We start from the raw sequence: 57671 nt of genomic DNA on the forward strand, positions 1-57671 counted from the left end.
CTGCGGTTAAATAGGCTCAATCCGATTTCTTGTTCTAATTGCTTAATGTGTTGACTGACAGCCGATGTGGTCATCGATAACTCTGCAGCTGCACTGCTCATGTTGCCTGTTTCAACAGTACGAGAAAATACACGCAATGTTTTTATCAGCTTGGAATTCATGGTTCAGGCCTTCTTAATTCAGTTTTAAGAAATCGTAAATTGTGAAAATCGGGACTTCTCATTAGTATGCAAACGCTAATTATTATCATTTATAAACAAAAAGTCACGGAGTATTATTATGACGAGGGTTGTTTCTTCTGTTTTACCACTCACCGCTGCTGTGTTAGCAGGTCTTTCCCATTTTGCATACGCTGATGACAAAAAACAAGACATGGAAGTAATAGTTGTATCGGCTTCCGGTTACGAGCAAATGCTTAAAGAGGCGCCAGCCAGTATCAGTGTTATTGACCGTGAGCAGCTTGAAAAACGTTTTTACCGAGATCTAACCGATGCGATGACCGACGTTCCTGGTGTGGTTGTCACAGGTGGTGGCGACAGAAAAGATATCAGTCTGCGCGGGATGGCAAGTCAATATACTTTGATTTTAATTGACGGCCAGCGTCAAACCTCACGCGAAACTCGTCCAAACAGTGATGGCCCAGGTGTAGAGGGGGCGTGGACTCCACCTATTTCAGCGATTGAGCGTATTGAAGTTATTCGCGGTCCTATGTCTTCACTATATGGCTCAGATGCAATTGGTGGTGTTATCAATATTATTACCCGTAAAACACCAGAAAAATGGTACGGTGAACTACGCTTAGATAGCACGATTCAAGAATCAAGTGACTCTGGAAATATCAATCAAGGCAGTTTCTTTACTGCGGGTGGCTTAATTCCTGAGTTATTAGGTATGCAGTTATCAGGTCAGTTTTCAAAGCGTGACGAAGACGATTTTGAAGCCGGTTTTCGTGGTAAAGAGCAAAGTAATATCAAAGCTAAGTTTATCTTAACGCCCTCTGATAGCCATGAAATTATGCTTGAAGTAGGCTCTGCAAAACAAAAACTCGACGAAACATTAGGTAAAACAGTTGCTCCTTTAGCAGAAGGTGAAAGTTGTGGCCGTAATGGTTGCCCAGAGTCATCAACCACAGAGTACGACCAAGAAAGCTACTCACTAAGCCATAATGGTTTTTATGATTTTGGCTCATCACGCAGTTACTTAAAGTATGACAAATTCGATAATACCTCTCGCGAAATGTATGTCGAAAATACCGATGCGCAAACCAGCTGGACTTTACCTTTTACCAATCATAATGCTGCATTTGGTGCGTCATATTTAAATGAAGAGCTGGACGATTACACCAGTAACCGCATTAGTGACTTAACGCATGTTGAGAACGAGCAGTGGTCAGTATTTGCCGAAGATGAGTGGGCAGCAACCAAGCAATTTAAACTCACTACAGGTCTTCGTTATGACCATGATGGTAATTTTTCAGGCCATTTCAGCCCGCGTTTATATGGAGTGTATACAGCAACTAAGTCGTTGACGGTGAAAGGCGGTATCTCGACAGGTTTTAGAGCGCCGAATATTCGTCAATCTACCGCAGCTTGGGGGCAAGTGAGCCGAGGTGGTAATATTTACGGTAACCCAGATTTAAGCCCTGAAAAATCAGTAAACTACGAAATGGGTATTTACTATGATGCTAGCCGTGATTTATCGCTTTCAAGCACCGTATTTTACAACGAGTTTGAAGATAAAATTACCCGTATTTCGTGCCCACTTACCCAGTGTACGGATGGACCAAACCAGTTTGGTTCAATGCCAACGACCTATGTCAATGTGGATGAAGCCGTTACACAAGGTTTTGAGTTATCAGTATCTTACGACATAACCAGTGAGCTTGATGTCAGTGCCAACTACACCTACACCGACTCTGAGCAAAAAACCGGTGAATACAAAGGCAGCCCACTTAACCAATTACCGAAGCATATTTTACAAACATCAGTTAATTGGCGCCCGGTTGATAAATTAGGCACCTGGTTGCGTGTTCATTACCGCGGCGAAGAAAGCCAGCCGACAACAGGCCCGTCGCAAGACAGCTTAATTGCGCCAGATTACACCTTGGCTGATATTGGTGGTAACTACGATTTAAGCCGCAGCATTAAGTTAGGATTTGGTGTTTATAATCTGTTTGATAAAGAAATCACTGAAGATGAATACGGATATGTTGAAGATGGTCGCCGTTATTGGCTATCAGTCGGGTTTAATTTTTAAGCCCATACCTTAGTAAAAGCAAAGCCAACGATTTTCGTTGGTTTTGTTAACAAAATTAACTTTGATTTTAAAAATGACAATAATCTGGTTTGTACTATCTTTGGGTTGTTTTTTAACGGCTGTATAGCACTATAGTTATAGTTCGCTTTTTAAATAGTTCTACTACATTGGGTTAGTCATCAACTGACAGACAACAATGATAACGACTATAAAGGCGATATATGCAAAAAGTAACACAATTATGTAAACGAAAATCAGCGTCGTTTACTCCGCTCGCAGTGCTCTGTGCTGCTATTTTCTCGCAGCCAAGTTTTGCAGGGAGTTGGCAGCAAAATGTCAGCATTGGCGGTTTTAATAATGTTCATATTTACACTCCTGATTCGCAATCAAGCATAGGCAATGGCCATTCTTTGATGCTAGTACTGCATGGCTGCGTGCAACCCATTAATAACTACTTAACTGCGAATCTTGAAGATGCAGCCGAAGCTCATGGCATGGTAATAGCCGTTCCTGATGCTATGAATAAAGCAGGCTATAGCTGCTGGTCATATTGGCAAGGAGCAATCAATAGAAGCTCTGGCGATTATAAAAATCTGATTAATTTAGCCAATGCATTAAGTGGTGATGCAGCGCGTAATATTGACCCTAAACAAGTGTATATTGCAGGCTTATCATCTGGAGCTGCAATGGCTGCACAAACGGCTTGTGTGGCGCCTGATGTATTTGCCGGAGTTGCACCAAGCGCCGGGCCAACTATCGGCACAAGTTCAAGTGGGGCAATTTCGACCTGTGAAACAGTGTCTGAAAACACCTTTGTATCCCGCTGTGAAAGCTATGCTGGCAGTTATAAAGATCATTTTGCCACACAAATAGCGGTGATTGGTCACGGTACGGCCGATACCACAGTCAATACCTGTTACAACCAGCAAAATGCAGATGGCTTTGCTGCCCTTTATGGGGTTAATCAACTTTCAGGCACGATGACAATAAGTGATGATGCAACGCGTACCGCTGAGCAGTCACTTTGGCAAGACAATCGGGTTGCTATGCTGTGGTTTAATAATTTGGATCATTCGTGGTCGGGCGGGCAAGGTGCGTCTGGCGATTATGTGGCGGCAAACAGTATTAATTTTGCAACCTATCTCGGTGAGTACTTCGCGGCTAATAATAAACGAGTTGATCGTAATGCAGGCCCTGAAATTAGTAATTTAACTGCCACAGACAGTAATAATCAGCTCACCATTACAGGCAGTGCAGTCGACCCAGAAGGCAGTGTAACGAATGTTGATATTAACGTGTATAGCCTAGCCGGTGGCGCGGCAAGCTTAATTGAGTCACTGAACGTGCAAGTCGATGCGAATAATACTTTTAGCGGGGTGACAAGTGCACTCAGCGATGGACTCTATGAAGTGCGTGTCAGTGCCACAGATAATGAAGCGAAACAAGGTGATGAAGCTAATCTTACGGTACGCGTTGGACCAGAGCCTGCGGCAACAGCACCGCTACTGAGTGACACTGCGGCTAGTGTAAACGGGCAGTGCGCTACGGTAACCGGCACGGTGATTGATGATAATCAAAATTTAAGCACTGTCGTGGTCAGTTTTAGCAATGGTGATGTGACGGCTACAGTGAATGGGCTAGAGTACTTTGCTGAGCAATGCAATTTGGCTGGTGGCAATAATAGCGCAGTGATCACCGCAACTGATGATACTGCGCTGACATCAACAGATAGCATTAGTTTTGTCATCGATGCTGGCGTGACAGGCGATTACAATCTTCATATCAACGAAGGCCATATTAGCTGGGGCGAAGGTTACTCTGCCTGTTATTTAGCGTTTGGAACTGCCCCATTTACTATGCGTGAATATTCAGCGGGCACAAATCAATGTCAGTGGATTGCTGATGATGACTCAAGTTGTGCAGGGCCATTACAGGCATGCAAAACCACCACAGAACCGACTAATGACGCAGACAACGACGGTGTGCTCGACGGCGCAGATAATTGCCCGAATGTGGCGAATGCTGATCAAGCCGATAACGATAATGACGGGATCGGTAATGTGTGTGACAGCACTCCTGATGGTGAAACGAGTGACTCCGACAGCGATGGTGTCAGTGATAGCCTAGATAACTGCCCGCTGGTGGCCAATAGTGATCAGCTAGATAGTGATGCAGATGGTGTGGGTGATGCGTGTGACTCAACCCCGAATGGTGATTACCAATGCACTGAAACCACCTCAAGCAACTATGCGCATGTGCAAGCAAATCGCGCAACGACAAATGGCTCTTACGCCTATGCGGTGGGTTCAGGTGATAACCTAGGTCTTTATAACACTTTTTATACCAGTACCTTAGCGCAAACTAGTGCTGGGTATTATGAATTAGGTAATTGCCCTAATTAATAGATGTGTGTCGCCCAAACGGGCGACACTTTTTTCTAAACAGCGTTTAGAACTTATAGGTCAGAGTTAGGCTACCGTTTGTTGGCGCGCCATAATAACCCACAGTTTGTAAGCTATTGATGTACTGCTCATCAGTAATATTATTAACGTTTGCTTGAACTGCAACTTGGTCATTAATATTCCAACGCGCGAAGGCGTTTAGCAGCGCGTAGCTACCTTGCTTAACATTGTAATCAGTGCTTTCGATTTTAGATTGCCAACGGCCATTTAAACCCACAACCATTGCATCTGTTAATTCATAATCCACTGTTACACCAACAACATCTCGAGGTGCCCATTTATTGGTGTCATCACCATTTTCATCTGTAACATCAATATGTGTATAAGATGCGACGATATTCATAGCGTCGGTGATTTTACCAGTGACTTCAAATTCATAGCCTTCTGACTCAATAGACACGCCTTCATAGTAATAAATACCATCTTCAGTGAGGCCCGCATATTGCGCAAAGTTATCTTGCTCTGCAGTAAAGTAGGCAAATGTTGTCATTAGGGCATCATCAAACCAAGAAGCCTTAACACCAGTTTCAAAGTTAGTGCCTTTGGTAGGTGCTAAGTATTGGCCGTTGTAATCAGCTTGCTCTTGCGGCTGATAAATATCTGAGTAACTAGCATATAAGTTTAAATCGTCGTTTAACTTATAGGTAAAACCGATATATGGGCTTGTTTCGCTTTCGTCATTATCGATTGATGCACCGGCATTCATACCTGAGCGTTCAAATTCAATAGCGTTAAAACCAACCACGGTAAATAATTTATCAGTAATATTTAACTGAGCAGAGCCAAAGTAACGAGTTAGCTTTTGTTCAATATCTGAATACAGAACCGGCGTTAACCATTCAGGTTCAGGGATCGCATCTAAATCGTACGGAAACGCAGGCGTTGGTCCATAAGCTGGTGTATTATCAAAATCAAACGGGTGTTGATACATCACATCATCACTTTTTGCATGGCTTACACCAAAGCTTGCTTGGTGCTCTTTACCAAACAGTTCAAAGGCACCAAATGCTTTGATTTCAAATAAATCAGCATCTACTTCACTGTCGTAACGACCCGGCCAACCACTTAGGCCAAGATTGGTGTCTTTATCAATGCTGCCACTGGCATAAAATAGTTTGTCTTGCTCTTCAAAACCACGGAAGTTGTAGCTCGCTTGAAGCTGCCATGCGTTTGCAAAAACATAGTTGTATTCAACAAATGCAGAGGTGTTAATGGTGTCCCACATTGTCCACTCTTGGGTGGTTGTGTCGCTGACATCCCATTTAGCTTGCGTACCATCTGTATAGTTATAAACAAGGCCACCCCAAGTATTGCCATCGGTATCTGCGTCTTGATATGAGTAACCGATAGTAACCGTTGAGTTATCAGTAAGCTGACCATCTACCACCGCAGAGAAAAACTCGCGATTGTTCTCAAGACCATCCAGATATGATTCTTTGCCTTCTGCGGCAGCCACAAAACGAGCAGCCCAACTACCTGATTCGGTTAATAATAGTGAGTAGTCAGCTTGTAAACGTTTAAAATCCCATGAGCCAACAGAGACACCGATTTCGCCGCCGTTTTCGTTTTTAGGGCGTTTGCGTACATAGTTAAGCGTGCCCGATGCATTACCTACACCAGTAAGTAAGCCGTTGGCACCACGAATCACTTCAATTTTTTCGTAGCCGTAAGCTTCCATTGCGCCGGTAACGATACCCCAGTCATTCGGTAAGCCAACCCCATCGATTTGTGTATTCTTAATTTCAAAACCACGTGATGTATAGTTGGTACGGTTAGTTTCCCATTCTTCAACATTGATACCTGGCGCTAAGCGTAAAGCATCATTAATGTTAAAAGCAGAATAATTTTTTAATTGCTCAGCAGAGATCACACTGATTGATTGCGGAGTTTCATCAATTTCTAGCGCTAAACCTGTCGCGCCTTCACTAATACGGTTTTGTCGAATACCTACAATTTCGATTTTTTCGAGATTAGCCTCTACGTCAGTCGTTTGCTCTGCAAAACTGATTTGAGGGTAAAGTGCACAAAGAATAGCGGTTGCAATAGGCAACTGAGTGAATTTCATTTTTATCTCCGTGTGTTATTAGCAAATTTTTATAGGGTTATTGTTTTCAATAAGGAAACAATTGGCGGGTAAGTTATCACAACTGATAATAGTTATCATCACTATTCACCGCAAAAGTGGTATGTTAATACAAATAAATGTAACAAATTATGTCGGAGAGTTTTGTCTGTATGAAAAGGCAAGTTTATACCAATTCGCTTAATTAAGTGGTCTATTTTGAGGCAATAAAACCTCGTTGGTAACAAGGCAAAAATTTCGTTATTTAGTTGTTCTCGGCAATTGCTCCTGCATTGCTCTACCTTCTGCATCCATGCAGTCGTAAATCAGAAATTTTAACGCAGGTAGCGACAGGTTTAATCCCTCAAAATGATTAAGTATTATTGTGGATTGGTATTACTAATTAGATATGAAAAAGGCGCCTCGAGGCGCCTAGATTTAGGAGTATTTATTTTCTGCGGATACTAAAGTTATCTGGACCTCTACTTGTAATAGATTGAGCAAGGCTCACTTCCTCTATATCCATTACTTGTACCTGTTCTTTGGCATGAACCACTTCAGAATCTAAAGATTGCTCTTCGTGTAAGAAATAGAAGTGCTCACCAATTTGAGCTCCTTCATGGTTAATACCGGCTTGATACAGGCTATATTGTTTGTTACCTGCGCGAGTCTCAAGAGTACCCGTTGTACCTGAGCCAGGAAGAATCGCAAAGTAAGCAACACGTTCATTACGGTGGCCTTCATTTAGAGTATCTTGCTCATAAAATGCGGCACTAAAACCTGCATTATTTAAGCCTGCAACGCGCGTATAAACTGTATGAGGGCCATTAAAAGTTTGTGTTTGCAAGAATATATGTGGTTTTGCTGTAAATGCTTCGCTAAATTCTACCGCTTTATAAGCTTTAGTATCGTTTAAAATAAAGCTGCCAATTTCAACGATAGTACCATCGCTCATTGTGTAGCGACCTTCGTCCATTGTTAAGAAGTCAAACGACTCAATATTAGGGTGACCTTGGCCGTCTTGCAGATATTGCCACTCTTGGAAAGATACAGAATATCCCGTTGGTGATACGTCAGTTAAACGGTTTGTACCACCGTGTTTACCATTAAATGTTGGCGCAGAGGTAAATACAGCTGGTGCGGTAAATTCTTGATCACCAAAGTCATAACTTTTCCAGTTGCTATCTAGCTGTTTAATCACTGCTTCTGAATAGTAAGGGATTAGTTCACTCGGTAATGAGCAGCTAGGCTCTACATCACATGCTACAGCATTTTGCGTATTGGTCGTTAAGTCGTTAATGCGAACTGGTAGTGTTGCTACAAGGCAGGTTTCGCCTGAGTACGGATCTAAACGGTATAGCTTAGATTCGTTTTTATCGCCATGGTCATTGATGACAGAGCGGCTGATCACAAGGTCGCCATTGTTATTAACTGTCGCACCACCTACCGCGATTAGCTCATGTTTTGAAAGCTCGGTAGCCGCAAAGCTTGTGCGGTCAATACTGTAAACTGAGGTTGTGGTTATTAGCAAAAGCTCGCCATTTTTAACGACTAAATCAGCGCGGCTTAAGCCATCAATGTCGCTAAAATCTGCAAGTACAGTTGCTTCGCCAGTGTTTTTATTAATGCTATATAGCTTGGTAAAACTAACTGCAAGTAGTGAATCAGAGCTTGCATCATAGGTCATACCAATTACAGATTTAGTTGTACCAACCACAACATGTTCACCTGTTGCATGATCTAAATAGGCTAAGCGACTATATTTGAATTTATCGGCACGAATAGGTAGGTGAGAATACTGCTCATCACTAACATCAAGGTGACTAACATCAACTTTGTACTGTAGCGGAATAGGTGATGAAGCATAATAAGTACGGTTTGTTGAGGCATCATAAGCAATCGCAGCAGAACTAAACTGGGCGATTGAATGTGCCGTAGCCGATTTGTTTTGCTCGTCAAGGCTAAATACAACACCGGTTTCACCACGGCCTGAGTTCATTGCAAAAATTTCGCCCTGACAGCTTGCTGCCACAGCATTTGATGCAGCGAGTGTACTTGCAACTGCAAGGCTTGAAAGTAACAAGTTAGTTTTTATCGACATAAGTAAATCCCACTATTAGGTTTATTCCGACACAAAGAGATAAGACCACTTTGTATTAATAGTGAGCATTATAGTGAGAACCCTCACTTTACGAATGCCGATAAAAGCTGTTTTTAAGTCTGAAACTTAATCTTTAAGTACTAAAAAATGCATATTTAATGTTAAATTAGCTGTTTTTCTGACTTTTCTGATCCTCAGAATTACTCGACATTGAGCTGCCAACCGAAGCGGTAATCACTAATAAAATAGCTAACCATTGCCACAGGCTTAAAAATTCACCTAGGATTATAAAGCCAGCCAGTGCTGCAATGGCTGGCTCTAGGCTCATCATAATGCTGAAGCCTTGCGCTGGCATATTGCGTAGTGCCACCATTTCTAAGGTATAGGGCAGTGCACTTGACATGACTGCCACTAAAATACCGAGCGGTAACACTTCCCAACTCAATAGTGCAGCGCCTTGAGAAGCAGCACCATAAGGCACAAGTACAATCGCGGCGACGCTCATTCCCATGGCAACGGTCATTCCGCCTGAGCCTTGGTTTCCGGTCTTTTTACCAAACAATATATAAAACGCCCAACAGGCACCCGCCGCCAGGGCTAAAATAACACCTACAGGGTCGAGGCTGTCTTCGCCTTTCATATCGGGTAATAATAAAATAATGCCAGCAATGGCGCAGGCTACCCAAAATAGGTCGCGTTTTTTACGTGACGAAAGCAGAGCAACCGCAAGGGGGCCAGTAAACTCTAGCGCAACACCTATCCCCAAAGGAATACGTTCAATCGCGTAATAAAACAGAATATTCATGCCACCTAAACTCAAGCCATAAACGATGATAGGCATACGTTGCCCAATAGGTGGAAATGCGCGCCAAGGTTTAAACACAAGGCACAAAATAGCAGCTGAAAAGCCTAAGCGCAGTGCGGTGGTGCCTTCAGGGCCAATTAAAGGGAATAATTGCTTTGCAACGGAGGCACCAGATTGAATGGTAACCATTGCGAGAAGCACGCAAATAACAGCAATAAAAAACGGTGGAATGGTGCGCTGCATCACTGTCCTTATGAAAGTTAATAGCTCAAGTTTGCGGCGATTCTACTGATGTTTTATTGGAGAAGAAATGTTTTTCGTTAAACGGACACAGATTTTCGATAAAGCAAAATTATGGGTATCAAATTGCTTTGATACCCATACTCAGAATGCTTAAGCTCGACTTGCTTGTTCAAAGGCTGGCATGATGTTTTGCGTGGTCTGTTTTTGTTGCTGGCGTTTGGCCATTTTAAAGAAAATAGCAGCAAATACAGCAGCGACAATGTCGACTATATAACTTGAGTAAAAAAGCGAATTAACGTCACTTGAGGCAAGTTTTAAAAGTGTAGATAACACCATCAACGCACACAGGCTCGCTAGCATGTAAAAGCCAGCAGTGGTTGCCTTTTGTACAGGCTTTAAGAAGCTATATATCACAAAAGCAAAAAATGCTGCGTAGTAACTGTATAGGGTTGCGTAGTTTGTGTTGCTCACAAGAGTAGGTAGCCATTTGGCAGCAACGAGTGTGAAAGCAACGGCTATCATAGACCCTAAACAAACACCAATAGTGAGCCTAGCCATAAACAAGGTACTGCGTTTATTGGGATCTTTTTTAAAGCGTTTATCTATCCACAGTAGATTACCTGAATAGAATAAGAAGGCGCCTAGTAACCCCATAATGAAGTAGCCCCAACGACCCCAGTCTCCACCATAGGTGCCAAAATGGAGAGAGAAAATACTGGCAACCATGTTACCCCACACTGCATCTTCGCCTTGCGGATAGCTTGAATTAACCACTTCTAGCGTGTATGGGTTCATAAATAAGTAATCGGTATCTGGGCCACGTACTACCGCATTATTGTTACTCATCATAAACACCGCAGAAGGTGATGCCGAATTTAAATTACTATAGCGAATGTGGATAGGCTCATAGCCGGGAGCATAGTTTTTCGCTGCGAGTACTTGTTCATTAATACGTGGTAAGTTTTCAATATGAAAACTTTGCGCGGCAGGTGCAGGGCGCTGAAACAATGGCTTACCATCATAAAATTGCGCTAAACCACCATAAATAAAATCATGAAACGCAAACACCACCACAGTAAATGCAATGACTAAGTGAAATGGTAAACTGGCGATACCAATAAGGTTATGGCTATCGAGCCAGAATCGACTAGGCCCTTTTTCTTTTCGCAGTGCAAAAAAGGTTTTAACTAATGTCGGCAGTAAAATAATTACCCCTGAGACCAAAGCTAAAAAGTACAAAACACAGGCAATGCCAAGAATATAAACACCAGATTGGTCATGGCCAATTTCGCCTATAAAGCCTGCTGTACGGTGTAAATAATCAACTAAATCGGCAAGTTCGTTTTCGGTTTGTGCGCTGACGTTTAATGTGCCATCAGCATTTAGGTGTGCGAAGTTAAGTTGTTTATCAAGCTCCATGCCTCGGGCATTGCCTTTGATATACCACGAAAGAGGTGCACCTTGGGTATGTAAATCAAGGTTAAAGCCTTTGGCAAGTTGCTCGCCTCGCTCATTAATCGCAGTATCTACCAGCGTTTGGTAGTCATAATTAGAGCTGGTGATTTTAGGAGCTTGTATAGGTGCTGCCCATTGCTGGATTTCATGCTTGAACATGGTCAAACTGCCCGCATAAAAACCAATAAACAGCACTAAACCTGCAATGATGCCTGTCCATGTGTGTACACCTTGATAGGTGCGAAGAATATCCGATCTTACTTTCATGAGGCACTCCTTAGCATAAAAAACACGCCATAAAGCAGCAAAGTTAAGCTGCCAAGGATAAGCCACGCTTGTTTTGCTGAGTTGAATAAATAACTAAAACTAAAAATGGTTAGCCAAACAGGCGTGATCATCCACATGTTAAATTGCACTTTATCGCGAGCATCAATGCCTCCTGGGCCATACCAAGCAAAAAAAGCAACGAAAATAAATGAGAGTGCCAGCCCTAAGAATGTACCTGCTAGGGTTTTTCCTAACCAAGTCGGCTGGCGTTTAGATGAGCTTGTCATGAATTATCCTTTTCTTTGCAGCAGGCTAATAAAAGGGATCAGCATCAACATTAGCATGATGCTAAAGATGATGAAGAACACGGTTGCCGTGGTTGAAAACTGTTGAAGGGCAAGTATTAGTGCGCAAACGGTTAACGTAATTGAAAGTAATCGCCATTGTTTTTTAATTGGTTTTTTTAAGAATCGCTGCTGCTTTCTGGTGCAGTAGAAAATACTGACAGCGAAAACGACAAGCAGGGTAACGGTAAAAATGAGCATAAGATTATAGTTGTAGTTGATGTTAAATGTCATTGTAAATGATAACTAAACTCAATTGTAATATCATTAAGCTTGTGTTAATTTCCTAGCGCTTTTTTATCAAACTTAATTTGTTTAATTCTAATAATCTCTTACGGGGAAAGGACATTGGCTACTGCATTTAAACTTAATTCACTCACCAAAGTTATGCTTACATCATTACTTGTTACGCAAGGCTCAGCATGGGCTGACGACCAAAGCAGTCGAAAATCTATGGATACCATTGTTGTTACAGGTGAAAAAACAGAGAAGTCACTTAAAGAGACCATGTCGTCAGTGGCGGTTGTTGATAAGTCGCTTTTAGAAAACGGCCAACTTGCGTCGATATCTGAAGCACTATCAGAAATGGCGAACGTTGTAGTTTTAACAGGCTCGGTGCCAGATATGCGAGGCGTATCTGGTAATGGTGGTGCAACAGGTTTTAACTCATTTAGTGGTGGCTCAAAGGCTCGTGTTTCAACCTTGATTGATGGTGTTAGCCAACCGTTTGTAGCCGATTTAACCGGTGATACGGGTCTGTGGGATGTAGAACAAATTGAAGTTTACCGAGGGCCGCAATCAACCAGTAATGGTCGTAACAGTATTGCGGGGGCTGTCTACATGACAACAAAAGCACCTACTCAAGAATTTGAAGGAGCAGTACGTGTCGGTTATCGTAACCAAGATAGCTACCTAGATACTGCCGCAGTGGTATCAGGGGCGTTAGTTGAAGATGTATTAGCATTTCGTTTATCAACTCAGTATGTTGATGGCGAAACGTTTTCGAATCCACCGGTATACGAAACAAATCCAACTGATCGTGAATTAAACAAGCTAAATACCAGCAGCACACGCGCTAAATTACTTTACACACCAAATGAAGATCTTGCTGTACAGCTAACTTATTCAACTTACAGTGAAGAAGGTAATTCGGGTCGTAAATACTTTTTAGCGGATGAGCCATTTGATTATGAGCCGCTATATCAACGTATTATGGATACTGAATCTGATACCACGCAAGTAAATGTTGATTACAAGATTAACGATGATTTATCGTTAGATGTTTTAGTTGCTTACATGGATTACAAATGGGGCTTTGAAGCATACGAGCCACTTGAAAGCGCAGAATCTGACGTATCAATGGATGAGAGTAATATCACTGTAGATTCTAAACTTAACTTTGGTTTAAGCAATGATTTTTACTCAGGCTTCATTGGTCTTGCTTACTTTGATCGTGACCAAGACTTTGAAAGTGTGGGAGCAACAAACTATTACGGCGACGATAGCAGTAAATCGACCGCAGTCTATGGTGAAACAAGCTTTAACCTAAGCCGCGAATTAACATTAACAGCGGGTCTGCGTATTGAGCGTGAAGAACAATTACGTAATTTCAATATGGCATTTCGTGGTGATATGCTCGTTGAGCAACTTGATAATTCACACACACTTCGTTTACCAAAGCTCGCGATTCAATATGATATTAGTGACGAAACGACATTATTTGCTAGTGCACGTCGTGGCTACAACGCGGGTGGTGGCGCACTCGATTTTACTGCTGAAGATTACTACTACTACGACGAAGAAACCGTTAATACCTATGAAATTGGTTCGCGCAGCGTTTTAAATAATGGTGACATGAATATCAGTGCTAATGTGTTTTACAATAACTTCAACGGTTATCAAGCGCTTAGCTCAGCACGTAAAATCACTAATATTGAAGATGCTCATAGCTATGGTTTAGAAGTTGAAGCTTACAGCATGTTGGGCGATCAGTGGCAGTTACATGGCGGTTTCGGTTTATTGAAAACTAAAATTGATGAATCATCAGCCTTTCCTGATGCCGTTGGCAATGATTTAAACTCTGCACCGGAGTTAACGGCGAGTTTAGGTCTGTCGCATTGGTTTACCGATAGTCTAAAAGTGAATTTAAGTGCCAATTATGTTGATGAGTTTTATGGCGACTTAACAAACACAGAAGAGCGTGTTGCGGGTGATTACACCATTACGCGTTTATCGATGACTTATGATACTGAACAATGGTTGATAAGTGCCTTCATCAACAACGCCTTAGATGAAGAAGCATATACCTCACAAGAACCTGTCAGTGGTCGTTACCCACAAGGCTATGTGGCAGTGGTTAACCCGCAAACTATCGGTGCATCTGTTACTTACCGATTTTAAACTAATCGCTAGTCGCTAAGCTTGATCAGCGACTAGCTTAATTTAAAGCGATTAATTTGCCCGTTTAAGTTATTCGCCAAGTTAGCCAGCTTACTCGATGAGTCCGAAATGCTTTGCGTTTGTTGCTGCGACTTTCGACTGGTGTCTTGTACTTCGTTTAAACGCTGGGCGATTTCTTCTGTTACTTGAGATTGCTGCTCAGATGCAGAAGCTATGGTCATATTGGCATCAGAAATGGCTTTTGCTTGTACGCTAATTTCATCGAGCATATGGCCCACTTTTTCTGAGTTTATCACCGCTTCTTTAATTTGATTATCGCTAGAGCGTATCCTCTGCGTCACAGCATTGGTTGCAGATTGTAATGAGTCAATTTTATCTTGGATCTCAAGAGTAGAGCTTTGTGTGCGACTAGCCAAAGTTCTTACCTCATCAGCAACAACGGCAAAACCTCGGCCTTGTTCACCTGCTCTTGCAGCTTCGATGGCGGCATTGAGTGCCAATAAATTAGTTTGTTCGGCTATATTACTGATAACACTTAAAATAACCGTGACTTCATTCACAGAGGACTCGAGTTGGTTAAGGTCTGTTAGTGATTTGGTGAGTGTATCGGCCACTGATTCAACAGAGCTAACTCCTTGTTGTACAACCTGTAGACCTTCTTGGGTTTTCTGATTAGCTGCGGTAGCACTGCTTGCCGCTTCTGCACAGTTTTGAGACACTTCTTTAACGGCCGTTGAGTTTTCATAGACTGAGCTTGAGATCACCTCAATCGCTTGGCTTTGAATATCATTGAGCGTTTTAGCTTGCTGTGAAATTTCATCTAGGCTTTTTGCTGCCACTTGCGCTTGCTCTGATTGATTGTGTATTTCTTTAAGAAGCTGAGACAGCTTATCAACCATGATATTAAAGCTGCTCGCAAGCTGGCCTATTTCGTCATCGGCTTTGTGGTCAATATAGCGAGATAGATCCCCTTCAGAGATACGCTTAGCTTCATCAATTAAGGCATGAGTTGCTTTAATCACTTTTTTCTCTAATTGCCAGTAACACAATATCAAGGTAGCAATAATAGTCAGGACTAAAGCTGTGCTAATTAAACTCAAGGTAACCACACGGTCGTGATTGCTTTTAACTTCTGCAGCACTTTTTTCCTCGATGGAACTTAAAAATGCTTTCACGGGTTGCTGAATTTTCTCAACTTCGGCCATGTAAGCATCGTTGGTTAAAAGCTCGATAGCTTGCACCCACCTTTTATGCTCGCTAGGGGTTAAGTGATTTGTATCACGGCCAAGTAAATCACTGACTAAGCCAAATGCTTTTTCTTCTGTTTCAACTAATTTGAGTGATAAGTCGTTGGATTTTTTCAAGAGAGCTAAATCATCAGCAGCCACATTAAACGCTCTTAAACGTTGTTCATAACTTTTCTTTTCTCCATTTAGCCAAGCAGCTTTTCCTTGAATTTGATCAACAAGCTGGTGGTATTCAGCTTCATAGCGAGGATCTAAGGTTACAACATGTTGACGAGCAAGTTCTGTAAGGTGAATCGAGTTTGAAGATGAAAACTTAGCAAGATGACTTAGTTCATAACGCTGTTGGGCCGACTCCATACTTTCATCTTGGCCTGATTGCAAAAACAAAATAATGAGGAGTAGGCCTGCTGCAAGGGCAATGGTTGCTGCGAACACAGCTCTGAGTAAAAAGCGAATAGTCAAAATATTACCCTTCTCATTGAAAGTCAATATTATTAACCATAGTACAAAAATCTAATTTCAATAAAAATTACGAGTAAGCTAATTGGAGGTCATTATTTAAGCTTGTAATGAAGGGAATAAAAATGACAAGGGCAGTGTCAACTGCCCTTGAATAATATATTTATTGGTCTGCGGGGTACACAACGCCAAGTTGGCTTCGCGCCTCATCAAGCACCGCCATAACTTGTTTTGATAGTGTATGGGTATTTACTGAAGACTCAATTTGTCCGGCATTCGCTGCTTGAATAAAGTGGCTTACTTCATGGCGCATAAAGTGTTCATCAAATGGCTCAGAGAGTTCTTCAACCGTGCCATCGTTACCTATGTATTGCATACGCTTTAATAAAGAGACTGCTTCGATACGAATACGGCCTTTTTCACCTTGTATCTCAGTAAAATTATCGCCTTGCGAGATTTTCGAATAGCTGATCACCGCTTGCTTATCTGCGTAATTTAATAATACATCGCCAGCTCCATCAACGCCGGTCTCAAGTAACACGCCGCTGGCTTTTACACTCTGAGGTGCGCCCCATAATGCGAGTAAAATATACAGCGGATAGATACCTAAATCGACTAATGCACCGTTAGCAAATTCTGGCAAGAAAGTATTTGGTCGCTCGCCATTTTTATATTTATCGTAACGTGATGAGTACTGACTATATTGACCAATATATTTGCGGGGTGTGCCAATCTTCGCAATTGCATTTTTTAAACATGCGAAGTTTGGTAAATGGGTGGTCATCATCGCTTCCATGTATAAGCGTTGATGTGTTTTGGCCGCCTGAATGATGGCCTCTAGTTCTTTACTGTTAGCAGCCGAAGGCTTTTCACCTAAAACATGTTTACCGGCTTTTAAACACATTACAGCATAGTCTTTGTGTAAGCTATTTGGCGCAGCAATGTAGACGGCATCGACTAATGGGTCTTCGCATACTTGCTCAATATTGGTAAACACTTTTGCGTCTAAAGCGTCGTGCTTTGCAAGGAAAGCCTCGCCTGTTTGCTGCTCTCGAGAGCACACACCATATAAGGAGAATTGTTCAATTTGTTTAGCTGCACTTAGTAGTGTATCGCTTATAAAATTGGTGCCTACAATCACAAAGTTCATGGTTACTCCTCGCTGTTTTGTGCAAGCCATGCTTGCCAATCCTGTTCAAACTTTTCCATTTGTTTATGTTTTTTGCTTAAAAAATGTTTGTCTTCATCTTCTTGTGCCATATAAGGGCCTACACGGCATAATGCACAGTGTTTATCACCTAAATAAGCGGGTAAAGTCAGCTTGGCGGTAATGTCATTGTCAGTTTTTTCGCTAAATACATAGGTAATGCCGCTGGTGTCTTTAACGTGTTTATCGCGATCAACATTGCGAATTTTATAGCCTGGGAATAAATTAATATCGAATGGCATTTGCCCTAGATATTGGCAAGTCAGCCCTTGATTTAAGCTTCCTTCAATATTCCATTCGCGGTAAGGTTTTACATCTTTAGAGGTGATGTAGCAGAGCATTGGGCCGTTTTTATCTAATGCGAACTGGCTTGCGTAGTCTAGGTAGCGATGCAACAAAGCACGGTTTAAAACATTCATACCACCTTGTTGGGTATTTGCTTTAAATGCAGCTTCACCTTTAAACGCTGGTATAAGTGGAAATTGAAAAATAACCACATCAAAACAAGCGCCATCTAAGCGCTGCCACGAGTCTGGCTTTGTTACATCAAACTCGGTGAGTGTTTCAATGTTAAGTTGTTGCAAGGCGCTAAGTGCATTGTCGGCATATTTTTGTTCTATGGTGTTTACATCATCATAAGTTGAAGCAACAAGCTTGGCCGGTTTTATATAACGCGCAATAGAGTGTGAAAATGATAAATCACCATCGCCAACCGTTAATATGCGCCAACTAGGGTCTAAAAACATGCTGTTATTTGCCTTGTGCTGGCGTTGTTTCTTGTGCGATTTCAGGGCAAAGGGCTAAGCGAGTTTTAAGCCCTTCAATGGCTATTTGCTTAAAGATTAAGTTAAAACTAATTAGTACGGCAATAACGATATGAATAGGACCATGGGTAAAACCTGCGTCTGTATCAAAAAGCATTAAGCCGAATAACAAGAACATGGTAGCTAAAAATATTTCAATCAACTGATTAGAATATAGCTTTAAGCTGCCTTGGTTTTTATGAGCTTTTTTAATGTGAATCGCACAAAAAAATGGGATCACTTTTACCTTAAAGTGGGCGTTTTTTTCTACGTAATTTTCGCCAAGGTGGTCTAGTTTAGCGCGCAGTTGATCTATCATAACAAGTCCTTAAAAAACTGAGCCGCGGATGTTACCGCAAACGCAAGAAAAGGGCTACTCAGGATAGATACTCATGCCAATTACAAATATGTGGCATACAAACACCACAGACGTTAAAACAAAACGCATTTTTTGATAATCAACGTGATAGGTTTGCCACTGCGGTGAGCTTTTTTCAAATAACAGTACTAACCAAAAACTTGCTGCGAGCCAGACTAGAGTCCAAGTTGCTGGTAAAAAGCTTAAAAAGCCAATCGGTAAGATAGGAATAATTGCTTTAATAGCATCAGCATGCGTTTGCTGACCTGCATGCCATAAATTGCCAGCCATAAAGGCTAAAATAGCGATGCTATAAAAAGTGAAAAAGTCTAAATTGACGGCATTACTTCCTGCAATAAGTGGCCAACCTACGCAGCCTAAAAATGGTAGTAAACCTAAGTAACCAAGTTGAATGTGATTAATAAACTTTTCCATAATGACCTTTAAACCGCTTAAATTAAAAAGCATACCTAACGGTATGCTTTATTTAATAACTATTTTATACCAGTTAGGCGGCTAAAACGATCGCTTTATTATTGGCGTAATTCTCGACGTAGAATTTTGCCAACCGTCGATTTAGGCAATTGTTCCATAAAAATGATTGATTTAGGCACTTTGTAAGCACTTAAGTTTTCGCGGCAATAGTCACTCACCTGTTGCTCATCAATCTGCTCTTTTAAAGTAATGTAGGCACAGACACGCTCACCGGTTTTTTCATCTTTTGCACCAATAACGGCTGCTTCACAGATAGCTGGGTGCTGACAAAGTACGTTTTCAACTTCGTTAGGGTACACGTTAAAGCCAGAAACAATAATCATGTCTTTTAAACGATCTACAATTTTGTAATTACCACTTGGTAGTTTTAGACCCACATCACCGGTTTTGAAAAAACCTCGCTTCATACATTTGTCGGTTTCATCTTGGCGCTGCCAATAACCCATCATCACCTGCGGGCCTTTAACAACAATTTCGCCAGACTCACCGTCAGCAACAGGCTCGTCGTTTTCATCCCAAATTTCGATAGCAGTGTTAGAGAGTGGGCGGCCAATGCTGCCAATTTCTTCTTTTTTAAAGTCGTTTAAGGTTGCAACAGGCGAGGTTTCTGATAAGCCGTAGCCTTCTGTGATTGTACATCCTGTGGTATTCATCCACGCATCAGCTGCAGCATGTGTTAAAGCTGCGCCCCCTGAAACGGTCATTTTTAGGTTTGAAAAATTAAGTGCTTTAAACCTTGGGTGCATACACAAGCCAATAAATAAGGTGTTAATCCCTGAAAAGTAATTAATCTCAAATGGTTCGATTTGCTTAACTAACGCATCTAAATCACGAGGGTTTGGGATCAGTACGTTAAATTGTCCCATGGCAAATAGGCCAACCATATTCACCGTAAAGGCGTAAATATGATAAAGCGGAAGCGGGCAAATACCCGTTTCTTGGCCGGGCTTTAAAATGTCATCAAAGCGCTCATTCATTTGCTCGGCATTGGCTAAAATGTTGCCATGACTCAGCATCGCAGCTTTGGCAACCCCTGTGGTACCACCGGTGTACTGTAAAACAGCAATATCGTCACGACTTGCTTGATGAGCGTCAAGAGGGGCGAGTCTTTCACCTTGGCGGATGAGTTCGTTTAACGAAAATTGACCCTCTTGCAATGTTGGCTCAGCAACAGCCGCTGCAACAATAACTGTTTTGATCGACGTATCATTGATAACCGTTGCTAACTTATCGGTAAGAGCATCAAGAATAACAATGGCTTTCACATCTGCATCATTAAACTGGTGTAGCATTTCACGAGCAGTATAAAGCGGGTTGGTATTGACTACGATTAAACCTGCACGAATTGCTGCATAGGTAACAATAGGGTAATCAACAATATTAGGTAGTTGAATGGCTATTCTGTCTCCAGCAACAAGACCACTTTGTTGTTGAAACCACTGTGCCAAATAGCGAGACTGTTGTTCAACTTGGGCATAGCTGAGTGTTTTACCTGCACTGTTATAGGCAGGAAGGTCGGCATAAGTCTGACAAGTATGCTCTATTAATTGCGTTAGGTTATCATGTGTGTTCATGGGGATTCCTTAGCGTGTTGTTCTTATTAATTGTTGTTTTATGAGGCGATCCATCACAGAACCCATTATCCAATTCGGTAAGTAACGACTCATGATATAGGTTAGTTTAGATTGTAAGCTTAGGATCACCATTAATTTTTGTTTATCTAAGCTGCGCAAAATGTGTTTTGCAGTATTGGCTGGGTTTGTTATGGCTTTAGATGTTTTGCTTGCGCAAATTAAGCTGATTTTTATGTTGTTTGGCTTAAATTTCTTGCGTAGCTTTTTGGCTAAAATCAAGGCGTTTGGCTCTGGCGTAAATTTAGTTGCATCAATAAGGGGGGATGTAATTGCTAGGTGGCCATTCATGCTTAAGTGTGGCGTTATTAGTGTTGCAAAGTGCTGACAAGCAATACTATTTTCTTTACTTAGTTGCTCATTGATATTGCAGCTAAAAATAGCTAAATCAGGGTTTCCTATCGCTGCGATTGCATTATTTACTTGAGTTTGCAGTGCTTCATTATCGCAGATATGCGTAGCAAAATACTCAATGTATTGGTAATCATCAGCAAGCTCACTTAACGATTGTTTTGTTTGTTCGTTGAAATGTACGTCAAATAACGCGACATCGTCACCACGGCTAATATATTGCTTTGCCAATTCGAACCCAATGCCACTGTTGGCACCGGTAATAAACACTCTTCTTAACATTGCACGACCACTAATTAGCGAAACTAGCTAGTCAATATATATAAATTGTTAACAGAAAACTTAGCTTTAAACGACTCGTTTTTAACTTTTTGCGCCATTAGCTCGAGTGTGACTTACGATAATCTTTTGGTGGAATGCCATACCAGCGCTTAAAAGCGCGAGTAAACTCGCTGTAATTAGAAAAGCTTAAGATATCTGAGATGTTCGATAAACTGAGGCTAGATTCAGTTAAATATTGATGTGCCAGATTACAGCGTACATCATCGACTAATTCACGAAACGTTGTGTCATGCTTTGTTAAGTGACGCTGCAAGCTGCGAGCACTCATTGATAGCTTTTCGGCTATTAGGTTTACGCCAAATTCTTCGTGCAGTAAGTATTGCTTGATCAGTACTTCAACATTATCTGCAATGTTTTCACGTTTTGTGTCTGCTGGCTGTCCAAGCTGTTGGCTAAGTATAGAAAACAACTGCTTATCTGAATTCTTAATAGGGAGCTTTAGGTATTTTTTCTCAAATACTACTGCCGTGTGTGCACAGTTAAATATTGGAATTTGCCCTAGCGCTTGGCGATAAACACTTTGGTTGTCATCACAGCTATGGGGAAGCTCCAAACGAGACAGTTTTATTTGATCATCGGTTAACTGCTTTAATAAATTGACCCCAACACTTAAGGCTAAGTCGGCACCATGATAAACGCTCACCTTTAGGCTCGTGCGAACAAAAAACGATAGCTTTACATAGTCTTGGTCTACTTCAAGGAGTAAATCAGCGCTATTTTGATGAACATGATAGTACTTAGTTAAATTTTTTAGCGCCATTTCAAGGGTGTCGCAATTGCCCATCAAATAACCAACAGACCCTAAAATATTCAAGCTTTGCCAACGGCCTAACTCTAGCCCGAAATAGGGCAGGTTTAATTCTTTCGCGGTGAGTTCTAATAGCTGAATGAGTTGCTGATACTGCACAAAGTTATTGGCATCTTGTAGTTGTTTTCTGTCTAAACCAACGCGCGATAATAGTGCGTCAGGGTTCACCAATTTACTTTCGATCAGTTCAATATAGCCGTGTAGAGCAGATACTCTAATAAGATCAGGAGCTTGTGTTAAACGGGGCATAATGTGCTCTTTTCTAGTGCGCTGGCGTAAAAAGTAAAAAAAATTGCGTGAAAAGTAAAGTAATACAGGTCATTAAAGTTTAACAATGTATTAACCATTTGGCCTGCTAGCTGCAATTAAGGCTGTAACGTGCTTAGAGGAACACACAATGAACTACTCAAAAGTTTTTATTAGTGGTGGTAATGGCTTTATTGGCCGCACACTTGCGCGCTACTTTAAGGCGCATGGAGTCGATGTATGCGGCGTTGATTTAACACCCTGTGAAGAATTTAACATTGTTGCAGGTAATTTGAATGAGCCAGCGAGTTGGCGCTCATTAATGAATGACTGCGATTTAGTTATTCATACAGCGGCTATTGTTTCAAATGCGTTTAGCTATAAGCAAACATGGCAGGCGAATGTGGGTTGGACGAAAAACTTACTGGATGCAGCGGTGGCTGTAAACACAGTAAAGCGCTTTATTCATATTTCGTCGACGGCCGTCTATGGCAGTGATTGGCAAACTGATATTAAAGAAGATGCGCCTTTGTTCCCTGATGGCAGAGCCTATAACGATTCGAAAATGATGAGCGAGCATTTATCGCTAAGCTATCACGCCAGTAAAAAACTCAATGTCACAATAATTCGCCCTGGCGATGTCTATGGGCCCGGCTCAAGACCGTGGATAGCTTACCCATTACAAGAAATCGCCAAAGGCAAGTTTATGGTACCAGAGGGCATGTTTGGGCCTGTTTACATTGATGATTTAGTCAAAGGCATTTACCAAAGTGCCATGAGCGACGATGCAAGCGGTGAAATTTTTAATCTATCAGGCCCTGAGCAAGTGACTAATCAAGTTTATTTTAATTACTTGGCACAGGCACAAGGGAAAAAGCACGTCACAGTAGTGAATTTGGCTTTGGCGTTAAAGCTAACAGGGTTCATTGAGTGGTGTTATCACCTTGTTGGTAAAACCACAGATATCAATCCGTCGACCATGCGCATGCTAAGTCGTAAAAGTGCAGCGTACAGTAATGAAAAGGCGCAGAACATTTTTGGTTATAAACCAGAATTTACATTACAGCAAGGTATGCAACATGCATTGCAGTGGGCGTATGAACAAGGGCTGTGTAAAGAAGAACCACGCACAGATACCGCCACAGCAAATTAAAGGCAACTAGTTAACTTATTGAAAGCAAGTGAAAAGAGGGCACACATATGGCATTACCAGATATTATTAATCATCAAGATTTCTTACTGACTATTCATACAAATGATGAAAAGCTAATTAAAAACGCTTTACCAGGCGTGCACATTTATCCACTCATGCTGGATTCTGAAAATGGGGTATGGGTATTACGTGTTTTATTTGAGCCGGGTACGGTTTTGCCAAAGCACTTTCATACTGGGGTTGTACATTTATATACCCTAGCAGGCAGCTGGCACTACACAGAATACCCTGACGATTTACAAGTGGCTGGTAGCTATTTGTTTGAGCCAGGCGGTTCTATTCATCAATTTCAAGTACCAGCAGACAACACTGAAGTGACCGATACCTTTATGGTGGTTATGGGATCTAACATTAACTTTGACCCAGATGGTAACTATATGAACATTATGGATGCAGGTTGGATTGAGCAAGTGATGTTAGCAGCCGCAAAAGAGCAAGGAATTGAGCCTAACTACATTAAACCAAAGAGTTTATATGGTTTTAGTAAGTAATTTTATTCCCTGAAGTGAAAGCCCTTGATTACATAAGTGATTGAGGGCTTTATAGTTTTTGCTATTCTGTGTATTTCAATCTAAAAAACAAATCAATTTAATCTAAACAATCAGTTTTATTTTAATCGCTCATACCTCTATTGTATTAATCAAGCAGACGCAAGGCTGCGTTAATTAAACATTTTTAAATACATCAATGAGGAATACTATGAGCACTTCATTAATTAACACAAAACTACAACCATTCAATGCAACAGCTTACCACAACGGTGACTTTGTAGAACTAACAGAAAAAGACGTGCTAGGTAAGTGGTCAATCTTCTTCTTCTACCCAGCAGATTTCACTTTCGTATGTCCTACAGAGCTAGGTGATGTTGCAGATTACTACGAGCAACTTCAAGAAATGGGTGTTGAAGTTTACTCAGTATCAACTGACACGCACTTCACTCACAAAGCATGGCACGATACGTCTGACACAATTGGTAAAATCAAATTCCCAATGATTGGTGACCCTACAGGTCGTATTACACGTAACTTCGGTGTGATGATTGAAGACGAAGGTCTTGCTCTTCGCGGTACATTCGTAATGAACCCTGAAGGCGAAATCAAAGTAATCGAAACTCACGACTTAGGCATCGGCCGTAGCGCGAAAGAGTTAGTACGTAAAGTACAAGCTGCACAGTACATTGCTAACCACGACGGTGAAGTATGTCCTGCATCATGGCAGCCAGGTGAAGAGACACTTGCTCCTTCACTAGACCTAGTTGGCAAAATCTAATTTGCCACAGCATTAAACGATAGCAAAGCTTTGCTTTGCTATCTCAATGCAACCTTAATTGCCCATCACAACTCACATTAAGCACATTAGCGGGTGATGGGCAGTTATCCCTAAAATTTTTCTAGATTATTTATTCTGAACTCAAGGGCTAAGCCATGTTAGATACGAATATCAAAAACCAATTAACAAGCCACTTTGCTTCTATTACCAGCCCTGTTGAGCTGCTTATCGCCTTGGATGACAGCAATAAATCAACAGAACTTAAAAACTTAGCAAACGATTTAGCTTCGTTAAGCGACAAATTTTCGGTGCGAGATAACCCTAGCCAAGATGTGCGTCGTCCATCTGTGGTGGTATCTTCACCTATTAACAATACGCAAATCACATTTGCGGGTGTGCCTATGGGCCACGAATTCACCAGTTTGATCCTTGCTCTACTGCATACAGGCGGTCATCCAAGTAAGGCATCAGAGACTGAAATTGAACAAATTAAATCATTGCCTGGGCCGCTTAACTTTGAAGTGTATATTTCATTGAGTTGTCAAACATGTCCGCAAGTAGTGCAAGCACTTAACCTGATGGCGGCACACAATGAAAATGTTACGGCTACGATGATTGATGGCGCCTTGTTCCAAGACGAAGTGAACGAGCGTAATGTGTTAGCAGTACCGGCTGTGTACTTAAATGGTGAGTTATTCAGCCAAGGCGCTGTAAACCTGACTGATATCTTAAATAAAGTAGATACCAAAGCGGCTGCACGACAAGCCGAAGCACTGAACGATAAAGAGTTATTCGATGTACTTGTTGTTGGTGGTGGCCCTGCAGGCGCTTCTGCGGCAATTTATTCAGCACGTAAAGGCTTAAATACGGGTGTGATTGCAGAGCGTTTTGGTGGTCAGGTATCAGACACATTAGCAATTGAAAACTTTATATCAGTTAAAGCGACCGAAGGCCCTAAATTGGTTGCACAACTTGAAGAGCACGTAAAAGAATACGATGTTGATGTAATGCAAAACCAACGTGCGGCATCGCTTACTAAGCAAGATAATTATCAAATTACGCTAGAAAATGGCGCGGTCTTAAATGCTAAGTCAGTGGTGTTAGCAACCGGTGCACGCTGGCGTGAAATGAACGTGCCAGGTGAGAAAGAGTATCGCGGTCATGGCGTTGCTTATTGTCCTCACTGTGATGGTCCGTTATTTAAAGGCAAAGCTGTAGCTGTTATCGGCGGTGGTAACTCTGGTATTGAAGCTGCAATCGACCTTGCAAACATTGTTGAGCATGTCACTGTGCTTGAATTTGCTGATACCTTACGTGCTGACGAAGTACTTATTCGTAAAGCAAATAGCTTAAACAACATTACTATTATCAAAAACGCGCAAACGACAGAAGTTGTTGGTGATGGTAAACGAGTAACAGGCTTAAGCTATATTGACCGCATCTCTGGCGATGAAAAATCACTTGAGCTTGCAGGTATCTTTGTGCAAATCGGCTTGGTGCCAAACACTGAATGGTTAAAAGATTCAGCGTTATCACTGACTCGCTTTGGCGAAATCGAAATTGATAGCAAAGGTGCAACATCATTACCGGGTGTTTACGCGGCAGGTGATGCAACAACAACGCCGTTTAAGCAAATCATTATTGCTATGGGCAGTGGTGCAACGGCAAGCTTAGGTGCATTTGATTACTTAATTCGCCACAGCGATGAAACTCAAAGCACAGAAGATGCAGCCTAATTAGTTGCATAAACAATGACTCTTGATTAGGCAGCTCACACCCATAGCTGCCGCTTTAAAGCCGCCCTCTCCAAAGGCGGCTTTGTTTTTATTAATACAGCTATTGGTACTGTGCTGCAGTAATAAACTCCTCAAAACTTTCACACCAAATAACTACTGTATTGTAATCACTGACATCGATACCTTGTGGTACAACTAATTTAAAGCCATTGAACGAACGTACCCCCGCAATACGCTGCATGGTGCCTTTTTGTGCTAAAAAATCGTCTTCGTTATCAATGAAATTTCGTGATAGATAAAGTTGATAGTCGGGACCTGGTGATAACGTGCCTTGCATAGAAATAGCATCATTCGTTAGATACACCATGCCATCACCATAATGAAAGCGATCTGAGCCTTTGAGGCCGGGCTTAAACGTTGCACTAAACTGCGATCGACCTTGATGCTGCTTCAAAATAGCAATATCGGGTGCTGGTTGTTCAGTTAAAATAGGTAAACTGTACACTCCAGCTATAAAACCCGCAGCAAAAATCGCCAATGTCATAATGATGATTATCAGCGCTTTTAGCATGCTTACTCCTTATTTTTTAGCGTTATGATGTGACGTTGCTTTAAAGAAAATTGTTTTTCAACATCTCCAAAGTATTGCAAATAGAGCTTCTCAAGTTCACCTGATTGCTGCAGTTTTTGCATACCTTGTTCTAGCATATCTCTAATGTGACTATTACTTTTACTTAAGTAAAAGTAATAGTCACTGGGGTATTGCAACATAATGTTTGGTGCAATAACAAAATTGAACTGCTTTAGTTTATTTAGTTCGCTACCAATAGCTAGTACTGAGCGTGGAAAGTAATCACCGAGTCCAGTTTCAAGGGCTTTGATCATGCCTGGGTAATCAAGCTCGCCATTGACTGTTAAACCATTGTTTTTCAGTACGCTATAATCAGACCAGCTCTGTTTTTGTAGGCCAACCAAGGGAGTTAAATCAGCAAGGGTTTCGATTTTGCTAAACTTTTCTTGATCTTCATGGCGGATAATAAGCAAACGTTGGCCGTGTAAGCCCTTGTAGAGAGGAATAGTCGTTCTTACTAATGAATCAGTTTGCTGCTGGGGTAAAGAAAGCCATGCTAAGGTAATTGTTTTATTATGGCTTAGCTGCTCTACAACACGTTTATTATTCATAGGCTTAATATTGTAAAGCAGTACAACATCCGCCCCCATTGCGGCAAAACTTTTGTCGAGAATATCGTGAATATATTGATTTTTCGCCGCATCGTTATAACTAGGTTTAGCAAGCTGAATAACAATTTGTTCATGAGCTAATACTTGTAGACTCGACAGAGCAAATGTCATTAGAAATATCAGTATTGCTCTGTTCATTAATTTAAGTCCTTTTTTGAGCGCACGTTTATACGACTATACTTTGAAAACATGCACCTGTTGTTGTAGACGCGAAGCCAGTGAGGCCAATTCTTGGCTGGCTTGAGCATTTTGCTGCGAGCTTTCGCTAACCAGTGAAATGCTACTACTAAATTCATTAATATTACAACTTAGTTCGTTAGCAACAGTGGTTTGCTCATCCGTTGCGGTGGATACTTGGTTGTTCATATCGGCGATAAGTGCCATTTCTTGAGTAATTTCAGTCAGTAATTGTGATGAGCGCTCTGCGTATTCAACACTTTGTTTAGCACTTTCGTCAGCATTACCCATGGCGGTCACTGCTTGCTGCGCCATTGTTTGTAGTTTACTGATCATTTCGTTAATACTGGCTGTGGCTTTTTGCGTGTTGTGTGCAAGCTGCCTTACTTCATCGGCTACTACTGCGAAACCGCGACCCGACTCACCAGCGCGTGCCGCTTCAATAGCTGCATTTAAAGCGAGTAAATTGGTTTGTTCTGCAACACCTTGGATCATCATCACCACTTGATTGATATCGGTTGATTGTGTATTTAACTCATTGATTAGTTTTGTATTCGCATTAACGATGTGTGATAAACGGTTTATTGCATCGATATTTTCTTGCACAGACTGCTGACCCAGCTTGGCTGTTTTATCAGTGTGAGTGGCTTTTTCTGATGTTGATAATGCATTTGCGGCCACTTGTTCAATGGCACTACTCATTTGTGTAATGGCGGTGGCAATCATTGCTGATTGATGCTCTTGCTCTGTGGCTGTGCTTGCAACTTGGTCGCTAATTGAGTTCATTTGCTCAGCAGCAGATGAAAGGGTGAGAGTGGCGCTCGTTACATCATTTACTAATGCATGAATGCGCTCCATCATGGCATTAAAATGATGTGCTGCTTGGGCTATTTCGTCATTACCATGGGTTTTTGCGCGCAGACGTAAGTCGGCATTTTCAGAGATAGAACCTATCGTTTCACTTAACGATAACAATGGGTTATGGATAGAGCGGTATATAATAAAGGCAATAGCCAATAATAAAATTATTAATATAGTGATAGAGGCAGTCATAGCGATACTGACTTGAGCAAAATCTTTATCTGCGGCGTTTTTAAACTTGTTAGCCTCATTGATTTGTAAGCTTATTAGCCCTTGATAGCTTTCACTGAGTGGGTCAAACACATCGTAAAGATTTTTTACGAATACCTCGTTAGGTACTGCTTTAAGTTGGTCACTTTTTACTTGGTTTAAAAATGTGCTTAGTTCGCTTTCTACTACAGCGAGATTCTTTTCCACGATATTAACTAAGCGCTGCTCTTCTGTGGTTAGCTTGGTCCCTAAGTAGCTTTTCCATTTGCTATCAGCAACATTTTTTGCATTTTCAACGGCGGATAGAAAGTCAGTTTTTGAAATTTGCTCAGCGCGGTATTTATGGAATAGATCAACAATGCTAACTGCGTAATTGTCAGATACTGTTTTTATCTGCTCAAGGGGGATGACTCTATCGTCATACAAACTGTCGATGCCTTTTACCATGCCCGACATAATAGACATTGTAAAAATAGAGGTGATCACAAAAACTGTAACCGGTAACAAAGCCAAGACGGCTAATCGCGTACGAACGGTGTAGTTATTTAACATGAGCGTGCAAATTTTTGTAAGGACTTAGTATTAAAACTAATAGAGAAATAGTTTTAAGCAAGTTTTTGCAATTGTTTTGCAGGCTTTTTCTTAAGAGGCATATCTATTACGACTTAAAGGTAGCCACAGAGGTGCGTTGGCTCTGGTTAAGATAACAAAGCCAGTATTTACACTGGCTTTGTTTTGTTCCTATTTGTACATTAATGACCGCGATTAGGCATTTGCCGAGGCATCTGTCTTTGTGTATTACGGCGTATTTGTTGGCGCTGCATACCTTGCTGACGTGCTCTATTTGCCCTATTTAATTGCTGCATACGATTTTGTTGCCTATTTTGAGTGTGCTGGCGTTGCTGCAATGTTTGCTTCGCTTTACTTTTATCTATGCTTTGCAATTTATTTTGCACTTGTTGGCGGTCAATATTTTGTGCCCGATCTTTGATTTGTTGCTGTTTATCGGTAGGTAATGTTTGCCATTTACCCTCAACACGTTGTTGCCATTTATCGGCATCACGCTTGAGCACGTTACCTTTTTGATCCGCAAACACGTTGTTTGCTTTATCGCGTTGGCTGATGGCTGTTTTTAAATCGCGTTTCACTTGCTGCTTTGAAGCGAGACGAGACTTACTCTGATCGCGTTTATAAATATTATGCCTTGGTTGCTTATTATGGTGGCCCGGTTTATGACCGACATTAATTTTGTTACCAATATTGATATTGCCATTATTAATAATAACTGGGCCGCGGTAACCACCCCCATACCAGCCATTACAGCAATGATAAGGTCGATAATGGGTTGGCCATCCAACATTCCAATTCATCCCTAGATTTAAAAAACCATTGCTCCAACTTAAGCCAAACGACCAACCTGTCCAGTTGTTATAGCCAATATTAAAACCCCAAGTCGGTGGGCGAGGGTAGTAGTAGCCACCGCCCCAGTATGGTGGGTAATACCAACCTGTACCATACACTGGCACGCCATAATAAGGGTATGACCACATGTAACCTGGGTAATAACCAACATACACCACCTCAGGAGTTGACTCGTATATCTCGACATAAGTGACGTTGTAAACGGGGGAACTTGGAGGAATTTTTGCGATGTCATCTTTTGGAATGCTATCAGCAACAAGCCAAGGGCCTTGTGCGGAGTCTGCCTTAAACCACACTGCATTATCGACTGCATAATATTTGCCTTTAATTTGCAGCACTTGTGCATCCGTATTAATAGCATAAGAAACTTGCGTGCCCGGGATCCGTTCAAACTTAGGTTTGCCATCATAGTACACAGTTAAACTGGTATCTTTACGGCTGATAGCCGCTGTTTGCGGCACTTTTGCATCTAATACAGCTTCTTCAGCTTCTTCAGTACCGGCAACTGAAACTCTGAGACCACCTAAATCTGATTCAGGTGGAATATTGGCAAAGCTTTCGGGTAGTTCATCGCCGCGTACAAATGTCCATGGGCCTGTTTGTTGTTTTGCACGATACCAGCGCCCAGATAACAAGACATACATGTTATTCGTTTGCATTTCACGTAGCCACGGGGTTTCAGTGTTAAACACATACATGAGCTCGCCACCGGTTAAGCTTTTCCATTTAGCTGCGCCATCAGTTGCAATAAGTTCGGTGGGTTTAGTGGCTACAACAATGGCTGGTGGTGCACTTAGATCTGAGCTTTCGGTATCTTTAGGAAGCATTTTTACAAGTTCAGCCGGTGGCGACTGAGTATAGTCATAAGGCCCTTTGGCTTGTTTTGCCCGATACCAAAATTGCCCATCGGTGAGATAGCAAAGTTTGCTTTTGCTATCTTTAATCACTGTCATGGCGGTGTTTAAAGCACGCTCAAATTGGCTGTTTTCAATTTTACTAAACTTAGGTTCACCATCAAAACTCAGTAATACCGACAGTTGCTCTTTGAAAATAATCGTTGGAGGGTCTGTTTTTAATTGCGTTAAACTTTGTTCTGCTGCTTCTGCACTTTCAAGGCTGGCGGTAAGTTGCGAAAGCGAGGTTTCGAATTGACTGGTTTTTATTGCTTCATTAACGACAGCAGTAAATTTTTGTTCGCCTGCATCTTTTGACTCAGGCCAGCGTACATCTGTGACAGTGATATTGCGAACGGTGACGGTATCGTTTTCGCGGTCAGTATCTAATTTAGCTCTAAACCAAAATACGCCAAACACAGCGTCATTGCCTGAAACCGAAAATGACATTGCTGCACGGGCTGTTAAAGTATTACCGTTTAGTTTCTCGGGTTGTGGCTGGTAAACAATGAGTGTGCCTTGTGATGTTTGCACTTGTTGAGGCCACTCAATGGCTTGGCTAAAAAATGAAAATAAACACAGAAAAGAGAGTATTAAAAGCCTGCAGGCAATAATAAAAGGTAGGGGGAGTTTCATGGTCAATCCTTGGCTAACATAACTCTTAAAAGTATAGTCAATGACATCGAAAACGCTTAAAAATTGTTCCTGTTTTTAAAGCGTTAGCTTAAACAACTTGAGTTAAAAAATTTGAGCCCGCATTTAAACCCATTTCATAGCCCGCACTGAGTTTTTCAAATGATTTGGTTGTTCGACCAACTGCAAAGTTGGGTGGCGGTGCAATAATATTAATTTTACAATCGCTTGGTGGGTTGGTAATAAAATCAATGCTTTGATTGTAATTTTCTGCGCGTCTTAAGGTGGCTTCTGCTAATGCGGGGGTGTTTTTATAAAGACGTTTAACGAACCAAGGCGCTTTTGAAGGCTTTTTCTTATAGCCAAGAGGCTGAGATAAAATAACGGTAATTTCTTTATTACCCATCTCGTATGCTTTACGGATTGGAATAGAATCTGCCACGCCACCATCAGTAAGTTGCAAATTGTTGATAACAGGGAATTCTCGATAAGCAATCGGCAGCGCACATGAGGCTTTTAATTGTTCTTCTAGAAGTGTTGCATTTGCTTTTAAGTACTCTGCCTGTCCAGTTTGTATATTGGTTGTGACTATATAAAACTCACTGGCTTGTTTTTCGAAGGTGTCGAGATCTAGACGAATATCACGGATGGTTTCTTGCCACAGCCAGTCTAAATCAAACAGGTGACCACCTTTAATAAAGCGAATAAAATCGATGAACTCTGGTCGGCAAGAGTAATCGGTGAGCACTGCATGGTTACGTTTGTATTGGGCGCACAAATAGGCAGCAATGTTAGTGGCTCCGGCAGAAACACCATAGCATTGATTAAAAGGTTGGTAATTGGCTTGAATAAAAGCATCTAGTACGCCAGTGGCAAAAATACCACGCATTGCGCCACCTTCTACAACGAGTGCCTTGTTATTGTTCATTTTCGCAACCTTGCTTGTAACCGTGAGTGCTTCTAACCATAGCAAACACGGTTACAAAACTAAATAGAGTTTTGGCTCTAAATGAGGTTTAACTATTGCTGAGTTATACCGCCTCTACCCAAAGTACACCAACTTGTTTGTCGGTTACTTTTACTGTGCTACCAGCAGCAATGGGAGACTGACTTTTTAATTGCCATGTAATACCCGAATACTGATGTGTGGTTAACCCTTTATCATCAACATCGGCATTAACGACAAAGGTAAGCTCAGCAAAATCGCTATGTATCGGCTTAGTATCGGTTTTATCCTGCATGCGTTTGAGAGGTTTCCAAAGCACGAGTGCAAAACCAAGAGTAAACACGATATTGCTCCAAAGCGCGGTAGTGTAACTCGTATCAAGTAGACCTATATTCATTAGTAAGCCACTGGCAAATAAAGATAAGCCTAAAAACAGTAATACATAGGTACTCATACCCAGTACAGCAACTTCAACAATTAGCGCGATAACACCTATAATCATCAGTGCTTCGGCTAAATGGGTATCTAAAAATGCCATTAGCTCACCTAACTTTGTTGCTTTTTATTCAAAGAGTTAATAATAGACATACCTTGAGCTACAAGCGAGCTTGCGTCAGTACCACTTTCAGGAAGTAATACCACAGATGATTCACGAGCAATGGCTTCTTTAGCAGCAATGGCTTTTGTGGCAAGGTCGAGTTGAATTGCTTTTTGGCCTTGTTCGGTGTCAGCGGCTTCACCTACTTTACGCAGTGCATCTGCTTGTGCTTCAGCAACGGCGATAATCGCTTTCGCTTCACCTTCAGCGCGTAAAATTTGCTCGGCTTTTTCAGCTTCGGCAGCAAGGACTTGGGCTTGCTTTTTACCTTCTGCCACGTTGATGGCAGACTGACGGTCACCTTCAGACTCTAAAATTTGCGCACGTTTTACACGCTCAGCTTTCATTTGTGCTTCCATGGCTTCCATTACAGAATTAGGTGGCACAATATCTTTAATTTCGTAACGTAAAACCTGAATACCCCAAGGCTCAGATGCTTGGTTAATCGCGGTAACTATATTGGTGTTTAACATGTCGCGCTCTTCAAAGGTTTTATCTAGTTCCATTTTACCAAGTTCAGAACGCATCGTTGTTTGCGATAGCTGAGTAACCGCAAATACATAGTCATCGTTACCATAAGTGGCTTTATACGGGTCAAGCACGCGGAAATACAGCACACCATCGACGATAAGCGAGATGTTATCTTTAGTGATAGCAGACTGCGAAGGCACATCTTGCGCTTGTTCTTTTAAGCTGCGGTCAGCGGCAATACGGTCGATAAATGGCACAATAAAGTTTAAGCCGGCTTCTTTGGTAGAATGGTACTTACCAAAACGCTCGATTAACCAGGCACGATTTTGCGGCACAAATTTAACGCTACTTTTTAGTAGCACTAAAACAAAAATTAGAAGAAAGACTTCTACATTTAACAACAGGTCTAAAATGCTAGAAACGGGGTCCATGTACTTTCCTTAATACAATTAATATTATTTTTCACTGCTCAGATTACCACCACAAAGCAAAGCACGCTATTGATTTGTAATCGTTACCTATTTAAGTGCAGTTTTATTCTTTATGCATTGTATTAATAATTCAGTGCATGTTTTATCAAATACATGTGCTGATCAGCTTGTGCCACGATCTCTTCAGCAGTTTTTTGTGTACCTAAAAACATGGTGACTCCGACGCTTGCAGAGCCAAGATATTTTATATTTTGATACTTAAATTGAGCTTCTATTGCTGTTTGCAGTTTATCGGCAACACGATGAGCGTTGTGTTTAGCCGTTTGCTCATCACGACCAAGCCCTTCAAGTAATACAACAAACTCATCGCCACCAATGCGAGCTAAACAGTCTTTTTCGCGCACAACCGTTTTCATTCGATTAGCAATTTCAACAAGGTAAGCATCGCCTGTGTTGTGGCCATATTGGTCGTTTAACTTTTTAAACTTATTCAGGTCGATAAATATCACCGCGCCATAGTTTTGGTCGCGCTTGCTCATTTGTAACGCAAGCGATAAACGAATATAAAAATAGCGGCGGTTTAAAAGTTCAGTTAACGGGTCGGTAGAGGCAGCATAAAGGAGTTGTTCTTCAAGGTGTTTTCGTTCGGTAATGTCTGTTGCAATACCTAAAATGCCGATGACTTTGTTCGGCTCTGTGTCGCAAATAATAGGGGTTTTCACTTCCCAGAAAATATATTGGTGTCCGTCGGGAAAGGTAAGCTCAACTTCTTCACGGGTACGCTCACCGCTGAGCACCCGCTTGTCTATTTTGGCTAGCTTTTTTACGTCAGGAATTGGGAAAAAGTCCACATCACTTTTATGTTGTAATTCTTGCTCAGAGCAAGCAAATAAACCCAAGGTAAGCTTATTAGCATAAACGTAATGCCCGAGCTCATTTTTTATGTAAACGTATGCGGGTACGTTATCAAGTGCAAACTTTAATTCAGCAACATGAACGGGCAATTTAGAGTTATTAAGTTCGGCCACAATATGTCCCTATATAACAAGCCATAAATTGATAGTGAACGAAAATATCTTATTAAACAAGACTGACCACAGAGCAAAAATTATAACTAATGATTTAGGTATAGTTATGAAAAATAAATAAAAAAATTAATAGTTAGGATGGGTGATGAACTTTGTTATTAGGTGTGTTTTAGACTCGTTTGGTTATCTCAAATTTTAACTATTTTTTATTACTGTGTGATTAAAAACTTCCTTGTTTTTAGTCATCACTTTGGCTTTTATGCTTTGTTGAGAATGGCAAGGTGTTTTGTATGATGCGCGCTAAATAAGCGACAAAAAATATAACCCGTTACAAACATTGATAAGCTATAGGTTGCTCCAGGAATTGCCATGGCGGCATTATTGATTAAGGTACTCGCAATTAAAATGGCAAGGGTGCCATTTTGTAGCCCCACTTCAACCGCAATGCTCATTTGTTGCTTGTGATCTAAGCCCGATATTTTTGCAAAAAACAACCCAAGTAACAGCGTGCTGAGGTTTAATGTCAGCGTTGCAATGCCACTAGTCGCAAAAAAGCTCAGCATTTGGTCGGCATTTTTATGAATGATACTAAGCACTATCACAATTAAGAATACACTCGAAAAACGACGTATAAAGGGTTCTATTTTCAAGCTGAAATGGGGTTTAAAGTGATTAAATACCATTCCTAAGCAAACAGGAAGCACCGTTATCATCAGCATTTGCACTATGGTTTTAATCACTGGCAAAGCAAATTCGTGGCCCGGCACACTCAATGTTTGCATGGCAAAATGCATAATCAGTGGCAAGGTAAAGGGTGAGATAAATGTGGCTAGCGTTGTTAGACTTATTGACAGCGCAACATCCCCTTTGAATAAATAGGTATAAAGGTTTGAGGTCACACCGCCAGGGCAGCAAGCCACTAAAATCAAACCTATAGCGAGCTCTGGGGTCAAGGTAAAACTCATTGCTAATACAAACGCAACGCTAGGCAATAACAGTAGTTGGCAGCTTAAGCCTATTGAAAGTGCTTTGGGGCTGATAAATAATGCCCCAAAGTCTTGCTTTTTAAGCCCTAAGCCCATGCCAAACATGATGATAAATAGTGCTAAAGGCAGCACTATTTTAGTCATGATATCAATTTGCATGGTATATCCTTATTGATCGTAACCCGGACTTTTATTGTCGAGTAAGCGCAGTAAGGCAGGCCAAGCAATTGCGCCACCCAGTCCCTTAGTAGCAACTTCAGTTTGCCCTTTGATACCCTCAATAATCGCGCTAGGTACTTGTACGAGTTGCTCGGTATTTTGTGAAGTACGAGTTTGTACAGCGCATGCAGCTTCAAAAACATACATAAACAAAAATGCATCAGCGACCGTTTTACCTACTGTTAATAGGCCATGATTACGTAGCATTAGAAAGTTATTAGAACCTAGGTCATTCACTAAACGGTCTTGCTCTGCAGGATTAAGGGCAATGCCCTCGTAGTCGTGATAACCCAAACCTGAGTGCACAACAACAGCTTGCTGAGAGATAGGCAATAAGCCGTCTTTGTTAGCAGACACTGCCGTGCCATTGAGTGAGTGGGTGTGAATAACGCAATGGGCATCATCACGCGCCATATGAATACAGCTATGAATATTAAACCCCGCAGGATTAACTGGGTATTCACTGTCATGCAGCTTATTACATTGTTGATCTACTTTGATAAGACTTGATGCGGTAATTTCGTGAAACATCATGCCATACGGGTTTATCAAAAATTCGTTGTCTGTGCCGGGAACGCGCATTGAAATATGGGTAAAAATTAAATCATCCCAGCCATATAAAGCATCTAGGCGATACGCGGCAGCAAGCTCAATACGGGCTTGCCATTCTTGATCTGATACTGTGTGTTTCATGGTCATGGTGTTTTCCTAAAATGGTACTTTGCGAATAATAATGTCTTTAAACATGACCCAATCACCAATAAAGCTATAAAAAGGGTGTGTAAAAGTAGCGGGGCGATTTTTTTCAAAAAAGAAATGACCAACCCAAGCAAAGCCATAGCCCACAACTGGGCATAAAATTAGCCAGCTATATTGCTGCTGATAAATAGCGGCAAACAAAATAGCCAAAACAATCCAACTGCCAATGAAATGTAAGCGTCGACAGACTTTATTTTTGTGTTCTTGTAAGTAATAGGGGTAAAACTCTTTAAAGCTCGCGAACTCGCGTTTACTTGCTACAGTGCCCATATTGTTGTCTCCGTTGTTAATTACAGGTTAACAATAGGCTTTTATTCTTTTATTTACTTGATAATATAGGTCATTAAATTGTTTATTTAGGACGTGCATGAGAACCTTATCAAGCTGGTGGCTTCGTGCTATGGCTGAGTCGTTTAAGTGGCAGGGTTTACCAATTAATGAATTGTTTGCAGCGGCAAATATTCCTTTGGCAGAATTAAGTAGCCAAACAGCCCGATACCCACAAGCCAGTGTCAGTATGCTTTGGAAGCAGGCGCAAGCCATGTTACCAAACACCCATTTAGGTCTTTATGTTGGCAGTAACATGAATGTACGCGCTATTCCGGTGGTAGGCATGGCGATTATTCAGTCAACTCAGTTATTGAGTGCTTTTCGGCTGATATTGCGTTATCAAAAATTAATGGGCGATACCCATAATGTATCTTTGATCGATCACGGTAGTGAGTATGAGCTTCGCTTTAACTTTAGTGATGGTGAACGTGATATGTCACTGCTAAGCTACGAAGCGCCCATGGCGTTTTGTGTAAAAATAGCACGCACTGTAAAGGGAAAAGATTGGCACCCAACGCGAATTTGTTTGCAGCGTAAAGAGCCACATAGTGAGATTAATACGCACTTTAATTGCAACATTGAATACGGCGCAACGACCCATAGCCTGTTTTTTAGCGAAAATACCGATAGTGAGCCTGTGTTATCAAGCCAGATGAAACTAGTGACGCAAACGAATGTGACGCAGGTACTGAGAATTTTACTTGAAGAGCATTTAATTCAAGGCCAAACCACCAGTAAAGCAATGGCAAAAGCACTTAATATGAGTGAAAAAACGCTGCAGCGCCGTCTTGCAAAAGAGGGCACAAGTTTTAGTAACGAATTAGCAAGTTTAAGACAGCAAAAAAGTGTGTCGTTGTTAAACGAAACAGATCTTTCAGTTACTGAGATCGCCTTTTTATGTGGCTACTCTGAAATTAGTGCATTTCATCATGCATTTCATCGCTGGTATGGCATGTCGCCAAAAACCTACAGGCAAAAAATGGCAATAATAGCAGGGTCATAATAAGCACGGCTTTTTTCAGTGAGCTGTTTGTAGCTATTATTTTAACTAGTAAAAAGGTACAAGTTGGCGGTTGTTCCTATTCTGTTTGAGTTTGATAATTATTCATACAAAAACAACAGTAAAAGCTTAAATAGCAATTGCTTAACACCGACTTGTTACCTAAAATTATTGATAGGACGCAAGGATGATCTAAAACCAAAACTCCACCATTAAGTATGAGGCTTGCTGAATGCGAAATCTATCGCTGCGCACTATTTTTATTAGTTTTGTGTTAATTGCATTGTTTGTTGTCACTGTGGTTAGCGCCTTAATCAATACCAGCCAATTCTCTCGGCTTTATTACCAACAAACCGAAAAGCAATTATTGCCTGACGCTGTGGGTAAAGTGGCTGCCGAAATTGACGCTCAAATGCGTTACCCCATCTCTGTGTCACAGTCGTTAGCTGAAAACCAAATGCTGCATACGTGGATGAGCGAAGGTGAGAAAAGCTCGCCAATTCATCAGCGTGTCATGGCGTACTTTGCTGACTTACAAAGAAAAAGCGGTGCATCATCGGTGTTTTGGGTAAGCAAAAACTCAATGAGTTATTACACACAAGACGGCTTTTTCAAATCAATCTCACAAAGTGAGCCAAGAGACAGTTGGTTTTTTGACTTTATTAGCTCAGATAAACGCCAAGCGCTCGCTTTAGATGTGAGTGAGCAGGGTGGACACCTCACTTTATACGTTAACACCTTGGTTGAAATTGCAGGGCAACGACTCGGTGTTGCGGGGCTTGGTTATGATATTTCAGATATTTCTAGCATTGTTACGTCGCGTAAAATTGGTGAGCAAGGGTATTTATTCTTAATTGATGACAGCAAGCGAATTATTGCACACGCAAACGATGCTTATATTGGTAAACAAGTCACAAGCGTCGCTTCATTAAGCGCATTACAAAGCTTTTTGAGCAGTAAACATACTGGCTTTACTCTATCGCAAGTGGAGCTCGCAGATGAAGATGTTTATGCTGGGGTTATGCCAATTGAAGGAACAGGCCTTACTCTTGTAGCGGTTCAGCCTAAGCAAGAGATATCAAGCGCGATTAATACAGTCGTTTGGATGTCGATTATCGTAAGTGTCGTGCTTGCGGGTATCTTTTTGGTGCTTACACTTTATTTTGCTAATTGGCTAAGTAAGAAAATTCGCAGTGTTGGTGACGAGCTACTTGGTATGGCAGGCCACGGCGGTGACTTAACAAAACGTTTAGATGACAGTGTTGATAATGAGCTGGGACATCTTGCTAAGGGCTTTAATGCCATTATTGGTAAAGTAGCCGAGCTGGTAGATGAAATCAGTGTCACCGAGCAAGCGATGCGAGAGGGGATTGACGATCTTGCGAACTTTGCCAACAAAACCTTTGTTGCTACCGAAGATCAGCGCGCGCAAACCGATCAAGTTGCTACAACTATTACAGAAATGGGGCAAACTATTAATGAGGTGTCTGATATTGCTCATCGCACAGCAAGCGACACGGAAGAAGCGGTACGAGAAACCGTGCAAACCAATCAAAGTATGGCTGCCACAGCGCAAACCATGAATGAACTGAATGACATTTTGATCACGGTTGATAAAAGTATCGGTGAGTTTGCAAATCAAGCAGCTGAGATCAACTCGGTTGTTGAAGTAATCAATGCAATTTCAGAACAAACTAATTTATTGGCACTCAATGCGGCAATTGAAGCGGCAAGAGCGGGTGAGCAAGGTCGTGGCTTTGCGGTGGTTGCTGATGAAGTACGCTCACTTGCACAGCGTACGCAAACATCGACTTCTGAAATTCGAGAACAGATTTCGCGTTTACAAAGCTCATCATTGCAATCACAAGAAGCGATTGCCGAAGGTACGCAAAGTAGTCAAAAAGTGACTGAGCTTACGCATATTGCAGTGTCTGCACTTCAGTCTATTCAGCAGAAGTTTGAGATTATCAGCCAAGGCAATCACCAAGTTGCAGCAGCCACAGAAGAGCAGGGCACGGTGGTTGAGCATATCAATCAGTCGGCTCATGATATTTCAGACAGTGCAATGCAAATACATGATAACGCTGAGCAACAACAGCGTGGTACGCAAAGCTTATTATCGCGTGCTCAGCACCTTAAAGATTTAGTCAGTCAGTTTAAAGTTTAATAGCCTGCTTTTTAAATCTGCTTCGAGTAAAAGGCGTTAACAGCATGTGTTGTTAACGCCTTACTGTTTTTTAGCTTACAAGTGAGTGATTCAGTTTACTTATTCGCTGCTAATTCCTTTCTTATTAGTAACACATCGTGCAAAAAACTTTCAAAAAGGGACTATTAACTAAGTTTTTAGTGCGTTTAAGTGCGCTGCGTATTACAATTGAGACTTTATATCATTACCGCATTTCCAGCTGATAGGTATTTCACTTCTTCATGACAGATATTACAACACACCAAGCATCTAGACGCCGCTTGTTGATTGCCTTAGCCATAACGTGCTCGTTTATGGTGATACAGGTTATTGGCGCCTATTATTCGAATTCGCTTGCTGTACTTGCTGATGCTGGGCATTTGTTTGTTCATAACAGTTCTTTATTCATCGCGCTTATTGCCTCAAGCATGGCGATATATTTCGCGAAAAACTTTAATGATGGCTACCAGCGCGCAGAGCTTACGGGTGGTTTGATCAATGGCATCTTATATTTAAGCATTAGCTTAATTATTCTTTATGAAGGGGGTGAGCGCTACCTTCATCATAGCGATGGTCATGATTTACAAATTAATAGCTATTTAATGTCGGTCATTTCAGCTATTGGTTTTTTGTTTCATGGTGCTGCAGCATGGGTGCTATACAAAGGGCGCAAAGCAAGCATTAATGTGTATGCGGTGTTTTTACACTCGTTTTTTGATTTAATTTCAACGGTTTCAACCTTCTTCGCTGGTATTTTAATCCACCTAACTGGCTGGGCCGAAATTGATATTATTTCGAGTATGTTGATTGCTACCTTTGTCTTGTTTACTGGGGTTAAAGTGATCATTCGTTGTATTCAAGGCTTACTTGAAAATAGAAGTAAGCTGCCGAATGTAGCTGATATTGAACAAAGTATCGCTTCGGTTGAACATGTACAAAATGTTCATAATGTCACGGTAATGCGCCAAGACAAAGACATTATTGTTGGCGCGCACGTTGTTTTAAAACAGCATTGTACCGTTGAAAAGCATGACGAAGCATGTCGCTTAAAGGTCGAAAAACTATTGCAATCGCGCTTTAAAATTGGAAAAAGTGTGCTGCAAATAGAAAGTCATGAATGCCAGCATGTTAATTAAAGTGGCAAAAAGTTTAATTTTCTTTTAATTTAAAGGTATCACTATGAAGTTAGGATACCTTTTTTGCTTCAAAATAAGCCTTCATATTTCAACTTTTTAGCCGCAGTACTGCTTGGTTGTATTGCGGGAGTTGTTAATTTATTACCAATTTGGTTTTTAGATAGCTCAGAATTTCTTCTTGGTCAGTTTTTTGTGATCTTAAGCTTGCTGCTATTCGGTTGGCGGTTCGCAATAATCACCTTTATTTTAAGTACAGGGTTTATTTTTTATCGCTGGGGGCATGCTTGGCCTTCCATTGTGTTTGCTTTAGAGCTCATCTGCTTGCAGGTATTCTGTTTGTCAAAAGCGCGGCCAGTTTTTTTACGAGGCATGCTGTTTTGGTTTGTAATTGGTTTACCTCTACTTTGGAGTTTTGGCCATTTCTTTTTAGGTCTTCCAATTTTAACCATTGCCATCGCACTTGCTAAATACTGCTTAAATGCGGCAATTTACTTATCTGTTATTGATTTACTAAGCTTCTTCTTTAGCCGCTATTCGTGGCATAAACATTATTCGTCACTCTATAAAATACTTAATTATGTTGTTACTTTGCTGGTTGTGCTGGTAGTTATATTAACCTCAGTAGTACTAACCAATAACCATTATGCGCGCATTGAGTATGAGATAAATGCACAGTTAAAAGAAAAAGCCAAAGAAATCGCACGCACAATTGATGGTCACCTCGATCACCATAAAAAAGGGGTGGTACTTACTGCCAGAAGTATAGCCAATGGAGTTCCTCGTCAAATTGCCCTTGAAAATATGGCAAATCTATACCCTGATTTTAGAACACAAATCATTGTTGATGCCCTTGCTGATGTCACTCACTTTTATCCACAATCGTTAGCGATTAGTTTGCAGCAGTCAAACATTCGCGCCAATGTGGCAGATAGAGATTACTTTATCAATGCGCCTAATAATGAGCTTGGTTATATCTCAACAATATTTAAGGGCCGCGGTTTTGGCTCTTTACCTATAGTTGCAGTATCAGCACCGATTTATATTGAAGATACCTTTACTGGCGTCGTTGAAGGCTCACTGATGTTTGATTATTTTGCAGGCCTCAGGCCCAGTCTATTTAGTCATCAAGGCGAGTTGTTGATTTTAGATGCCAGCAACAAAGTGGTATTTAGCACATTAGATGACTTTAAAGAACTACAACAATTAACAGATGAAGAAATAGATTCGTTTGCAGACGAAGCACGCTTTAAAATGTTTGATGCTGAGAACGAGCAGCAGTTTTACGCCAGAGAAGCTCGCTCAACAGAACATAACTGGATTGTAATGACCATGCTCAATCGCAAGCATGCCAACAATGTTGCGGTGAGTGCATGGGGTCAGTCTTTGGTGATGATATTGTTCATTATTTTATTAACCAGTGTGTTCATAACGCAGTTAAGCCGCTGGTTAATTGCTCCTATCGAAAAGTTAGCTGAACAAATAGACAAATTTGAACCTGAGCGGGCAATCACAGATACCGACTTACCACAAACTTGGCTAGAAGTGAGTCGTTTGCAGTCGCAGTTTTCGAGTTTAGCAAATAAGCTGGCGCTTAATTTTAATCGCTTACATCAAGCGAATCACGAAAACGAAGTGTTGAATAACAAATTGACCGATTTTAATGCCCAGCTCGAGCAACAAGTTAATGATAAAACTAATGAGCTAGTCGAAGCTGTGCGCTTAGCGAACCAAGCTAACCGTACCAAGTCGCAATTTTTAGCGAACATGAGCCATGAAATCCGCACCCCGCTCAATGGTATTTTAGGCATGACTCAACTGCTATTAGAAAATCCTAAACTTCCCGAAACTGAACGTGATGAGCTGGCGATGATCCATCAAAGTGCCAATAACTTATTGTTGATTTTAAATGATATTTTAGATTTTTCGAAAATTGAAGCGGGGGCACTTAAATTAGAAAACCGCGCCGTTGAGATTAAGGCTTTACTGCAACAATTAGCAAAAGTATTTAGCAATACCAGTGTGAAAACGGGTGTCGAATTTAACTTAAGCATAACAAAGGACATACCTGAGTATATCCGTTTAGATCCACTGAGGTTTAGCCAAGTAATCAATAATATTTTGAGTAACGCGGGTAAATTTACTGAGTCAGGTGAAATAAACATGCAATGCCAAATGGTCGATGGCGCTCTTGAAATATCAATTCGTGATACAGGCATTGGTATTTCAGCCAATCAACAGGCCAAACTGTTTACAGAGTTCACTCAAGCCGATATATCGACCACCCGTAAATATGGTGGTACTGGGCTTGGGCTAACCATTAGTAAACGTATTATAGAGTTGATGGATGGAGAGCTTTCTTTGGTGAGTCAAGAAGGTGAGGGCAGTGAGTTTACTGTTGCCATCCCAGTCACTATGAGCGACGCAGAAGCAACGGCAGAACAAAGTACAGACAAGCCAACACTTAGTGGCATAAATGTATTAATTGTTGAAGATAACCCTGTCAATCAAATCGTGCTGCAAAAAATGATGCAAGACACCCAGTGTACTATCAAAATGGCAAACGATGGCTTACAGGCGCTTGAGCAGCTTAAAAGCTTTGCGGCAGATATTATTTTGATGGACTGCCAAATGCCTCACATGGATGGCTATCAATGTACACAAGAAATAAAACAGAATCCTGCGCTGTATGGCGAAGCTATCATTATTGCTATTACGGCGAACGCCTTTGAAGAAGATCAAAAACGTTGCCTTGTAGCGGGTATGGATGACTTTATCTCAAAGCCCATAAATAAAGATGAGCTTTATCGCTGCTTAAATAAATGGTTTAAAGCGCGTTTAGTCGATCAATGATTGCCTGAATCGTACTTTCTGCAATGAGGTCATCGGCCAGCATGGGTTTCGCGAAGTAGTAACCTTGTAAATCTTCGCAGCCCATCTCTGTTAAGAAGCTGATTTGCTCTCCTGTCTCAACCCCTTCAGCAATACAATATAAGCCTAAGTTCGATGACAGCGCATGGATGGTTTTAATAATCGATTCATTACTTTTATCTTGGCCGATATTACGCACGAAGCTTTGGTCTATTTTGATCACATCAATCGGGAATTGACTTAGGTAAGTTAGTGACGAGTAACCTGTGCCAAAGTCATCAAGTAATAGTTTGAAGCCGGCATTTTTAAGTTTTTGCAGCTGCTTAGAGGCTTTCTCTTTATCTTCTAAAAGCGTATTTTCTGTAATTTCAAGACGTAGCTGAACCGGCTTAACCATGTGATTATTCAAAATAAGTAATAAACGTTCAGTTAAGTTCGATTTTAAAATATGCGTCGGTGACAGGTTTAATGATAAATAAAACTGAGGGTTAGCACGCAGCATAGGTAGCAGCTCTGTTAGCGCTCTATCAAGGGCTTGCTCAGTCAGCGCATCGATTAAACCAATTTCTTCGGCAATAGGGATAAACTCAGCAGGTGATATAAAACCTTGCTCGTTCTTCCAGCGCATTAAAAGCTCAACGCCGTTTATTTTTTTAGTTTTAGCATTAACAATAGGCTGATAGTTATTAAATAACTCATCGTCTTTAAACGCATCTTTCAAGGCATTTTCAAGTAACAGCTTTTTGGTTAGCTGGTTATTCATCTGCTCAGTGAAATATTTAAAATTGTTACGGCCAGATTGCTTGGCGTGCATCATGGCTATATCTGAATTTTTAATTAAATCATCTGCTGTTTTCGCATCAAATGGATAAAGAGCGACACCAACACTCGCAGAAATATTGATTGAAAAGTCGTCAATTATAACTTTGCTTGCCAGTTCTTCAGTGAGCTTTTTAACGAGCTCACTGAGTGTTTGCGGGGAGTGTAAATCTTTAACAAGTACCAAAAACTCATCGCCACTTTGACGGCCAATTACGGCGTTATCAGGTAACATTAGGCTTACTCTTTGCGTGATATCGCAAAGTAATTGGTCGCCGACAGCATGACCGAATGAATCATTTACAGGCTTAAATTTATCTAAATCAATAAACAATAATGCAGCTAGTTTATTGTATTTTTTTGCGTTATTTATACAGTTACTAATTTTTGTATGCATTAGGGAGCGGTTAGGCAAGCCCGTTAACGGGTCATAATTTGCTAAATAGCGCAAATCGTCTTCAGCGCGTTTTTGCTCTGTTAAGTCTGAAATTACAATTACATAATGACTAATTGATTGGTTTTCCTTGGCTACAGCCGTGACACTAATATGAACCGGGTGTGCAGGGCTTTTTAGCGTGCGAATAACAGCTTCTGTTTTCCAGTTTTGCTTTGGCTTAAGTGTTTTTAATACGTCTATATATTCAAGGTATTTTGCGCGCCCAATAGCCCCAATAAAGTCGCGACTAGTAAGCTCTGCAACATTGTTTGGCGTGGCGAATGCTTCGCCAAAACTCGCATTAGCAGAAAATGGTTTGAGTTGATTGTCTAAAATTAGCAACCAGTCGTTTATTTGCCCAAATGCTTCGCCGAGCACACTGGCTTGCTGGGCATTAGCGTGTTGCTCAGTAATATTGGTATAAATACCGGTTATTTTTAATGGGCGGTTGTTTTCATCGGTTGCAACAATACGACCAATGTCTTCATACCAAAGCCAGCTACCATTTTTATGTTTTAAACGGTAAGTGGTATTCCATTGTTGGTTATTTGTTTGCTTACAAAATAGTTGCCACTGGCTAGTTACATTATTGCGATCGTGCGGGTGCACTAAGCCCACAAACTTGTTGAGGTTTATACCATCTTTATACTCGGCATAACCTAGTTCAGCTGAAAAACGAGTCGTTCTTAAAAATTGCTCTGCTAGGTTAATCTCCCAAACACCACTTTTAGTACTACTTAAAGCGAGTTCGGTTTGTTGTTGTGATTTTACAGCTTCTGCATGCGCACGGCCGATCATTTGCTGACGAGCACGGTATTGCCAAAATAGGAAAAACAAAATAGCTAATACAATAATGACATAACTTGCTTTTGCAGCAGGGGATGACCAAGGTGCATGTGCAACATTGAATCTTAGTTGTCTAGACGCTGATATTGCATCGCTTAACTCGGTTGACGACGACACTGATAACACATAATCACCAGGCGGTAACTTAGTGAAAAAGACCTCATTGGTTGTTAGCTTGTCGTATTGCAGTGAGGTTGGCCCATCAAGGGTCACTCGGTACGATGTTTTATCTTTATTGATGGTATCAAAATTAGAAAAGGTGACTGCTAAGCCCATATCATCATAAGTGATTTGCAGAGGCGTATTCACATATTTATATGGATGGTAGTTAAGCTCTCGCGAAAGCAAAGTTACATTGGTAATTTCGGTATTTATATTACCAGCCTCTACAGGCGACGATAAAAAGTCTTCTGGTGAAAGTAAAAGTACGCCTCGGGTACTACCAAATGCTAGTTGCCCGTTATGTAAGGTGGTGTCGGCATCAATGTTAAATTCATTAACGGCTAAACCATCGCGAATAAAGTAACGGTCAAGTTCTAAGGAGCTTAAGTCAAGGCGGTAAAGGCCATTTTGAGTCCCTAACCATAAAAAACCAAAACGATCTATTTGCAATGCAAAAACAGATTTAGCTTTTAAGCCCGACTGTATATTAATACGGTGTTTAACTTCGTAAGTTTTAGCATCTATGCCAATAAGTCCTTCGTCAGCCGAGCCAAGCCAAAGCGTATTGTTATAATCCATCACCCAGTCATCAATTGTTGTGAACGCTAAAGGGTTATAGTTATCTGTTTGGTATATCAGTGTTAACTTTTGAGTCTGCTCATTGTAGCGGTACAATTTTCCAGACATACTCAGTACATATTCATCAGGATGATCAGGCAGTGGCTTTAAAAAAGCATGGGCATTAACTAGGTCAACTTGTTCTTTTAATCCTTTAATAGTGGTAAGTTCGCCTGTTTTACCATTGTACTTATAAAAATTTTGCTCATCTAAAAATGCAAATTGATCATTACCCATAGCACGAAAGCCCCAGTTAGGGCCGTAATTTATGAGGTGCATGGTCTCAGCATTGCCTTTTATAGGCACTAGTTCGCCGGTCTGTTTATCAAACAAGGCAAGACCTATGTATTTCATTAGCCACAGATAACGGTTGCTGTCATCAATGTTAGCCTCGGTAATACCATAAATACCATGCTCACCATGAAAGGCTTTTTCATCGTTACTAACTAAGTAGGGTGTAATATCTTTAGTAACTTGATTGTACTTCATTAGGCCATTATCTGTACCTATCCAAACGGTATTGTTTTGATCTTGTAATACCGACCAGACATTATTGTTGAAGCGAGCTTGGTTATTTTTTAATTCAATATGTTTAAAACGTCTTGCGAGTGTTGACCAAGTAAAAACACCTTGTGAGCGAGAGGCAAGCCACAGCAGCCCTGTTTTATCAATCATGACATCTTGAATTGAATTGTCAGACATCAAAAACTTACTTTGTTCAAAGTTTAAGATGAACTCAACCGACATTGTTTGGCGATTAAATTCGAACAATCCTTTTTCTGTGACGATATATTCACCGAATGAGCTAACAGAATAGTCCCAAATATTTAAGTTAGGGATTAACAGCCTTACTTTATCAAATGCCAGTAAACGGTTAGCGTTAAAAGGGATATCAAACATGCCCTCTACAGTGCCAACAAATAAGCCCAGTTGCGCATCGACCCTTAAAAATTTTACGTTTTTATTATCTTCGGTGACCTGAGATTTATCGGTTAGCGGAATATGCGAAATATGATCATCTGCAAGGTTTTTTGAGAAAAGCCCATTTGATGTACCTATATATAAAAAGTTGTCGTGCAGGGTGAGTGCTCGCACAATATGCTCTTCTTTATTGATAGAAAACTCATGCAAAAACTTTTTTGATTGCTTGTTGTATGAATAAACGTGCTGAGCAATAGCGAAGTAAAAAAAGTAATCGTCTTCAGTGATTGCTAAAATAGGCGAAAAGAAAACATCTTCAGGGTCTAGTTTGCCAGAATAGATTTTTTCAACTTTTAGTGTTTTTGGGTCTATTAGAAAAGCACCTGAAAACTCAGTGCTGACGAAAATGTTTCCGTCGTCAGTTTTATGCATTGCGGTAATTTGTCGCTGATCAAGTATGTACTCACCAGCAAAAGGCGCTACCTGATAACCATCATACCTATTTAAGCCTTGATAGGTACCAATCCAGATAAAGCCTAAATCATCTTGCACGATTTTAGTTACACTGCCTTGCGTAAGGCCTTCATCGGTTGAAATACGCTGCATTTGCAAAGCATAGTTTTGTGCCAACGCCGAAGAGGAAAGCGTGAAGAACAGCAAACTGAAAATCAAAAGAAAAAGTTTAGGCACTGACTGATTAACCCTAAATTATTATTTGCGCATAATTTTTAACAAAATATAGCACAATTATGACCGTAATTAATGGTTCTGAAAAGAAAAAATAGTAATAAGGTCTACTTGTTGCTGAAACTGAAACCTATGCTATAACTAGTTCAATTATCAGCAATTTGAGAACGTGATGCGCCATTCATTTATAAGCCAAAAAAGTAATGCATTGTTATTGATTATTGACCTTCAGGCAGGGCTTGAACCGGTAATTAACGACTTTGGCTTAGCTGTTAATCAGACCGAAAAGTTAATAAAAGCAGCTAAAGCTTTAGATATTCCCTATTTATTTACCGAACAAAACCCAACCAAGTTAGGTAAAAGTAGTGAACAGCTTTTACCTTTTATAAGTGGCACTAACTGCTATCACAAAATACATTTTAGCGCATGCCAAGAGGTTCAATTTAACAACCTACTGGCTGGCTTTAACCGTAAGCAAATAGTGGTAACGGGTACAGAGTCGCATGTGTGTGTACTGCAAACATGTTTAGACTTAATTGCCAATGGTTACCAAGTGTTTGTAGTGGAAGATGCCATTGCATCACGTAACGAAAAACACAAAGAGTTAGCAATTAAGCAGCTATCGGCAGCAGGTGCTATTATTACTTGTACAGAAAGTTTGATATTTCAATGGCTAGAAAAAGCAGGGACTGATCAATTTAGAGCATTATTGCAATTAATAAAGTGAACCATGATGCGCATCAAACCGTATTGGCTCGATTAATTGTATTTTTGTATATTATTTAATAATTAAGGCTTTATCTATGACGAGTGTGCGCCGCCTTTTTACTTATTTGTTCCTTTTATTGTTTGTTGAATCTTTAGTTTTAGGTTTTATCTATTCGACCCTAATTACAGGTGTGGTAACCGGTTTATTATTGCTATCTTTACCGCTTTGGATGCTCCATCAATACCCAACGAGCAAATTAACAGCCCATGTTGTGGCTGCCGGTTGCATGATGTTTTCGTTTTTACACATCCAACAAAGCTACGGCTTAATTGAAGTTCACTTTGAAATATTTATTTTAATGGCCGTGTTGATCATGTTTGTTGAATGGCGCGTGTTTATTACTGCACTTGCTTTTGTGGCAGTTCACCATTTGAGCTTTTACTTTTTACAGATAAACGAAGTCGGTTTATACGTTTTTGACCCAGATCGATTGTATTTTAGCACCGTACTTATCCATGCCGTGTATGCCATTGTTGAAGCGATTGTAGCTGGCTACATTGCAAAAACCCTTCATCTTGAACGTAGTTCTGGCTTATCGTTAAGCACAACTACAGAGCAGATAATGGCCGACGAAAACAGCATAAATATTAGCTTAAGAGCGGATGATAGCCACAGTGAAGCCGTGGCGGGTTTTAACCGCTTACTAGGTTTTGTATCGAGCGTGATTGGTGATGTTCAAAGCCAAAGTAGTGTTTTAAAAAACCAGTCTAAACAATTACTTGAAGTACACGACGAATTGCATGAGCAAGCACTTAATCGTGAGCAGCTATCGACCGATATCGCGCAGTCAGGTGAACGAGTCGCCGAAGGCTTTGCTCATGTTGAACAAGAAAGTAATGAGCTACAAACACAGTTTGAGCAGCTCCATTTAAGTGCTACAGAGGCATTAAATGAAGTGGCGAATACAGACAGCAAAACGGCTGAGCTTGCTAATAACCTTCAAGAAGCAGATCAAAATATAGGCCAACTGGTGAGTGCATGTTCGCATATCTCAGAATTACTTAATGAAATTTCGTCAATTGCTGAGCAAACGAATTTACTTGCGCTTAACGCTGCAATTGAAGCTGCACGTGCAGGTGAACAAGGCCGCGGCTTTGCGGTAGTGGCTGATGAAGTTAGAAACTTGGCAACACGCAGTAAAAACACGACGGATAAAATAACTAATACGCTTGAAAGCTTGATGCAAAACAGTGCCTCATCAACCAAGTCTATGCAGGGTAGTGTTGCGCTTATAGAGCAGTTGTCGGCCATTAGTTCGCAGATGAAACTGCAAATTACCGAGATGACAGAGCAGGTGAATGTTGCCGCAAGTAGCTCACAATCGGTTGCTCTTGTAGTGCAAAATCAAGCGGGTAATACACGTGCTATTGCCGAGAACTCACAAGCCTTAATTGCTAACCAAGCCAACGACAACTTGATGATTGAAAAGCTCACCGATCGCGTACAGTTAATTGATGTAAGTATCGATGTACTGGAGCAAGGTATTGCTAAATTCAAATAGCAAATGGCTGATAATGGCAACTCTACTTTGGGTTGCCTCTGTGGCATTAGCCTTGGTGTTTGCTTATTCTCAACAAGCAAGCTCCTTTGATCCAGATAAAAAGCTAGCCACAGCAAATTGGTTACCTGCTTTTCAACAAAATATGGGGCTTGGCACCACAAATACAGATACCTTGTACATTATTGATGAAAATACCTGTGTATGCTCAGAGCGTTCACAACCGCACATAACAAGCCTTAGCAGCTATGCAGCAGAGCAAGGTATTAAAGTAATAAAACTTAAACCAACATCTGCGGTTGCTGCAATATTACCCGCTCAACCTGCCGCAGTACTTGTTTCAGAAAATCAACAACTTGTGTATGCAGGGCCATTATCAAAAGGACTCGCCTGTTCCAGTCAGAATGGCTTTGTTGAGCTAGTAATTGCAAACTTACGTGCGGGTTTTAATAGCCAGTTTATTAACTCAGATGCTGAGGGGTGCTATTGTGAGATTAATTGAGCGAGGAAAGTAACGAAAAGAGGCCAAAAATATTGGCCTCTGACTCTATAAAATTATTGAATTTGGCCTCGTATCTCACCGCTTGGATTTGCAGGCGTATGAATGTTTACATAATGACCGCCTGAAGCTAAAACTGAAAAGATATCGGCATCTATCATTAAGCCTGTGCTGCTCATCCAGCGATTCATGTCATCACTGTCTTGCACAAGAGGAGCTAACACAGGGCCATTTTCACCGGCTACACCGGTATGAATATGGGCTGCAGTTGCATCGCTTACACCCGATGTTAGTACTTGCAGCTCAACACTGTAATCATTGGTATTCACTAGCGCATAACCATCACCAGATGCATCCGTTGTGACCGCGGGTACTTCTTGTTCACCACTTAGCGGAAAGGTTACAAACACATAGTTGTCGGTAAGGATTTGACCGCGTAGTTCACCACTTGGGTTAGCTGGAGTATGCACATTAACGTAGTGACCACCTGATGCGAGTACTGCAAAAATATCTGCATTGATCATGGTGTTTTCAGGTGTTTGCCACTGGTTCATGTTATCGCTTGATTGCTCTAACGCGGCAAGAACGTCGCCATTGGTGCCTATACGACCTGTATGAATGTGGGCAGCAGTAGCATCACTCACACCTTCGGTTAACGCTCTTAATTCTAGATGGTAATTATCCATATTGACTAAGGCATAACCACTACCTGATGCCATCGTATCAACCGCTGGAACTTCTTGCATACCACTGAGTGGGAAAGTAACGAGCTGATAGTTGTCTGTTAGGATCTGACCTCTAATTTCGCCACCCATGTTAGCAGGCGTATGCACGTTAACGTAATGACCTCCTGATGCAAGTACCTCAAATATCTCTGCGTTGATCATGGTATTTGCTGGTGTCATCCACATGCCTGCGTCAGTTGTTGACTGCTCAAGTGCAACGAGTACGTCGCCATTCGTGCCAATTCGGCCAGTGTGAATGTGTGCACCTGTCGCATCATCAACACCCATTGTGTTTACTAATAGCTCTAAGGCATAGTTATCCATGTTAATTAATGCATAACCTTCACCACTTGCATCAGATTCGATGGCAGGAACTTCTTGCTCACCGCTTAGTTTAAAACTCGTAAAGCCATAGTTACTGGTTAGGATTTGCCCACGAAGCTCGCCGCCAGCATTAGCAGGTGTATGAACATTGACATAGTGACCGCCAGAAGCCAGCACTGCAAAAATATCTGCATTGATTTGCGTGTTGCTTGGTGTCATCCAGACGTTACTGTCGTCCATTGATTGTTCAAGAGCTACTAATACATCGCCATTAGTACCGATACGACCTGTATGAATATGCGCAGCACTTGCATCGTCTAAGCCTGACGTGACAACAGTAAGCTCTACACTGTAGTCTGTTGTATCAACAAGGGCATAACCATCACCATCAGCCATGGTGCTGACCATAGGCACTTCTTGTGCACCACTCAAGTCAAAGGTCGCAACTGCATAGTTGTCTGTTAAGATTTGGCCGCGAATTTCGCCACCGGCAAATTCTGGTGTGTGAACGTTAACATAGTGACCGCCGTCTAAAAGTACTGCCAGAGTGTCGCTGTCTATCATGGTATCTTCAGGTACAACCCAGTCAGTCATGACTTCGTCGTCTTGCTCTAAAGTCACAAATACATCACCATTTGAACCTAATTTTCCTGTATGGATGTGAGCTGCTGTAGCGTCATCAACACCCATAGTCACCGCACGAAGTCGTAATTCTGTCGTGGCGCTATCATAAGATGCATAGCCGTAACCCATTGCGTCACTGTCGTTCATAGGCACTTGCTGATCGCCATTTAAAACAAACGTGATGATGCTGGTTGTATCAGGCACAATTTGCGCACGAAGTTCGCCGTTTGCATATTGTTCGGTATGAAGGTTAATGTACCAATCGCCATCCATTAAATCAGCAATCAAGCTTTCATCAAGGTCGGTAATTGCGACTTCATACATACCATCGGTAGTGGCTTCAAATGCAAAAGCAACATCACCATTAGCGCCTAAATCACCGTCGTGTATGTGTGCTGCGCTAAAACCGTCGACTGAGCTTGCATCAAGTGTTGCACGAAATTGCATTAAACTTTCGTCAAGCTCTACCGTTGCAGTCGCTGTTTGCATTGAGTCATTCATTGGCACTTCTTGTTTGCCACTTAAAGTTACAGAATAGGTTTTACTTGGAGTGAATTCTTGAACTGGGGGAGGGGTAACAACTTCGGTATTATCGTCATCATCATCGCTACACGCGGTGAGAAAAAGTAAGCTGCTAGCCAGGAGTATGTATTTCATCGTTCTTCCTTATATCTTTGTATGTTCGGACGTTACGACGTGTCCATTTCAATAAGGCTTACGGCAGGTGTTTAAAAAGAGATCACAAAAGGTTATTTAAAAGTTAAAAACTGGTTCTTTAGTATTGGTTTGTTGAAAGAGGGGATTAATAGTTAAAGTTTAATATCGCTAACTTTAAAGGAAAAAACATGCTTAGCAACATAAAAAGTTTTGGGTGGTAAATAGGTACGGATTGTGCATCTATTTTGTTTTCAAAAGGTTTATAGCTAAACGTCAAAAAATTAACGATAGGAAAACTATGCAGCTAACTTCGTACACACCCTCATTCCTAAAAGAGCCATTATTAGATCAGCAAAATAAAAATGAGCTAAAACCAGCTAGTGAAAAGGCAACAGACCTTCAAGGCTCTAAACAACTAGAAGCGGGCGTTGATTCTGATCCACAAGCAGAAGCTCAATCAAAGACATCACAAACACAACAAGAGCTAGTAGTAAAAATAAAGGAGTTACAAAATAAGATTAATAGTTTAAAAAGCAACAAAGACCTAGCTCCAGAACAACGAGAAAGTGAGTTACTAGAGCTTAATAAACAACTTGATGAAGAAATAAATGCAGTCCAGCTTGCCGTAAAAAGTAATGTTTCTACGATGATAAACTCATTGTTTGCTCCTACTTCTAGTAATCACTCTGGTATGCTGTTTAACAATAAAGCCTAAGTTTAAGGCAAAGCGCTTGTTCGCAGTTACTTTGCCAATTGAATATTTATAAGTCCGCTAAATCACATACTTTGTAAGTGAGTAGATGAGAGTACATATAAAGGTAAATAGGAAGAACCATTTTATGTGAACTGTTATTGGTGACCCGCGTTTGGCTGTTCTGATCATAGTTACTGGGTAATCATACTCAACAAGTGTCTTGAAAAGCTCAGGATGTTCTAAGCTCCAGTCATTTAAAGGAATTGAATCACCATAGCGAGTTTTAAAAATAACAGAAAATATATAGGCACGCCTAGGTTGTGGATCGTTAATATCGTAGCCGCTTTTGGTGCGTGTAAAATTCCATACGGCCTCAACATTAAGTAAATCTTCTCTTTTAAGTGTTCGTGCTTTTCTGTCATCGAATAAAAGTGCAGGCAGGTAAACCTGTTCTTTGTTTATTTTAATTTCGCACAAGGGAGATTCATGGATGAAATAACGCTTATTGGCAATAAACATCTGAATTAAAAAATAACTGAGATAAGTAATGACCACAGCGGCAATTGCACCTGCACCGGATTGTGTTTTCCAAACAAGGTGACATGCAATAATGAAAATAACGGCAGTAATTAATTTTGCTTTGAATTTCTGTGCTTTAGGTAAAGGGACTGCGCATCTCAAAATAGGTATTTCAGGTTGCACTTTCGTTTTTATGAAAGTCTGAAAAAAGATTGAGTTAAAGTTATCACGGGTTAATTCAAAAGTAGGCGCTTCCATGTGTCCTCGATTGCTGATTTAGTATTAAGCGTAAAATAGCAAAAGCAGTTCTTTATTACCAATTGCCGAGGCGCTTTGTTGTGTTATCTAAAAATGGTTTATTTATCAAAACTAATTACTTGAAATCCAGCATAAGGAATAGCTCACTTTTAGAGCAGAACAATACCAAAAAAATAAAAATTTTTTCTTTGCTCGCTTTTAACTAACTGCCCAAATCGTAAGGGAAAATTTTTAGTTGTGTGCCATTTTGGAAATTTTGGTATAAAAGTTATGCAAATATTGCCTATAACACTATTGCGAACTATTACCGTTTAGATTAATATGCTGACCATCAAGAGAAATGAGAGTGGTTTGCATTCATGTATATCTGTTTATGTCATGGTGTGACTGATAAAAAAATCGAACAAACAATTGATGATGGCGCTATGACGATGCGCGATTTATCAAAAGAACTGCAAGTGGGTAGCCAGTGTGGCAAGTGTTGTGGTTGTTGTAAAAAAATTCTTAATCGCAAACTGATCGAAATTGCAGATATCACTGAGCAAGTAGCTTAATTACTTGCTCTTAAGCATGTTTGCTTAACTATTTTTCCTTTGTTTAATTCTTCTAATTTATCCCCATACTTACGAGTTTTTATTTGCTTTTAACTCCTTCATTTATTAGGGTTATAACAAAGCAGATACGTGTATCACACGGTCATTGGTAGGAAGCCATGATAATAGACTCTTCAAAATCACTTTTTTGTGCAGTACTCATTTTAATCACCGCGGGCTGTGCGCAGTTACCTTCACGAGAGTCCATTCAACCAAGCTATGCCATTGCAGCGGATACACCCAGTACCATAGGAGATGCAGTGGGTAATAATCATCCTGGGTTATCAGGGTTTTATCCTTTAGCAGATGGGGTCGATGCCTTTGTAGCTAGGTTAGCGCTCATTGATTCTGCAGAGCACACTATTGATGTGCAATACTATTTATACCATAGGCAGCAAACCACCATTTTATTTACGGCCTTTTTATTAAAAGCCGCAGATAGGGGGGTAAGAATTCGCTTGTTGCTTGATGACTTATCGCAAGCCGACAGTGAGCTTGATTTAGCTGCACTGGCTGTTCACCCTAATATTGAAGTTCGATTATTTAATCCATTTCCTAACCGTCGTTTTAGAGCGCTTGGTTTTGTTACCAACTTTAGCCAGCTTTCACGACGTATGCATAACAAGAGTTTTATTGTTGATAATCGGATTTTTATCACCGGTGGGCGCAACATAGGCAATGCGTATTTCTCGGCTGAAGATCATTCTGAATTTATTGATTTAGATGTTATGAGTGTTGGCGAGATTGTGCCAGAGGCATCAAAGGCATTTGATCTATATTGGAATCATCAGCTGTCTTACCCTGTTGAAGATTTACATGGTTCACGAGATGAGCAATCACTTATTGATATCACTAAAACCTTATCGACCTATGTTGAGCAAAACCAGCAAAGTAATTATGTTGAACAATTACGTGAAAGTGAGTTTGTAAAACGCTTGTTGCACGATGAAATAGAATTCGATTGGCAAAAGTCTGTGTTGTTTTATGATCACCCCGATAAGGTGATGAACGACGTCAGTGAAAAATCGGCCAATATGTCGCCAATGTTGTTTAAAGAAATGGGCGAG

At 40.9% G+C, this 57671-nt stretch carries 46 protein-coding genes (2 of these 46 only partly in view); 17 read left to right on the top strand and 29 right to left on the bottom strand.

Translation table 11 applies throughout. The features are described 5' to 3' along the window. Positions 1–161, bottom strand: the beginning of a protein-coding gene (locus J8Z28_RS19855; RefSeq protein WP_250660407.1) for a LysR family transcriptional regulator. Its footprint begins 748 nt before the window's first position; 161 of the gene's 909 nt are visible here — the first part of the coding sequence; the start codon lies at positions 159–161; the stop codon falls past the left edge of the window. Positions 162–279: 118 nt separating this feature from the next. On the opposite strand from J8Z28_RS19855, the gene J8Z28_RS19860 reads away from it, so the two are divergent. Then, the gene (locus J8Z28_RS19860) at positions 280–2256 is read left to right on the top strand and encodes a ligand-gated channel protein (protein ID WP_250660408.1); all 1977 of its coding nucleotides are present in this window, start codon (positions 280–282) and stop codon (positions 2254–2256) included. 221 nt (positions 2257–2477) lie between these two features. After that, positions 2478–4658, top strand: a complete 2181-nt coding sequence (locus tag J8Z28_RS19865) for an extracellular catalytic domain type 1 short-chain-length polyhydroxyalkanoate depolymerase (protein WP_250660409.1) — start codon at positions 2478–2480, stop codon at positions 4656–4658. 46 nt (positions 4659–4704) lie between these two features. On the opposite strand, the gene J8Z28_RS19870 is transcribed toward J8Z28_RS19865, so the two are convergent. From J8Z28_RS19870 to J8Z28_RS19895, 6 genes are all read right to left on the bottom strand, one after another. Then, a complete protein-coding gene (locus tag J8Z28_RS19870; RefSeq protein ID WP_175081672.1) occupies positions 4705–6783 on the bottom strand; it encodes a TonB-dependent siderophore receptor in 2079 nt (692 codons plus the stop codon). Between the two features lie 445 nt (positions 6784–7228). Beyond that, on the bottom strand, positions 7229–8881 hold the full coding sequence (locus J8Z28_RS19875) for a hypothetical protein (RefSeq protein WP_250660410.1): 1653 nt from the start codon (positions 8879–8881) through the stop codon (positions 7229–7231). 166 nt (positions 8882–9047) lie between these two features. Further along, the gene (locus J8Z28_RS19880; protein WP_250660411.1) at positions 9048–9929 is read right to left on the bottom strand and encodes an EamA family transporter; all 882 of its coding nucleotides are present in this window, start codon (positions 9927–9929) and stop codon (positions 9048–9050) included. Positions 9930–10079: 150 nt separating this feature from the next. After that, a complete protein-coding gene (locus J8Z28_RS19885) occupies positions 10080–11651 on the bottom strand; it encodes a PepSY-associated TM helix domain-containing protein (RefSeq protein WP_250660412.1) in 1572 nt (523 codons plus the stop codon). After that, positions 11648–11938: a hypothetical protein gene (locus J8Z28_RS19890; protein WP_062565769.1), complete on the bottom strand. Its 291-nt coding sequence runs from the start codon at positions 11936–11938 to the stop codon at positions 11648–11650. The genes J8Z28_RS19885 and J8Z28_RS19890 overlap by 4 nt, the downstream gene beginning before the upstream one ends. Positions 11939–11941: 3 nt before the next feature. Further along, entirely contained in the window at positions 11942–12229 is a 288-nt protein-coding gene (locus J8Z28_RS19895) for a hypothetical protein (protein ID WP_171039798.1), read from the bottom strand. A gap of 153 nt (positions 12230–12382) precedes the next feature. Between J8Z28_RS19895 and J8Z28_RS19900 the strand changes: the two genes are divergently transcribed. Further along, the gene (locus J8Z28_RS19900) at positions 12383–14395 is read left to right on the top strand and encodes a TonB-dependent receptor (RefSeq protein ID WP_250660899.1); all 2013 of its coding nucleotides are present in this window, start codon (positions 12383–12385) and stop codon (positions 14393–14395) included. Between the two features lie 32 nt (positions 14396–14427). On the opposite strand, the gene J8Z28_RS19905 is transcribed toward J8Z28_RS19900, so the two are convergent. From J8Z28_RS19905 to J8Z28_RS19940, 8 genes are all read right to left on the bottom strand, one after another. Next, positions 14428–16104, bottom strand: coding sequence for a methyl-accepting chemotaxis protein (locus tag J8Z28_RS19905; RefSeq protein ID WP_284693443.1), 1677 nt, complete (start codon positions 16102–16104; stop codon positions 14428–14430). A 160-nt stretch (positions 16105–16264) separates the two neighbouring features. Continuing rightward, positions 16265–17251, bottom strand: coding sequence for a Gfo/Idh/MocA family protein (locus J8Z28_RS19910; RefSeq protein ID WP_250660413.1), 987 nt, complete (start codon positions 17249–17251; stop codon positions 16265–16267). Between the two features lie 2 nt (positions 17252–17253). Continuing rightward, complete coding sequence (locus tag J8Z28_RS19915; protein ID WP_250660414.1) at positions 17254–18054, bottom strand: class I SAM-dependent methyltransferase; 801 nt, start codon at positions 18052–18054, stop codon at positions 17254–17256. Positions 18055–18058: 4 nt separating this feature from the next. Next, entirely contained in the window at positions 18059–18430 is a 372-nt protein-coding gene (locus tag J8Z28_RS19920) for a hypothetical protein (protein ID WP_250660415.1), read from the bottom strand. Between the two features lie 54 nt (positions 18431–18484). Further along, entirely contained in the window at positions 18485–18904 is a 420-nt protein-coding gene (locus J8Z28_RS19925) for a DUF3429 domain-containing protein (protein WP_250660416.1), read from the bottom strand. Positions 18905–19002: 98 nt separating this feature from the next. Continuing rightward, positions 19003–20538: an AMP-binding protein gene (locus tag J8Z28_RS19930; protein ID WP_250660417.1), complete on the bottom strand. Its 1536-nt coding sequence runs from the start codon at positions 20536–20538 to the stop codon at positions 19003–19005. A gap of 9 nt (positions 20539–20547) precedes the next feature. Further along, positions 20548–21228: an SDR family NAD(P)-dependent oxidoreductase gene (locus J8Z28_RS19935; RefSeq protein ID WP_250660418.1), complete on the bottom strand. Its 681-nt coding sequence runs from the start codon at positions 21226–21228 to the stop codon at positions 20548–20550. 97 nt (positions 21229–21325) lie between these two features. Further along, entirely contained in the window at positions 21326–22345 is a 1020-nt protein-coding gene (locus J8Z28_RS19940; protein WP_250660419.1) for an AraC family transcriptional regulator, read from the bottom strand. A gap of 148 nt (positions 22346–22493) precedes the next feature. Here J8Z28_RS19940 and J8Z28_RS19945 point away from each other — a divergent pair, with 148 nt between their 5' ends. The 4 genes from J8Z28_RS19945 (at position 22494) to ahpF (ending at position 26560) form a co-directional block, all read left to right on the top strand. Next, the gene (locus tag J8Z28_RS19945; RefSeq protein ID WP_250660420.1) at positions 22494–23495 is read left to right on the top strand and encodes an NAD-dependent epimerase/dehydratase family protein; all 1002 of its coding nucleotides are present in this window, start codon (positions 22494–22496) and stop codon (positions 23493–23495) included. 47 nt (positions 23496–23542) lie between these two features. Further along, entirely contained in the window at positions 23543–24046 is a 504-nt protein-coding gene (locus tag J8Z28_RS19950; RefSeq protein WP_054562481.1) for a 2,4'-dihydroxyacetophenone dioxygenase family protein, read from the top strand. 208 nt (positions 24047–24254) lie between these two features. Beyond that, the gene (ahpC, locus tag J8Z28_RS19955; RefSeq protein ID WP_054553958.1) at positions 24255–24824 is read left to right on the top strand and encodes an alkyl hydroperoxide reductase subunit C; all 570 of its coding nucleotides are present in this window, start codon (positions 24255–24257) and stop codon (positions 24822–24824) included. Positions 24825–24979: 155 nt separating this feature from the next. Further along, positions 24980–26560, top strand: a complete 1581-nt coding sequence (ahpF, locus tag J8Z28_RS19960) for an alkyl hydroperoxide reductase subunit F (protein WP_062565760.1) — start codon at positions 24980–24982, stop codon at positions 26558–26560. Between the two features lie 100 nt (positions 26561–26660). Here ahpF and J8Z28_RS19965 read toward each other — a convergent pair whose 3' ends face one another. The 11 genes from J8Z28_RS19965 to J8Z28_RS20015 all read right to left on the bottom strand — a co-directional run bounded on the left by J8Z28_RS19965 (position 26661) and on the right by J8Z28_RS20015 (position 37706). After that, positions 26661–27131 (bottom strand): DM13 domain-containing protein, encoded by a 471-nt coding sequence (locus J8Z28_RS19965; RefSeq protein WP_062565759.1) that lies wholly within the window; start codon positions 27129–27131, stop codon positions 26661–26663. A 2-nt stretch (positions 27132–27133) separates the two neighbouring features. Further along, positions 27134–27940: a substrate-binding periplasmic protein gene (locus tag J8Z28_RS19970; protein ID WP_062565758.1), complete on the bottom strand. Its 807-nt coding sequence runs from the start codon at positions 27938–27940 to the stop codon at positions 27134–27136. 36 nt (positions 27941–27976) lie between these two features. Further along, a complete protein-coding gene (locus J8Z28_RS19975) occupies positions 27977–29602 on the bottom strand; it encodes a methyl-accepting chemotaxis protein (protein ID WP_250660421.1) in 1626 nt (541 codons plus the stop codon). A gap of 200 nt (positions 29603–29802) precedes the next feature. Beyond that, a complete protein-coding gene (locus J8Z28_RS19980) occupies positions 29803–32001 on the bottom strand; it encodes a carbohydrate-binding family V/XII (protein ID WP_250660422.1) in 2199 nt (732 codons plus the stop codon). 88 nt (positions 32002–32089) lie between these two features. Next, positions 32090–32926 carry a patatin-like phospholipase family protein gene (locus tag J8Z28_RS19985; RefSeq protein ID WP_250660423.1) on the bottom strand — a complete coding sequence of 279 codons (837 nt, stop codon included), beginning with the start codon at positions 32924–32926 and terminating at the stop codon, positions 32090–32092. A gap of 103 nt (positions 32927–33029) precedes the next feature. After that, the gene (locus J8Z28_RS19990) at positions 33030–33482 is read right to left on the bottom strand and encodes an NfeD family protein (RefSeq protein WP_054562474.1); all 453 of its coding nucleotides are present in this window, start codon (positions 33480–33482) and stop codon (positions 33030–33032) included. 8 nt (positions 33483–33490) lie between these two features. Next, on the bottom strand, positions 33491–34444 hold the full coding sequence (locus tag J8Z28_RS19995) for an SPFH domain-containing protein (protein WP_250660424.1): 954 nt from the start codon (positions 34442–34444) through the stop codon (positions 33491–33493). A 122-nt stretch (positions 34445–34566) separates the two neighbouring features. Continuing rightward, positions 34567–35472, bottom strand: coding sequence for a sensor domain-containing diguanylate cyclase (locus J8Z28_RS20000; RefSeq protein ID WP_250660425.1), 906 nt, complete (start codon positions 35470–35472; stop codon positions 34567–34569). A 257-nt stretch (positions 35473–35729) separates the two neighbouring features. Beyond that, complete coding sequence (locus tag J8Z28_RS20005) at positions 35730–36617, bottom strand: bile acid:sodium symporter family protein (RefSeq protein WP_119853047.1); 888 nt, start codon at positions 36615–36617, stop codon at positions 35730–35732. Positions 36618–36626: 9 nt separating this feature from the next. Continuing rightward, positions 36627–37376, bottom strand: a complete 750-nt coding sequence (locus J8Z28_RS20010) for a class II aldolase/adducin family protein (protein WP_250660426.1) — start codon at positions 37374–37376, stop codon at positions 36627–36629. Positions 37377–37385: 9 nt separating this feature from the next. Next, positions 37386–37706, bottom strand: a complete 321-nt coding sequence (locus tag J8Z28_RS20015; protein ID WP_054562470.1) for an Mpo1-like protein — start codon at positions 37704–37706, stop codon at positions 37386–37388. Between the two features lie 97 nt (positions 37707–37803). Here J8Z28_RS20015 and J8Z28_RS20020 point away from each other — a divergent pair, with 97 nt between their 5' ends. The 4 genes from J8Z28_RS20020 (at position 37804) to J8Z28_RS20035 (ending at position 44937) form a co-directional block, all read left to right on the top strand. Next, a complete protein-coding gene (locus J8Z28_RS20020; protein WP_250660427.1) occupies positions 37804–38769 on the top strand; it encodes an AraC family transcriptional regulator in 966 nt (321 codons plus the stop codon). A 229-nt stretch (positions 38770–38998) separates the two neighbouring features. Further along, positions 38999–40933, top strand: coding sequence for a methyl-accepting chemotaxis protein (locus J8Z28_RS20025; protein WP_250660428.1), 1935 nt, complete (start codon positions 38999–39001; stop codon positions 40931–40933). 260 nt (positions 40934–41193) lie between these two features. Further along, the gene (locus tag J8Z28_RS20030) at positions 41194–42087 is read left to right on the top strand and encodes a cation diffusion facilitator family transporter (RefSeq protein ID WP_250660429.1); all 894 of its coding nucleotides are present in this window, start codon (positions 41194–41196) and stop codon (positions 42085–42087) included. A 63-nt stretch (positions 42088–42150) separates the two neighbouring features. Continuing rightward, positions 42151–44937, top strand: coding sequence for a response regulator (locus tag J8Z28_RS20035; protein WP_250660430.1), 2787 nt, complete (start codon positions 42151–42153; stop codon positions 44935–44937). Here J8Z28_RS20035 and J8Z28_RS20040 read toward each other — a convergent pair. Next, positions 44912–49363 (bottom strand): EAL domain-containing protein, encoded by a 4452-nt coding sequence (locus J8Z28_RS20040; RefSeq protein WP_250660431.1) that lies wholly within the window; start codon positions 49361–49363, stop codon positions 44912–44914. The two genes, J8Z28_RS20035 and J8Z28_RS20040, sit on opposite strands and share 26 nt — an antisense overlap. A 253-nt stretch (positions 49364–49616) precedes the next feature. Between J8Z28_RS20040 and J8Z28_RS20045 the strand changes: the two genes are divergently transcribed. From J8Z28_RS20045 to J8Z28_RS20055, 3 genes are all read left to right on the top strand, one after another. After that, positions 49617–50171 carry an isochorismatase family protein gene (locus tag J8Z28_RS20045; RefSeq protein WP_063529724.1) on the top strand — a complete coding sequence of 185 codons (555 nt, stop codon included), beginning with the start codon at positions 49617–49619 and terminating at the stop codon, positions 50169–50171. A 76-nt stretch (positions 50172–50247) separates the two neighbouring features. Beyond that, a complete protein-coding gene (locus tag J8Z28_RS20050; protein WP_250660432.1) occupies positions 50248–51714 on the top strand; it encodes a methyl-accepting chemotaxis protein in 1467 nt (488 codons plus the stop codon). 13 nt (positions 51715–51727) lie between these two features. Next, positions 51728–52213, top strand: coding sequence for a DUF6436 domain-containing protein (locus J8Z28_RS20055; RefSeq protein WP_250660433.1), 486 nt, complete (start codon positions 51728–51730; stop codon positions 52211–52213). 53 nt (positions 52214–52266) lie between these two features. Here J8Z28_RS20055 and J8Z28_RS20060 read toward each other — a convergent pair whose 3' ends face one another. Beyond that, the gene (locus tag J8Z28_RS20060; protein WP_250660434.1) at positions 52267–54540 is read right to left on the bottom strand and encodes a CHRD domain-containing protein; all 2274 of its coding nucleotides are present in this window, start codon (positions 54538–54540) and stop codon (positions 52267–52269) included. Between the two features lie 298 nt (positions 54541–54838). Between J8Z28_RS20060 and J8Z28_RS20065 the strand changes: the two genes are divergently transcribed. Further along, positions 54839–55255 (top strand): hypothetical protein, encoded by a 417-nt coding sequence (locus J8Z28_RS20065; RefSeq protein WP_250660435.1) that lies wholly within the window; start codon positions 54839–54841, stop codon positions 55253–55255. A 57-nt stretch (positions 55256–55312) separates the two neighbouring features. Here J8Z28_RS20065 and J8Z28_RS20070 read toward each other — a convergent pair whose 3' ends face one another. Then, on the bottom strand, positions 55313–56011 hold the full coding sequence (locus tag J8Z28_RS20070; protein ID WP_250660436.1) for a hypothetical protein: 699 nt from the start codon (positions 56009–56011) through the stop codon (positions 55313–55315). Between the two features lie 359 nt (positions 56012–56370). Between J8Z28_RS20070 and J8Z28_RS20075 the strand changes: the two genes are divergently transcribed. Then, on the top strand, positions 56371–56565 hold the full coding sequence (locus tag J8Z28_RS20075) for a (2Fe-2S)-binding protein (protein WP_054554573.1): 195 nt from the start codon (positions 56371–56373) through the stop codon (positions 56563–56565). Between the two features lie 158 nt (positions 56566–56723). Then, positions 56724–57671 carry the 5' portion of a phospholipase D family protein gene (locus tag J8Z28_RS20080; protein ID WP_250660437.1) on the top strand. The gene runs 585 nt beyond the window's last position, so 948 of the gene's 1533 nt are visible here — the first part of the coding sequence; its start codon is at positions 56724–56726; the stop codon falls past the right edge of the window.

The sequence above is a fragment of the Pseudoalteromonas sp. SCSIO 43088 genome (genome assembly GCF_023650795.1).
GTDB classification, from domain to species: Bacteria; Pseudomonadota; Gammaproteobacteria; order Enterobacterales; family Alteromonadaceae; genus Pseudoalteromonas; species Pseudoalteromonas shioyasakiensis.

Excerpts from the sequence above, each read along its gene's own strand:
- J8Z28_RS20075 (WP_054554573.1), top strand. The coding sequence starts at position 56,371 with ATGTATATCTGTTTATGTCATGGTGTGACTGATAAAAAAATCGAACAA.
- J8Z28_RS20045 (WP_063529724.1), top strand. The coding sequence starts at position 49,617 with ATGCGCCATTCATTTATAAGCCAAAAAAGTAATGCATTGTTATTGATT.
- J8Z28_RS19900 (WP_250660899.1), top strand. The coding sequence starts at position 12,383 with ATGCTTACATCATTACTTGTTACGCAAGGCTCAGCATGGGCTGACGAC.
- J8Z28_RS19980 (WP_250660422.1), bottom strand. The coding sequence starts at position 32,001 with ATGAAACTCCCCCTACCTTTTATTATTGCCTGCAGGCTTTTAATACTC.
- ahpF (WP_062565760.1), top strand. The coding sequence starts at position 24,980 with ATGTTAGATACGAATATCAAAAACCAATTAACAAGCCACTTTGCTTCT.
- J8Z28_RS19880 (WP_250660411.1), bottom strand. The coding sequence starts at position 9,929 with ATGCAGCGCACCATTCCACCGTTTTTTATTGCTGTTATTTGCGTGCTT.
- J8Z28_RS19925 (WP_250660416.1), bottom strand. The coding sequence starts at position 18,904 with ATGGAAAAGTTTATTAATCACATTCAACTTGGTTACTTAGGTTTACTA.
- J8Z28_RS20060 (WP_250660434.1), bottom strand. The coding sequence starts at position 54,540 with ATGAAATACATACTCCTGGCTAGCAGCTTACTTTTTCTCACCGCGTGT.
- J8Z28_RS19990 (WP_054562474.1), bottom strand. The coding sequence starts at position 33,482 with ATGGCATTTTTAGATACCCATTTAGCCGAAGCACTGATGATTATAGGT.
- J8Z28_RS19865 (WP_250660409.1), top strand. The coding sequence starts at position 2,478 with ATGCAAAAAGTAACACAATTATGTAAACGAAAATCAGCGTCGTTTACT.
- J8Z28_RS20050 (WP_250660432.1), top strand. The coding sequence starts at position 50,248 with ATGACGAGTGTGCGCCGCCTTTTTACTTATTTGTTCCTTTTATTGTTT.
- J8Z28_RS20030 (WP_250660429.1), top strand. The coding sequence starts at position 41,194 with ATGACAGATATTACAACACACCAAGCATCTAGACGCCGCTTGTTGATT.
- J8Z28_RS19875 (WP_250660410.1), bottom strand. The coding sequence starts at position 8,881 with ATGTCGATAAAAACTAACTTGTTACTTTCAAGCCTTGCAGTTGCAAGT.
- J8Z28_RS19895 (WP_171039798.1), bottom strand. The coding sequence starts at position 12,229 with ATGACATTTAACATCAACTACAACTATAATCTTATGCTCATTTTTACC.
- J8Z28_RS19930 (WP_250660417.1), bottom strand. The coding sequence starts at position 20,538 with ATGAACACACATGATAACCTAACGCAATTAATAGAGCATACTTGTCAG.
- J8Z28_RS19890 (WP_062565769.1), bottom strand. The coding sequence starts at position 11,938 with ATGACAAGCTCATCTAAACGCCAGCCGACTTGGTTAGGAAAAACCCTA.
- J8Z28_RS19940 (WP_250660419.1), bottom strand. The coding sequence starts at position 22,345 with ATGCCCCGTTTAACACAAGCTCCTGATCTTATTAGAGTATCTGCTCTA.
- J8Z28_RS19995 (WP_250660424.1), bottom strand. The coding sequence starts at position 34,444 with ATGGACCCCGTTTCTAGCATTTTAGACCTGTTGTTAAATGTAGAAGTC.
- J8Z28_RS19950 (WP_054562481.1), top strand. The coding sequence starts at position 23,543 with ATGGCATTACCAGATATTATTAATCATCAAGATTTCTTACTGACTATT.
- J8Z28_RS19910 (WP_250660413.1), bottom strand. The coding sequence starts at position 17,251 with ATGAACTTTGTGATTGTAGGCACCAATTTTATAAGCGATACACTACTA.
- J8Z28_RS19965 (WP_062565759.1), bottom strand. The coding sequence starts at position 27,131 with ATGCTAAAAGCGCTGATAATCATCATTATGACATTGGCGATTTTTGCT.
- J8Z28_RS19985 (WP_250660423.1), bottom strand. The coding sequence starts at position 32,926 with ATGAACAATAACAAGGCACTCGTTGTAGAAGGTGGCGCAATGCGTGGT.
- J8Z28_RS19860 (WP_250660408.1), top strand. The coding sequence starts at position 280 with ATGACGAGGGTTGTTTCTTCTGTTTTACCACTCACCGCTGCTGTGTTA.
- J8Z28_RS20055 (WP_250660433.1), top strand. The coding sequence starts at position 51,728 with ATGGCAACTCTACTTTGGGTTGCCTCTGTGGCATTAGCCTTGGTGTTT.
- J8Z28_RS20020 (WP_250660427.1), top strand. The coding sequence starts at position 37,804 with ATGAGAACCTTATCAAGCTGGTGGCTTCGTGCTATGGCTGAGTCGTTT.
- J8Z28_RS19935 (WP_250660418.1), bottom strand. The coding sequence starts at position 21,228 with ATGTTAAGAAGAGTGTTTATTACCGGTGCCAACAGTGGCATTGGGTTC.
- J8Z28_RS19915 (WP_250660414.1), bottom strand. The coding sequence starts at position 18,054 with ATGTTTTTAGACCCTAGTTGGCGCATATTAACGGTTGGCGATGGTGAT.
- J8Z28_RS19920 (WP_250660415.1), bottom strand. The coding sequence starts at position 18,430 with ATGATAGATCAACTGCGCGCTAAACTAGACCACCTTGGCGAAAATTAC.
- J8Z28_RS19870 (WP_175081672.1), bottom strand. The coding sequence starts at position 6,783 with ATGAAATTCACTCAGTTGCCTATTGCAACCGCTATTCTTTGTGCACTT.
- J8Z28_RS19975 (WP_250660421.1), bottom strand. The coding sequence starts at position 29,602 with ATGTTAAATAACTACACCGTTCGTACGCGATTAGCCGTCTTGGCTTTG.
- J8Z28_RS20025 (WP_250660428.1), top strand. The coding sequence starts at position 38,999 with ATGCGAAATCTATCGCTGCGCACTATTTTTATTAGTTTTGTGTTAATT.
- J8Z28_RS19885 (WP_250660412.1), bottom strand. The coding sequence starts at position 11,651 with ATGAAAGTAAGATCGGATATTCTTCGCACCTATCAAGGTGTACACACA.
- J8Z28_RS20040 (WP_250660431.1), bottom strand. The coding sequence starts at position 49,363 with ATGCAGCGTATTTCAACCGATGAAGGCCTTACGCAAGGCAGTGTAACT.
- J8Z28_RS19970 (WP_062565758.1), bottom strand. The coding sequence starts at position 27,940 with ATGAACAGAGCAATACTGATATTTCTAATGACATTTGCTCTGTCGAGT.
- J8Z28_RS20070 (WP_250660436.1), bottom strand. The coding sequence starts at position 56,011 with ATGGAAGCGCCTACTTTTGAATTAACCCGTGATAACTTTAACTCAATC.
- J8Z28_RS20005 (WP_119853047.1), bottom strand. The coding sequence starts at position 36,617 with ATGCAAATTGATATCATGACTAAAATAGTGCTGCCTTTAGCACTATTT.
- ahpC (WP_054553958.1), top strand. The coding sequence starts at position 24,255 with ATGAGCACTTCATTAATTAACACAAAACTACAACCATTCAATGCAACA.
- J8Z28_RS20065 (WP_250660435.1), top strand. The coding sequence starts at position 54,839 with ATGCAGCTAACTTCGTACACACCCTCATTCCTAAAAGAGCCATTATTA.
- J8Z28_RS20015 (WP_054562470.1), bottom strand. The coding sequence starts at position 37,706 with ATGGGCACTGTAGCAAGTAAACGCGAGTTCGCGAGCTTTAAAGAGTTT.
- J8Z28_RS20010 (WP_250660426.1), bottom strand. The coding sequence starts at position 37,376 with ATGACCATGAAACACACAGTATCAGATCAAGAATGGCAAGCCCGTATT.
- J8Z28_RS19945 (WP_250660420.1), top strand. The coding sequence starts at position 22,494 with ATGAACTACTCAAAAGTTTTTATTAGTGGTGGTAATGGCTTTATTGGC.